Consider the following 55,897-nt stretch of genomic DNA (forward strand, 5'->3'; position numbering starts at 1 on the left):
GAATGGCTGCTCGACAATATCGGCCGGTGGACGAGCCGGTATTTCGGGCATGACAGGACCTATATCTTCGACGATACCAACCGCCTGATGTTTGCATTCCGCGACGGCGCGGATGCCATGCCGCCGCGGCTTGGCAGCGACGACGGCCGAGAAATGACCGCGCTTGCCGGAGAAATGCGCGCGGTTCTCGTCGAGCAGGCGGCAAAGCCCGGCAGCAAACCGCTTGGTCAACTGGCGACGGTTCGCACGATGATGATCGGCAATCGGCCGGCGATCGCAAGCGCGCGGCCCATTCTGCCGAGCTCGGCCAGAATGCAGGTCGAGGCGGGCCAGGAGTTCATCGCCGTCTCGGTCAAGTTCATCGATGGAAAAGCTGCCGAAAGCATCGCCCATTATGCGCGCCTCGAAGGGTTGCATTTCGCGCCGAAAAGTAAGGACGAGCGGGCCCAAGTGTCGGTCTCGTCCTATGACGGCGGCACGATCGGCTATCTCGTGTGGCCGCCGATCCTGCCCGGATTCATGCTGCTTCAACAGATCGCGCCGGCCGGGCTTGGCTGCTTGGCGCTGCTGATCGCAGTCGTCTTCTGGCTCGGACGCGGTCTGCATAGGACCTCGCTAACCCTGCTGGACAGCCAGGCTGAGCTCACCCACCACCGCAATCACCTGGAAGAAATGGTGGCCGAGCGAACGGCCGAGATCGAACGGCAGAGGGAGGAACTGGACCGGCTGCTGGTGCACGAACGCCAGGTGAATGCGCTCCAGCGCCAGTTCGTCGCCATGGCATCACACGAGTTTCGCACGCCGCTCGCAATCATCGACGCCGCAGCCCAGCGGCTCTGCCGCTCGACCACCAATGTCAGCGGCGATTATGTTCACGAAAAAGCCGGCGTGATCCGCAGCGCGGTGGTGCGCATGGTCGATTTGATGGAGAGCATCCTCGCCAATGGCCGGCTCGAAACCGGACAAATTACACTGAAGCGGAGCGAGGGCGATCTGAAAGCCTTGCTCGTCACCTGCTGCGACAGACAGCGCCACCTCAGCCGCTCACATCTGTTCCATCTCGATCTCGAGCCGATACCCGAGGGTTTGACGTTCGATCGCAGCGCGATGGAGCAGGTCTTCAGCAACCTGATTTCGAACGCCGTCAAATATTCGCCCAATGCGCCTGATATCCATGTTCGCGCCCGGGTTGATGAAAAGACGCTGGAGATCGCTATCGCCGACAGCGGCATCGGCGTGGATGCGGATGATCTGCCGAAGCTGTTCCAACCCTACTACCGCGCCCGCAGCGCGACGGGCATCGCTGGAACCGGCATCGGGCTCAACGTCGTCAAGCAGGTCGTCGAACTGCATGGCGGCACCGTCGAGGTGACGAGCGAGCTCGGCAAGGGCACAACATTTATCATTCGTCTGCCAATAGAGTTTTTATTGTCGGATCAACACGTCGCAGCTTAGGGAAAAGCTTATGGTTACAGTCCTGTGCATAGAAGATGAAGTCGAGATCCGGAACCTCCTCGTCGAAGAGTTGACCGAAGCCGGCTACAGGACGCTGGAGGCCTCGAACGGCGCCGAAGGGCTGGAAATGATCCTGTCGAAATGGCCCGACATCGTCATCAGCGATATTTCCATGCCGGTCATGGACGGGCACCAGCTTCTGGCCGAAATTCAGATCAACCACCCCGAGCTCTCCAACATCCCCTTTATCCTGCTGACGGCGCTGACCGACCGGGAAAACACGCTTGCCGGCCTTCGCGCCGGGGCGGCGGACTATCTGACGAAGCCGCTCGATTTCGACCTGCTGCTCGCCAAGCTCGAAGGCTGCGTGACGCGGCTGGAGAACGACAAGGCGGTCAATCGGTCGTTTTGAGGATTGCTATTGTAAAGGATGATGATGGAGGGATGTGTCGTGCGGCCCCCTCATCCGACCCTTCGGGCCACGTTCTCCCGGCTGGGGAGAAGAGGGAGCGCGCGGCCACCCACGATCCCCCTTCTCCCCAGCGGGGAGAAGATGCCGGCAGGCAGATGAGGGGGTGAGCGACGACAGGAGCGAATGCACGAAGCGCAAGCGAAGGGCAATGACGAGCCTGTTCGCTCTCACGTCCCCTGCCTTTCCAGCACATCCCCCAGTACCTCGAACACGCTGGCATCCAACATCTGCGACACATTGAACCGCATGAAATTTGTTGCCGATTGCGACAGGCTGAAGGCGTTGCCGGGGGCCAGCACGATCTTCCTTTCCAGCGCGGCGCGGGCCACATCAGCCGCATCGATGCCGTCGGGCAGGCGGCACCAGAGGAACATGCCGGCCTGAGGCTCCAGCCAGGGCGTTATCCCCAAAGTCTTCAGCCTGGTCGAGACCTCGCCCATCGCCCGGGAGAGCCGCTGTCTCAGCGTCTCCACGTGTTTGCGATAGCTGCCGTCGCTCAAGACATTCAGCACAAGTTCCGCCGTCAGCCGGCCGCCGCCGAAGGAGGTGGCGATCTTGAGATCGGTCAGGCCGTCGATCCATTCGGGTTTTGCGGCGACGAAGCCGCAGCGGGCCGAAGCCGACAGGGTTTTCGAAAAGCTGCCGATGTGGATGACCCGATCGAGCCCGTCGAAGGCGGCAAGGCGAGGCGCCGGCGTATATTCGAAATCGGCGAAGATATCGTCCTCGATGATGGTGAGGTCGAACTGGTCGGCGAGTTTCAGAAGCCGGTGGGCGGTCACCGGGGAAAGCATTGCGCCAGTCGGATTGTGGATGGCGGAGTTGGTGATGTAGAGCCGCGGCCGATGTTCGGCGACGACTTGTGCAAACAGCTCGATATCGGGACCGGACGGCGTATAGGGGACGCCGACAATCTTTGCTCGATGGGCGCGCAGCAGCGCGTGGAAATTGAAGTAGCAGGGATCGTCGACCAGCACCGTATCGCCGGGCTCCAGCAGGAAGCGACAGAGCAGATCGATCGCCTGCGTGCCGGAATCGGCGAGCATGATCTGATCGGGAGAGGCTTCGATGCCGCGTTCGCCCATACGCCGGGAAATCAGCTGGCGCAGCGGCGGCAGGCCGAGCGGCGAGCCGTACTCGGCAAGCGCCGGCCCGTCGGCGCGGGCAAGGGTTCTCAGCCCGCGGCGCATGCCTTCCCCGGGCAGCCAGGAGGGCGGCAGCCAGCCGCAGCCGGGCTTCAGGTCGGTTTCATCAGCCTCCAGCGATTGCCGCGATATCCAGAAGGGATCGACGGCGCGGTCGAGCTTCGGCCCGGTCTCGGCGAGCGCAAAGGGTGCCGCCTGGTTGGCGACGTAGAATCCCGAGCCCGGCCTCGCCAGGATCGCCCCTTCGGCGACGAGACGCTCATAGGCGTCGACAACGGTCGAAGTCGACAGCTTCAGCGTTGCCGCCAGACCCCGGACGGAGGGCAGTTTTGCGCCGGGCGTCAGGCTGCGGCCGGCAATGCGCTGCCTGATCGTTGAGACGACCATCTCCACCCGTGTGCGTCCTTCGTTCATCCGTACCGCTTTCTGAACCATAACAGTTTCGCGAAATCGTATCAGACTGTCACTGTCGTGACCATCCATCTTGGCCGATAACGGCAAACAGCAAAGAAGGAGTGCGACGCATCATGGACCGCATGGCATCGGGATGGCTTAATGGTTTTATCGGGGTGGTGATCTTCAGCGGATCGCTGCCGGCGACCCGTGTGGCGGTGATGCAGTTCGATCCGGTCTTTCTCACCGTTGCGCGCGCCGCGATCGCCGGCATTCTGGCTCTCGGCCTGCTGATCGCTTTCCGGGAGAAACGGCCAAGCGGGCGCGACATCCTCTCGCTTGCCGTCGTCGCGCTCGGCGTCGTGGTCGGTTTTCCCCTGCTGACGGCGCTGGCGCTGCAACACGTCACGTCGGCGCATTCCATCGTCTTCATCGGCCTGCTGCCGCTCTCGACGGCGATCTTCGGGGTGATCCGCGGCGGCGAGCGGCCGAAGCCGGCCTTCTGGCTGTTCTCCGTTCTCGGCAGCGCGCTGGTGGCGGGCTTCGCAGTGATGCAGGGCCTGACGGCATCACCGATCGGTGATCTTCTGATGCTGGCGGCAATCCTCGTCTGCGGCCTCGGTTATGCTGAAGGCGGCCGGCTTTCGCGCACGCTCGGCGGCTGGCAGGTGATTTCCTGGGCGCTGGTGCTGTCGCTGCCGGTTATGGCCGTGGTGGCGTTCCTTTACCGGCCGGTGAGTTTCGCGGAGATAGAAACGCCGGCGCTGATCGGCCTTGCCTATGTCTCGCTGTTCTCCATGCTGATCGGCTTCATCTTCTGGTATCGCGGCCTCTCGCAAGGCGGCATCGCAGCCGTCGGCCAGTTGCAGCTGCTCCAGCCGTTTTTTGGCCTGGCGCTCGCCGCGACTCTGCTGCATGAGTCTGTGACGTGGAGCATGTTGGCTGTGACGGTTGCCGTTATTCTGTGCGTCGCCGGTGCAAAGAAGTTTGCGCGGTAGGAAAGGATCCGGTGACGGACCGGTCCGTCGCCGCGTTTCTTCACCAAGCCTCCTCACGCCTCTTCAATGTTGAAGCGATAGGCTCGTTCGACGAGCCCAACGCGAATTTCATAGCGGCTGTACCAATCTGACCGGCCACGATTTTGCGCCTCGATATGGTCGACGACCGATTTCCAGGCTCGAATGCTGTCCTCATCCTTCCAATAGGAGATGAGTATGCCAAAACCGTCTGCGCCGCGGACACTTTCGAAGCCGAGATATCCGGGCTGCTGTTTTGCAAGTTCCGTCATCGCATACCCCATCTCGCCATAACCGTCGTCGACCTTGGTTCGTTGAGAGGAAAAACTGACCATGTAATAGGGCGGTTCAGGTAAAGCGGCGATGGGCATTTCGGCTCCTCTGTTTTGGCGTAGTGCAGGACCATACGATGGCCGTACAGGCTGCACAACTCGACATCCAGCCGCGGCAAAAATGCTACCCTAAGGCGACGCGAGCGTCATCGGCATCGACGCGGCTGGGCCAGTCCCTGTCACAAAGCCGCCGTTCAATCGTCAGCAAATGGTCCCGTTGCCGCCGCACCGTGCCCTCTTCACGGCTCCATGGTCGCGACCTCGCCGGCCCTTCAGCGGCTGGCGATCGACCGAGGCGGCTTGCTGCCGATTAAATCATGCACGTGAAAAGGAACGAATATGATCACTCGTTACACATCCCTGGCAATGACGACCGCTGCTGTCTTCAGCCTGCTTGCTTTCAGCCCGGCATCCGCTGGGGAGATGGCCCAGGCGCAAGCCCAGCCGCCGGCACAGGGCCAGGCGCCGATGCAGGGCCAGAGCGGCGGTACGGCGGCGCCCGCGGCCGTCAGCGATCAGAAACTCGAGGCCTTTGCCGTTGCCTATCTGCAGGTCGACAAGGTCAGGCAGGAATATTCGGCCAAGATCGGCGCGACCAAGGACGAGGCCGGCAAGCAAAAGCTGCAGGCAGAAGCCAAGAAGCAGATGGTCGATACCGTCGAAGCCTCCAAAGATATCTCCGTCGAGGAATATTCCTCGATCCTGACGGCCGCCCAGAGCGACCCGACGCTGGCCAAGAAGGTTCTGGAAAAGATCGGCACCCCGCCACCGGCGCAGCCGCAGCAATAGCCTCACTCAAACGAAGGGGCGGGCTAAGAGTCCGGGCGGCGAGCGCTTCCGGCGCCCGCCCCAATTCTGACGCAGCCTCACTTCGCAGGCACGACCAGAGCCTCGCCCTTGCGCACGATATAGGTCGCCAACTCCGAAGCCTTGCCGCTGCCGACGTTCTTGGCTGAGTGCACCACGCCGGAAGGAATGAACAAGGATTGGCCGGCCTTGAGGGTCACCGGCTCCCGGCCTTCGAGCCGGTATTCCAGCGTGCCGTCGAGAACGAAGGCGATCTCTTCGCCGGGATGTGAATGATTGGGGGCGAGAACGCCGGGGGCGAAATCGACGCGCACCTGAACGGCCTCATAGCCGGGCACGTCGATATCGTTCTGGACGAGATCGGTGCGCTGCAGCGGCTGGGCCGCATGCGCTGTCGTGGCAGCGCCGAGAACAAGGGCGAGGGCCACAGCCTGGATCATTTTCATCGTGTCATCCTTCCTGAATTGACCTTTCCGGCTCGTTGGCCGCAATCGCATTTCAGCCGATGATTGAACCCGGGATGTGTCTGAAAACCTGCCTTTTTGTAAGCGAGTGTAGCTAGGCCGCGGTGGGTTGTTCGGACTTTATCCTCTGTTATGCCGTGCAAGCCCCCTCTGGCCTGCCGGCCATCTCCCCCACAGGTGGGGAGAACACAAGTGGCTAAACCTTCGCACCCGTCTACCGTTTCGTCGAGCTGCGACGCTAGTTGTTTGGGGAAGCCCTTGCGCCCAGCCAATCTCCCCACCTGTGGGGGAGATGCCCGGCAGGCAGCGGGGGGCTTGCACGGCACGGCTTCTCGGCGAGAGCCTGGAGAAGGACATGGTTGCGGTGCGGATCGGGCCGGACTGGCGGCTGGTGGCCGTCGCTTCCCCCGACTATTTCAAGACAAGAGCGGTGCCGACGACGTCGCAGGAGTTGATGCATCACAACTGCATCAACAGGCGTCTCGATCGAGTGAGTGGACTGTATGCCTGGGAATTCGAAAAGAATGACGAGGAGGTCCGGGTGAGGGTGGAGGGCCAGTTTACCTTCAACACCGATCGCGAAATGGTCGCCGCAGCCCTTCAAGGCTACGGCATTGCCTTCGTTCCGGAAAGCTATGTCGAAACGCACATCGCGGATGGGCGTCTCCAACTCTTCCTCGAAGACTGGACCCCCAAATTCACCGGCTATTACCTCTACCACCCAAGCCGTCGGCAGAACCTCCCGGCCTTCTCCGTCATCGTCGATGCGCTTCGGGAGAGAAATCTCTAGCTCCGTCAGACCCGCTTCGTCCTTCGAGGCCCCTGCGGGGCGCCTCAGGATGGGGTTCTCTTGGAGGTCGCTCGACCGGTGGCGTAGGCAGGCGAGACCAAACCACGCTATTCCAACCGCCTGTTATTGGGCGCGGCACCCTCCAACCTCCCTCATCCTGAGGCGCGCAGCCCATATGGCGGAGCCTCGAAGGACACGCTCCAACGCTGCTTCTTGCATTCATCAGCCACCAGCGCGCCGACCCCGTCCTTCGAGGCCCCTGCGGGGCACCTCAGGATGAGGCTCTCTGGGGAGCTGGACGATCAAAAAACGACAACCTAAAAGAGACTAAGCCCAACCCACCTCTTGAAGGAGGAGAAACATGAAACGCATCGAGATGCAGCTCAGCGGCGGCTGCCAGTGCGGTGCCGTGCGCTATCACGCGACCGCGATGTTCGGCAATTCGCATCTCTGCCATTGCCGCATGTGCCAGAAAGCCTCGGGCAACATCTTTGCCGCGCTGGTCGCCGCGCCCGATGATGCGCTCAGCTGGACACGCGGCAAGCCAAGCATCTGGAAGAGCTCGGAGCTTGTCGAGCGCGGCTTTTGCGCCAATTGCGGCACGCCATTGTTTTTCCACCACCTCGAAAACGGCCGTACCAACTTGATGATCGGTTCGCTTGACGATCCGAACGCCTTCGCACCGCTGGCCAATACTTGCACCGAGAACATGGTGGCATGGTTCGATACGATCACCGGCATAGAAAATACCGGTGCGACCGAAAGCAACGGCGCCGACTGGGCTGCGGCGATCAAAGAGAGCAACAACCAGCACCCAGATCACGATACCAGCTCATGGGCGGTGAGGGGGCGTGAAGGCTGAGTCCCAGGCCAGCGGCTGCCGGTGCGGTGCTGGCGTTGCCGCGAAAAGCCATCGTGCCGGAAGCAACGACAGCAACGACTTACTTTCAAGATGCTACACGGAGGGTGCCTGACGAACTGCTTTTCAGCTAACTCGTGCCTCGACGCAGCTCGTCAGCTTCCGGCCTATAACGTCGAAAAATTTGTAGTTAGGTGTCCGGTTTTAAGCGATCATCCGCAAGCGGCGGCTCTCGCCTCCTTGTCGAATATGTATCGTCCTGAGGTTTCGTCAGCGCAGCGGTCAATATGATCGTTGGCGTCAAACAGTCCCTTCACGATCACGCAAACGCTAACGAGCACGCCAAATCCTACTGCCGCTGCAATATATTTAAAAACTCGGCGCATTTTTTTCCCGACGCACATTGCTGTCAGCGCGTAACGATATCTACGCGCAGACGGATCGCGCAAGCTCTCGCTTAGGCTGTGCACATCCTCCTGCGCCTGCGATTACTGCGCGGCATTCTCCAGCGCCCCTCATGCTGAGGTGCGCAGCCCGCAGGGCGGAGCCTCGAAGCACGCCGCGACGCTGCTCCTTGCATTTTGCCGAACAGTATCCCAAACGCGGATAAGATCATTGTATGATGAGGATGTGGTCGAGTTCGGCCGGAATGCTGCTATAGGCCCACGTCTCTTTCGCGCCCGCTTGTCGTTCGAGCACTACTGCTGGAGAAGACCAGCAACATATTGTGGGTAGGCATCTCGATCGTCTCGCGGAGATTAAATCCAGCGGCCTCACCCACTTGTTCAAGATCAGCGATATCACGCACACCCCAGGATGGGTTGCGTTCCTTTAGAGCCGCGTCGAAAGCAGCGTTCGAGGGGGCGTTGTGTGCCCCGTCGCGCATGAATGGGCCGTAGAGAAGAAGAAGCCCACCAGCGTGAAGCAAACGGCCAGCTCCTGCGAACAATCCTAAGCTTGCCGCCCATGGCGCGATATGGATCATATTGATCGACACGATGGCGTCAAAATGCCCGGTTTGTTCGACGCCCCATTGTCCTGAGCACACATCAATATCCCGCGGTGCCAGCACATTCTTCAGCCCTGCGAATTTGACCCAGCTAGACGTGCTGGTGCGGGCGTCGGCATCCGGATCGCTCGGCTGCCAGGTGAGGTTGGGCAATGCTCCCGCAAAACACACGGCGTGCTCGCCGGTCCCGCATCCAATCTCCAGCACGGCGCCACGTGTTGGAAGGACACGTTTTAAGACCGCGAGGATCGGCGCCGAATTTCGCGCAACGGAAGGTGAGAACATGCGCTGGTCGCCGCTTATGTCGCGCTGTTCCAGCGCAATAGGCGAACGGTCCTTCTTCTCTGGGGGCATCGGCCTTGAATCCCCTTTGGGCGATGTCTCCCACCTTATAGCTGAAATGATGGGACTGAAACCAAGGATTTCGGACTTACGAAGGGGGTCGTCGGCGCGTGCGTTCGGCCGAGGGCGACCGAACGTCCACTTCGCGTCAGATCACGCGCCCGCCAGGCTGGATTTCGTGGGGTTCTGCCATCATAATCGGGCTCCATGCTTCGAATTGTCTGCGGGCGTGTCCTTCGGATAGTCCGTTCAAGTCAGCAAGCGATGCGAAGCTGGAGCGGCAAAGTCCCTTCATGAGGTCGGTCGTTGACACCTATTCCTGTACGGGCGCTTTGTCGCGCGAGCCCCGGGATGGCCATCCCGGGGCTCGATCCCAGCTTCTCCTGCAGTAAAGCATAGATTTGAGAGACAATTCCTGTGGCCTCAGGCTTCGCCCGAGGCCATAGGAATGAGGGAGATTGGGGAAACCTTCCCGCTAGATTTTCTCGCCTTGTGTCGAGGATCGGCTGCCTTATCGACCGGTTGCAGATGCTTGGGGCACAAGCCCGAGCATGGCGAAAGGAGTGTCAGCCCTGATCAATCAGTTGCCCCAGCCAATTTGGAACCGATCGAATCGAACCTCGCTCAACGGCTGGTCGGAGGGGCCTAGCCTTACCGAACGAAGAACGAGACGGAGCTCCGGGGAATAGTATTGTTCAAAAACAATCGGAGGCAATTCCGTCAGTTCCAGACGGCTGTTGATGGCCCAAACTTTGTAGGAACAAGATGCAATAGTTTCCTCTGCCAAGCCGTCGAACCGAATAAAAGTCGTGCCCGAAACGGATTTCTTGCCATTGATGAAAAGCGTAGTGTCGGATTGCCAGTTCTTCTTCTGTGGCAGATCGTCCAACGCAATCGCATTTGCGTATTTCAGCTCATGCGTCCCGTTGGGACCAACTCTCTTTTCGACGAGCAAGGGGTGCAAATATACAGCCGACACCGGCTGCAACGAACCGTCGCGCTCCATCAGCCGTTGTTCGGCGAGACGCGGGCCGTCGGGCTTGTAGAATACGGAATAGAAAGGCGCTTCTCTGGTCAGCAGCACGCCCTGTTTGGTCTCATTGGCGGTTAAGCAATTGCCAAAGGCTGGTACCGCCAATGTTATTCCAACCAGTAGCGACAAACTTCTTAGCAAGATCGACATCCTAGATTCCCCTCTTCCAAGTCCGCTACCACCGTGCTTGGGTGAAATTGGGGAGATCGAGTCTAGTCGCCGGCCCGGAACTCGCCCACAGCCTGACCGAACTCGGCCTCATCGACGCGTATTGGAACTGCCTGCACCCGGTCGTGGTGGGGCAGGGGAAGTCCCATTTCGCGGGGCCTCGCCCTCCGCGTCAGTCGAAAATCCATTCACCATACCAAGACACCCGCGATAAACCCTAATCTCACAACCCCACGCCCAACCCTCCCAAACACCGGCATTTCCGCACTCGCCGCCCGCTAATTTCAACCTTCCTTAAACGCCCGCCCCATAGCGTGCCCTCTGAAATCGAGGGCCTCTTCCATGTTTACCGTTCTGACGTGCGTTGCCGAGCAGCATGATCTCACGCTGGTCGCGCTTGCGGGTCTGATCTGCTTTCTCGCCAGCCATTGCGCGCTTGTTCTGCTGCATCGGGCGACCCTGTCCGATGGCGCGGTTCGGTGGGTGTGGCTGGTCACGGCGGGGGCGGCTGGCGGTTTCGGCATCTGGGCCACGCATTTCATCGCCATGCTGGCCTACGATCCCGGTGTCGTCGTCGGCTATCACGCCGGATTGACGCTGGTCTCGCTGCTGGTCGCGATCGTGGCGACAACGGCGGCAGTTGCCGCCAAGATCGCCTATGACAGATGGGTGGCGAACGTCCTGGCGGGCGTGCTCTTCGGCGTCGGTATCTGGTCTATGCATTTCGCCGGCATGTTGGCGATCGAATTCCCCGGTGAAATCTCGTGGGATACGGGCTTCGTGACGGCCTCGGTCGTTCTCGGCGTGGCGTTTTCGGTCGCTGCCTTTCGATTTGCCGGCCGGAGCGGCCGGTCGACTTTGCGTAAGCTGGCGCCGACGGTTCTCTTGACGCTTGGCGTCGTCGCCCTTCATTTCACCGCAATGGCGGGAGTGACGGTCATTCCCGGGATCATTGCGCTCAATCCCGCCATGCTTCTTTCGCCGGCGCTGATGGCGGTGACGATCGCCGCCGTCACCTTTTCGCTGCTGGCGGCGGGTTTTGCGGCCGCCATCTTCGCCGTGCGCTCGCAGGCCAAGACGGCCGGAGCGGAGCGCAATTTCAAGCTCCTGGTGCAGGGGTGACCGACTACGCGATCTATATGCTCGATCCGGATGGCAAGGTCAGCAACTGGAATGCCGGCGCCGAGCGCGCCAAGGGCTATAGTGCCGACGAGATCGTCGGCAAGGATTTCTCGCTGTTCTATTCGCAGGAGGATCGCCGCAAAGGCCTTCCGCAGCGGGCGCTTCAGACCGCCCGCAGCGAAGGCAAGTTCGAGGCCCAGGGGTGGCGTTATCGCAAGGACGGCTCCTCCTTCTGGGCCCATGTCGTCATCGACCCCATCTACGACGAGGCCGGCGAACTGATCGGCTATGCGAAGATCACCAAGGACAACAGCAAGCAGAAGGCGGATGCCGACCGGATCGAGGAGGTCACCCGCAACCTCGACGTCGCGCTCGAAAATATCGGGCAGGGCATCTGCATGTTCGACAAGGACGAGCGCCTGTTGCTTTGCAACAAACGCTATCTGGAAATCTTCCGGTTCCCCGAGGGATCGGTGCGTCCCGGCATGGTCTACCGGCAGATCGTCGAGATCGGCTATGCCGCCAATACGGAGGATCCCGGCGAGGCGGCCGCGCGGGCCGAGGCGCATTATACCAGGAACATGGCGCTGATCAGATCAGGCGCCGGCAGCGCGGTTCACAAATATCCGAGCGGCATATCCATCCAGCAGAATGTCAACATGCTGCCCAATGGCGGCTGGGTCGTCACCTTCGAAGACATCACCGATCGCCTGAAATCCGAGGAGCAGGTTGCCTTCCTTGCCAAGCATGACGGGCTGACGGGTCTGCCGAACCGGCTGCAGTTCGGCGAGAGCGTCTCCGAGGAAATGATGATCGCGGATCGGGTGAGGGGCAACGTCGCCGTCATCGGCATCGATCTCGACAAATTCAAGGAGATCAACGACCAGCACGGGCACGGCACCGGCGACAAGGTGCTTGTCGAACTGGCGCGGCGTCTCGACGAAGCGCGGCAGGAGGGCGAGTTCATCGCCCGGTTCGGCGGAGACGAGTTCGCGGCAACCAAGCGCTTCGATGAGCTGAGCGCGCTCCACGATTTCATCGGACGGCTGGAAGGCGCGCTGACCGGGACGGTCACGATCGACGGCTTCGAGATCAAGACCGGCGCCAGCCTCGGCGTGGCGGTTTATCCGAGCGACGCCGCAGGCGTCGACGGCCTTCTCGCCAATGCCGACCTTGCCATGTACCGCGCCAAACAATCCTTGCTGCAGAAGGTCTGCTTTTACGAGGCTGCGATGGACGAGCATGCGCGCCGCCGCCGCTCGCTCGCCAAGGACCTCTGGGCCTCGATCGACCGCAACCAGCTGCATCTGCACTATCAGGTGCAGAAATCGGTGCGGACGGGCGAGATCACCGGCTACGAAGTTCTGCTGCGATGGCGGCATCATGAACGCGGCAATATCCCGCCGATGGATTTCATCGGCCTTGCCGAGGAATGCGGCGCGATCCTGCCGATCGGGGAATGGGTGCTCAGGGAAGCCTGCCGCGAGGCGGCGAGCTGGAACAACAGCCACAAGATCGCCGTCAACCTGTCGCCGATCCAGCTCGGCCACGCCGATATGGCGGCCATCATATCAGAGATCCTTGCGGAAACCGGCCTGAACCCCCGGCGTCTCGAAATCGAGATCACCGAAAGCTCGATCATCGTCGACAAGGACAAGGCCTTGCGGACGATGCGGCAGATCAAGGCGCTCGGCGTGTCGATCGCCATCGACGACTTCGGCACCGGTTATTCCTCACTGGAAACGCTGCGCTCCTTCCCCTTCGACAAGATCAAACTCGACAAGAGCTTTATGGCCGAGGTCGAAACCAGCCCGCAGTCAAAAGCAATCGTCCGCGCCATCCTGGCGCTTGGCCGCAGCCTCGAGGTGCCGGTGCTCGCCGAAGGCGTGGAAACGCAGGCGCAGCTCGACACGCTGCTGGAAGAGCAATGCGACGAGGCGCAGGGTTATCTCCTTGGCAAGCCACAGGCGATGGGCGAGCCGGCGATTGATAAGGCGGCTTGAGGTGGCGATACGCCTATCAGGTTCGCAGCGATAACTGCCCCTCACCCTAACCCTCTCCCCGCAAACGGGGCGGGGGACATGCCATGCAAGAGGTTTGTGGGGGAACGGAGAGCTTGCGGCTTGCCCCCTTCACCCTGCATGCCGGCAGGCGGATGTGGGGCTGCCCTCATCGATCTCCCGAAACTGCTCAAAAAAAGAGAGCATTCCGTTACTCAAACAAAGACGGAAATGCTCTCGTAGTCTGGCGCGCAACATAACCGATTAGCTGCGCACCTCACGCAACCCACTGGTGGCTATTCGTCTGACGTCGCCGGCGCGGCGTTTTCCAGCGAGGTGCGGATTTGATCGATCTTACCGTTCGCATCGCCCACGCCCAGAATGGTCTTGGCTTCAGCCAGGACCGCCGGGCTCACCTGACCGGATTTCGTTGCGGAAGCCAATGCGTCCTCCAGCGCCGCGTCCCCAAGCAGAGGATCGGTGTCTGTGGGCTCGATTCCGTTGTCGATTTCATACTGGGCATAGGCCACGGCATAGGCCGAGATGGCCGTCATGCGTGGGTCCGAGGTATGCATCAACGCCCTGTAATTCCGCTTCAAGGAGTTCAGGCCCGCAAGCTGCGCCGAAAGGTTTTTCTCTTTTGTGGCGACGACGACCCTATCTGTTTTTACCGACTTGGACTTGCCTACCGCTTGGGAGGACTTGCCTCTCAAGTCTGTCGATTTGGAGCCGCTATTGGCTGAACCTCTGCCTTGGTTGTCGCTGCCATGGCTGCCGCTGTTTCCATTGCCTCCGCCATTGCCGCCGCCGTTACCACCACCGTTGCCGCCGCCATTGCCACCACCGTTTCCACCGCCCTTCGCCAGCGCGGCCATATCAATACCGGCAATCGTGACCGGCCCTGCGGCAAGAGCCAGCGAGAGCACAGCCAGGGACGCTAAGGTTGCTATCCGCATCGTTTTCCTCCGGATCAGATCAACAGGCGCCGTGCAGTTCCACGACGTAAGCAGTTGTGAAGATTAAACTGCGATCGCATTCTGCACATCGGACTGAGGTCTGGTGCCGTGCCACGGCTATGGTCTTAGGGAGCCGCCGGCTAAGCTGAGTTGATGAGGGTGGAGGGGTGTGCGGGCCCGATGAAGCATCCGAGACGCGGCGGCTTGTAAGCCGGCGAGTTTGGCTGGCAAGCCAGCCCCACTCTCCGTCGTCCTCGGCCTTGAGCCGAGGACCCACGCCACGGTGTGGTCGATATCGTGTGTGGAAGCTCGGCTCAAGGCCTAGCACGACGGAGGGAGGGCGGGCACAAACATCTATTCACGGCGCGCAAAGTCGGTTCTGACCACCGGCGTGCCGGCCGCCATCGTCGCGGCGAACCTGGGGGCGACGCGGGAGGATCGAGTGGGGAAACATCGTATGCGCTACACCGTGTGAGCGGAGGATTGGGCGCGTGGACGCCACCTCACACTCCTCATTCCTGTGCTCGTCACAGGAATGAGGGTGGAGACATGGGTGCCTTGAGGCGCGGACGCCCCGACTCACGCCAAGCGCAAATCAAGAAGCGGATGCAGTTTCTTGAGGTTCGGGAGGGATTTGGCTTGCCAGGGATATTGGTGCGTGCCTTTGACGACCAGCAGCAGGTCGCCCATCTTTCTGGCTTCGATGGTCAACTTGGCCAGGAGATTTATGCCGGAGGAATTGAGGAACTCGAGACCCGTTAGGTTGAACGTCACCTGTTTGTGCCCGTCGTGGAGCAAGCCGGAGATCAAGGAATAGATCGGTGCATAGGCGTCCGGTCCGGCCAGCCGGAATACGCCGTCGAAATAGACTTCGTTCTGTTCCGCCCATACACGGAAGTTTTCGTCGCTGATTTCCATTCTTCGCTCACGGATTGGAGGAGGGCGGCATTGCCACGGCTGCAGTCGTCGTCAGGATAATACGCTCATCATTATACTCTTCGAATGCCCATGCCATTTTTGCGTCATAATCGCTCAGAAGGGTGAGCAAGCCCAAGCCGGAACCACTTGCAGAGGATATGGCGTTGGTTTCGATTTGCTCAAGAAGAAGTTCTCCGGGATCCTTCGATTGCAGGCGGTGCAGCAGTTGCTGAAAGCGCGAGGCTGTCGCGCCGTCGATGGTGTTCTTTACCCGTATCAGAAAGCTCCCCTCGGATATGCCGGCTTCAATGAGGATCTCACCCGGCTGTCGAAACTTGACGGCGTTTTCGATCAGCTCGTTGCTGAGGTAGCCGATGTCATGATGCGCCTGCATGTAGTCTTTTTTTGAACGTAAAAAGGGCAGGGCCATGACCTCAGCGATGAAGTCGGCCGTCATGCCCGAGTGCTTCCATCCAAGCTGAAGCGGTCCATCGGTCAAGGTGAGGCGCGTGCCCGAATCCAGGCTTATGTCAGTCAGAGATTCGATGCCGTATACCGTTGGCGTCATGTCTTACCTGTGCCGTACTGCAAGAAGCGTGATGTCATCATATATCTTCTGCGATCCGATAAAGAGCATGAGTGTCGCCACAATTTCGGAAACGACTTTCTCAGCGCTCAGATCCTTCAAGCGCACGGCTTCGCAGCACAGCCGGTCCATGCCGAACAATTCTCCGGCGTCGTTGACGGCTTCCGTGACGCCATCCGTATGCAAGAGTATGAGATCCCCCTTTTCGAACGCGATCTCACGGGTTTTGATGAAGGCGGAGATATCGGCCTCCAGCCCGATCGGTATGCCCAGATCCATGGTGTCTATGCGTTCGACCTCGCCGTTTGCCCTGACGACGACAACTTCCTCGTGTTGCCCCGACAGGATCATCTCTTTTCCGTCGTAGTCAAGAAATGCCAGGGTGAGGTGCTTATCGATTTTCGTCCTGACGATATTTTTAAACAGGGCGCTGTTCAGATGTGTCAGAAACTCCACGGCATCGGTGTTTCCGGCTTCCTGCAGGGCGCGGGCGACGGACTGAACCATCAGCATCAACACGCCGCTCTCCAGCCCGTGCCCGGTGACGTCGCCGATGCCGATCTTCAGCCGGCTGCCATTCTTCAAGACGTCGTAATAATCGCCGCCGACTTCTTCCGCAGGTCTCATATAGGCGGCGATCTCGAGCGCCTGAAAGTCCTCGAGCTCCTGATCCAGCGGAAGAACCATCAGCTGGATTCTTTCGGCGACGGCGAGCTCCGTTCCAAGACGTCTGTTTTCTCGCTGCAGTTGCGCGTTCAGCGTCGAAATCTCTTCCTTCGCATCTTCGATTTGAGCGGTTCGCTCTTCGACGAGCTGCTCGAGATTTTCGGTGTGATAGCTGATCTCTTCGGCCATGCGATTGAATGCTTCACCGGCCTCACCGACTTCATCCCTGCTCGATATGGCCACCCTGACCGAATAATCCTTTGCCTGGATTCGTTTGGCAGCACCTGCCAGAGCGCTGATCCCGCTGGTTATTCGTTTCGATGCCGCAAAGACCGCGATCGTCACGATCAGCAGCGACATCAGGATCGCCAGAATTTGGTAGAGGACGATCCGGTTCGTCGCTTCGGAAATCTTCGCCTGGGCGGCATAAAGCGAGGCATCGATTTCGCGCTCGGGTACGACCACCCCAAGCAACATCGCCTCTTGGCGAACCGGGCCACTGACCCAGAGATTGGTCGCAGGCAGTTTCTTGACGATGGCGATATAGGGGACCTCGTTGCCGTCCTGCTGCAACAGCAGGTGCTGAATGCCCTGTTCTCGGTCAAGAGCCAGTTTGGCGATGGCAGGCTGGGAGCTTCCCTTTAGGGAGCGCTCCAGGCCGGTCAAGGCGCCGGCTCCACTCGCATCGCTCGCAGAACGCAGACCAAGGGTTTTTTCTCCTGTGCTGTTGATCGCCACAACGTTTCCGTCGGACATTGCGAGAAATCCAAAGCCGGATTGGGCCACTTTCACATTCTCAACAATCTGCGCGAGCTGGTCGAGCGTGATATCGGCGCCGGCCGTCCCGGCGACATCCTGCCTGTCGGCTGTCCATAGGGGATGAAAGAAACTGACGATCAACTTGCCGGTAATGGCGTCCGTGTAGGGCGCTGTCTGGGTGATGTCGCCCGCGACCGGCCGCGTCTTTATATCCTTGGCCCAGCCCTGCCAGGATTCGTAAAGTCCTGGGAAAAAGAAATCCCAGAAATTGGCCTCGTTATGGCCGGGATAAAGGCGGTCGAAGGTCTGGGCCTGGTCGGTATAGGGCGCCGTTCTGAAGATCGGCCGGTCTTTCGAGCCGATGTAATACATCTGCAGCTTCGAAGCCCCGTGCTGCAGCAGGCTCGGCGCAACAAGATCCAGAACCGCGCTCGTGCGGATATCGCTCTCTACGTCGGGTCGTGGCTGCCGGTCTTGTCCGAGCAGGTAACCCCAGACGCTGACGACCGAGACCGAGCCCGGAGCGTTCTGAGCCCACTTCCCCTGCGGATCGTAGGAAAGGCTGACGCTGCCGGGAGATGTGCGGGCAATCGCCGCGCCAACGTCCGAATTGCGCGCGGGATCGTCGATCTGCGCCTGGAGCACGCCCGCCAGCGTACTGACGTCGCTATGAACCTGCCGCAGCAGCAAACTCACCTGTGCTGCGGTCGAATCCGCATAGGTGCGGATGTATTCCTGGCTTGCCGCTTCGAGACCCTGGCCGACCTCGAGCGTTGCGTCGCGCGACAGTCTCTGAACGTTCCAAAGCGCCAGCCCGCCGCTGACCAGCAGGTCGAAGAGGACGGCTCCGCCGACGACCAGGATGAACTTTGCCCGAAAGCCTATGCCTGCCGGTCTTTTCAGTGATCGCCCCCCATCATTGTGGCTTTCGACCGGAAGCCGCCCAGATCGGCCAGCCTGCATAACCTTTGGGGTGAAGGGCGGCAAAGACGTGATCTTTGAACCCTTGCCGGAACCTGCGGATAAAATCCGCCGAGTCGCCGCGCCGGACCGCCATCTCGCCGGCATAGACATTTTCCCAGGCTTCGATGATGTCGGCGAAGTCCTGAGGATCCCCGTCGAGGTTCGTCACCATAAAGCAATCGACCTTGATGGCATCGAAGCCCGCATCGGCAAGCAGATGCCGGCTTTTCGGCCCCATCTCGACATCCATGTCGAAGTGCCTGAACAGCTTGGCGACTTCCTCGTAAGTCCATTTGATCGTTTCCGCATGCGGCTCGCCCAGGCAATGCGAATTTTTCTCGTTGGTGATGTAGACACGGCCGCCGGGCTTGCAGATGCGGTAAAGCTCGCGCAGCAGCATCTCGGGACGGTTGAAAATCTGAAGCGAATGCCGGCAGGTCACAAAGTCGAACTGATTGTCCCGAAGCAGCATCTGAGAGGCGTCGCCATAGGTATACTCGATCCCCTGCAGATCGAAGTCGGCGGCGACCCTGCGGGCATAGTCGAGGCTGCGTACGGAGTGATCGAGCGCGACAAGCCGTTCCGGTTTGAATTCCCGTTGAACCAAAGCGGCGAAATCACCAATTCCGCAACAGATATCCGCCATCACAAGGCCGTTGCGCAGGCCGTGGCGTGGCAGCAGCTCGCGTTCGTGCCTCCATGTCATTTTCGTCTGGGTGCGCAGGATGGGAATGAAACTCTCATCCTCGACAAAGGTCTGGCCTGGATAAAACGCCGAATCGTAGACTTCTACCGACAGGTTTGGCTGTGATGCGGCCAAGGTCTGGAACAACGAGGTCGACCAGGCCACCACGCTCGACGTTATGATGACGATCTTCCGTTCCGGCCTTGTCCGGCAGTGTGCCGTCAGAATTTCGGAGAGTGCTGTAAAGGCCGTCATGTTGATGTGCGTTAGACGTTTGACGTTCAGGTAAATGACGCCGCTGTATTGTTCCAAGCTTTGCCGCACCAGCTTGAGAGCATCGGCAATCTCGTTTGGACTTTCGGGCCGCATCTTGCCGGACAGCAGCAGCTCCTGATTTGTCGGATCGAAATGGACGGTGAAGGGGCGGGCAAGCAGGTTCATTGGAAATCCTCGGCCGAGGGGAAATCTGCGATGATCTGCATCCCGCGGGCACCGTCTTGCTCAATTCGGATAGCGGCGCGGCATATCGTGGCCAGATCTTTGAGCAAAATCGTCCCGTCGGACTTCAGGTCAGGCCCGGCGCCCGGGAGAGGCTGGCGTTCACTTGGCCTCATACCAGTGCTTTCGCGGTCCTCGCGGGCAAAGGCAATTCTCAGCCGGTTGGACGTCGCGCCGCGATAGAGACTGAAACTTATCCTTCCCGGCTCACCGGTCGAGCGGAAAGCAAGTTCAACGAGCTCGTTGGCCGCGACGGAAAGAAAATTCGAATATCGAGCCGGGTCGCTGTGACCTTGCCCGAGAATGTCGGAGAGATATTCGGTAATCCTGTCGCAAAACTGCCACTGAGATTTGAATGTCGCAACATTCAATTCCAGCGATACCATCGGCGCCAATGGGTGGTCATCGAAGCCAGATGCTTGCTCTTCCAATACAGCCTCCATCAGTTTGTCTGGAGTGTCAGATGCCCTCAAAAAAGCACGGCGAAAAATCTCTCGTGCTATACCAGCGCGTGGCTCACGGATGTTTCAGCGCGGTTGATGAATTCGCCGATCGCCTCGACCGGAAGCGGCCTGCTCACCAGATAGCCCTGAAGCCTGTCGCAGCCCACACCGTGTAGCCATTCTGCCTGAGCCGGCGTCTCGACCCCTTCGGCCGTCACCTGCATGTCGAGGCCATGTGCGAGGTTGACGATACAGCGGACGATCGTCTGGCTTTTCGGATCGCTTTCCAGATCGGTGATGAAGTATTTGTCGATTTTGATCGTGTCGAAAGGGAATGTCTTGAGATAGCTGAGCGAAGAATATTCGGTCCCGAAATCATCCAGCGAGATTCGTATCCCCAGCACGTTGAGCGTATTCAGCGTGTCGATATTGTTGACGGTCCGCTCCAGCAGTACGCTTTCGGTAATCTCAAGCTCCAGACGCTCGGGCGGAAGTCCGACCAAGTCCAGCGTCTGCGATATGCGATCCGTGAGGCCGCTCGTCAAGAATTCTGCCGCCGAGACATTGACGGCCACGATGTAATTCTCAGGCCACTTCATCGCTTCGCGGCATGCCTGCTCCAAAACCCATGCGCCGATGTCAGGCATCATTCCATCGGCCTCGGCCATCGGAATGAATGCCGCCGGTGGAATTTTTCCAAGCAGCGGGTGGTGCCATCTCAGCAACGCTTCGAAGCCGACGATGCAGCCGCCTTCGGCAAGGGGTTGGTACTCGACGAAGAATTGCTGTTGGTCCAAAGCCATGCGCAGGCTGCGGCGCAACAGTTCGCGTTGTTCGAGCAATTCCAGCATTGCTGGATCGAAGGCCTTTGCCCGACCGCGCCCCTCCTGCTTGGCGGCATAAAGCGCAAGGTCGGACGCCTTCATCAGCTGCTCCGGATCGTTTCCATCCGGAGGAGCTGTGGATATGCCGATACTGGTGCCGACAAAGACCGCGATGCCATCTATCTTGAAGGGCTTTTTGAATGCGGCAACCAAAGTTTCCGCCAATCGATACGCTTTGGCCGGATGTCCAGAACCCCTTGAAATGACGGTGAATTCGTCGCCTGCCAGTCGATAGGCTCTGTCATCGCTGGTCAGGCAATCTTGAATACGCCTTGCGGCAAATTGAAGAAGCTTGTCACCGGCCGGATGCCCAAGCGTATCGTTGACCGGCTTGAAATCGTCAAGGTCGAGCTGCATCAGAGACAGGGTCTCGTTTGAACCTGTGGTCTGCTTCAACAGCACCGCGAGGTCGTCACTAAACTGGCGCCGGTTCGGCAGTCCCGTCAGCGGATCGTGGGTCGCCAGATGCAGAAGGGTTGCCCGCTCATCGTCAACAAGCTCGTCGGAGCGAACCACGGCAAACAGTTCTCCGATCCGATAGATCGTCAGCCCGTGCGACCCGGGCCCGCCCAGATCGCCCGATATTCGCAATGGCTGGGCACTGTCATCCAAGGAGCGGAAAGCGAGCGAAATCGCCGATTTGTCCAGCTGTGGAAAATGCTCCCAAAGTGACGCGGCCGGTTTGACGGAAGCAGGCAGCTCATTGCCAAACAAACTCTCGACGGGATTGAAGTCGCGGTCAAAGAACAAAAGCCGGTCGATCGAAGTCGAAGCTTCTGCCTGTGTTTGTCCGAGGGCCGAGCCGGCCGCACGAATTTTCCGCATCTCGGGCCTCTCCCAGTCGAATGTCCTAACCAGATATCGTAGCAAATCAACTGTCGCACAACCTTTGCACGTCAAGATTTACATTAGGCACCCCTGATTAACAATCCCAAACCTCTGCCGACACGCTTACGATGTGGGGCACACTACACTGATCCAACAGGGGATTTGCACGATCGGGACGCTGAGTAACGGGATTCAGGCAGTGGCAGCCCAAAGCTCATGCACCATCTGCCGCAGCGCCAGGGCCTCAGCCCATCTGTCGGTCGAGTCGTTGCCGTCTTTGCCGGTGATCGCATAGGGTTTGGGACCCAGCTCGCAGGTAAAGATCAGCTCGGCGTCCTCGGCGGCGCGGGATCGCCAGTGGCGAAAACCATACTTCCACCACTCAAGGAAGAGGTCGACCCAGGGCCGGTGGTGCGGAAAGGAGATCTCGATCTGCACCTGTTCACGCGAGGCAACCCGACCGTGAAATGCGTGGGCGTTCTGCAGGATGCGCCGGATCAGAGCGTGGTTCTCCTCATCGACCGGAAAGGCGAACTCGCGGCCGACGAGGAAATGCGACAGGTCGGCCAGCAGCGGCAGGTCCGGACGCTGTTCGAGCAGATCCAGCGTAAAGAACAGGTCCGCGGTCATCCTGTCGCGATGTGTTTCGATGAACACGGGAATGCCGGCATCTTCAGCGAGCCGCATCCAGCCATCGAGCAGCGGCAGGCAGGCATCGACGCGGCGCGGGCGGATATCGGGCTGCAGGTTGATGTGGCTGATCGGAAACTCCGCGGCCAGTTCCAGCGGCAGTCGCAGATCCTCGACACAGCGAGGGAAGCAGACCCCTTCGATCTTCAAGCCGTTGCCCCGGATGGCCTCGTCGAGGGCAGCGACATCGCCGCGGTTGGTGTAATGCGCGCTGATGCCGTCGAAGCCTGCCTCGGAGATCATCGCGATGTTCTCGTCGAGTGTGCGCTCGAACCCATCCGTTTGCCGGCGTTCCATGGCCCAAAGCGATTGGAAGATCAGCAGTCTCTGTGTCATGCGGCCCGCGCGCTCTTCAGAAGGGTTTTCAGGTTCACCCGAGGGTCGGCCAAATCAGCGGGCGGGGGGCTTGAACCTGCGGCAATCAGCATCTCGGCAAGCTTGATGTCTCTGGCCACGCCATTGCCGATGCCAAGGCCTGCGGCTGCCACGAGGCGCCCGTCATCGAGATAAAATTCGACCTCGCCTTCCGCGACCGAACGTTGGACGGTTCGATGGGCGGGCTGCGGCAGTCCTGCCACCTGGAGGCCGAGATCGTACTGGTCGGACCAGAACCAGGGGAGGGCGCTAAAGGTCTCGGCGGCACCGGCCATGTTTCGCGCCGCGGTTTCGGCCTGCATCCTGGCGTTCCGCCAGCTTTCATAGCGAACATGTCCTCCACCCGGCTCAGCCACCGCCGCGCAATCGCCTGAGGCGAAGACGTTCGGCGCACTGGTGCGAAGACAGGTGTCCGTCAGGATCCCGTTGCCTGTCGCCAGTCCCGCTGCTTCCGCCAAAGCGATGTCAGGCAGGACGCCGATGGCGCTGACGACGAGATCGGCATGAACCAGGCTGCCATCGGTCAGGGTGACGCCGTCGTCGCTGATCGCTGCAACGCCCCGGTCGAGGTGAAAGTGCACCCCTTCCGCAGCATGTCTGACGTGCAGCCTTTCGGCAAAGCGGGCAGGGACGGCGCGACCCAAAGGTTTCGGGGCCGCTTCGATCACGTTGACCGCGACGTCCCTTCCGCGGAGGACAGCTGCAAGTTCCATCCCGATCAGGCCGGCGCCGATGATCGCCACGCTCCGGCCCGGCGCAACACGGGAGAAGATCGTTTCGGCGTCGGCGTGGGTGCGGAAGTCGAATGCATGCGCCGCACCGGGGCATGTGAGCCGTCTCGGCCGCGCGCCGGTCGCCAGAAGCAGCTTTTCGTAGCGCAGCACCCGCCCGTCGGTCAAGCGCACCGTTCCGGCTCCGGTATCGAGCTCGGCGGCCGACAGGCCCTTGAGATAGGCAATGCCGGCCGCTTCCAGCGCGTCTGCCGCGCAGATCAGCTTCATCTGCACCGCATCATTCACGGTCTTCGACAGGGGTGGCCGCTCATAGGGCAGATGCGGCTCGGCTCCGACCAACGTGACGGATCCGCGATAGCCTGCCTCACGCAGGGCAAAGGCTGCCCGGGTGCCGGCTTCGCCCGCACCGATGATGACGATGCCGTCCATGTTTTCTCCGTGGAAAGAGCGGCCGGCGCTCGTGAGGACATAAAAACCAACGCCGGAAGCGCGGCGCAGATCCGGGCGACATGCATCAAGCCAGAGCCACGCGAACCACTCCGTCGATCACCTCTGCCGGATAGGTTTTCAGATTTTCGCAAGCGGGGAGCCTGAGCGCCTCGCCGGTGCGATAGTCGAAGGCGCCGGAATGTTTCGGACATTCCACCTCGAAATCCATCACCAGTCCGTCGGCGAGATGGATCGCCTCGTGGGTGCAGAGCCCGGCGGTGCAGTAGACGCTGTCATCCGGACCACGGTAGATCGCGTAGGTGCGCCCGCCATGGTCGAAGCGGATGGCGCCTTCCTGTTCGATGTCGTCGAGTTTGCCAGCGGAAACCCAGGTCATTCGGCGGCTCCCCCGACTTCAAGGCGGGCCTTGCGGGCCGCCAATTTTTCCTTCCGCCTGCGGTAACGTTCCTGCATCTGCGCTTCGCCCTCGGGCGAGCCGTTGTGCCAGGTGCCGAACCATTTATCGAGCGGGATCAGCGCGTCGCCGTAGTTCACCTCGAAATATTTGTGGTGGAGGTAATGGGCATAGGCGTGGCTATCGACCAGTTGCTCCTTACCGATCTCGACCTTGTCGAAGCCGACATGGCCGGGAATTGCCCCGAAACCGGCATAATGCAGCTGGTAGAGCATGATGATCGGGTTGGAGGGCAGGAACAGATGGTAGAACGCCGTTCCGAAATAGAGCAGATGCTCGATTGGATGCATCGACAGCGACGACCAGGGGGAAGGGTTCACCGAATTGTGGTGGACCGAGTGCACCCATTTGTAGAGCAAGGGCGTGTGGATCAGCCGGTGTATGCAGAAAAAGTGGAACTCGTGAATGATCGGCACCACGAGCGCGACGAGCGCCAGCGTCCATGGATTTTCCGCAAAACGCAGCCACGGCGCGTAGCCATTGGCATAGGCCCAGAGCATGCCCACCTCGACGGCGGTCCAGATCGTCACGCCTGACAGGAAGGTGCGCAGAATATTGTCGAGGTTCTGGCTTTCGAACCAGAAGGCGTTGCTCCTGTGGTCGGCCGGGAACTTGCCATTGTACTTGAAGCGGTTTTCCTGCCGCTTCAACACGTAGAGATGCAGTTCGAAGGCGCCGTAGAACAGGAAGACCGCGACGGCGTTCACCGCATAGAGCCAGGCGATCCAGCCGATGCTGAGCGTGCGCATCGTTTCCACCGGCGGAATGACCCAGGCCCAATAACCGACAGCGGAGGCGGCAAAAATCAGGTTCCAGGGAAAGAAGTAATGCGGCAGCCATTTCAGGACCGCCATTAGCCGCGGCGGAAAGGCGAAAAGCGGCGCAGTCTCCACCGGCTGGTCCGGCGCCCAATCGCCGCGCTTGTTGCGCTTGCCGTATTTCAGATCATCCATTGGCATCTCCTCCGCCCCGCATCTCTCTGCTGACTGGAAATTAGCAGGGACGCTCGTGAATGCCGAAGCCTTCCTTGATCTGATTAGATCAAAGCGCTTCCTTGGTGATGGTAATAAAACGGATCGGTGCCTGATCCGGTTTGATATCGGTCAAGCCAATCCGGCGCAGGATGAGATCGAGCGATCGCCTGGCCTGCGCCTCGGGCGCCTGGTCGAGGACCACATCCATGATGCCGTCCTGCAAGGCGCTGCGCGTATAATCGGTGAGTTCGTGGCCGACGAAGAAGATGCCGCGTTCGCGCGCATGCCGCCGCAGCACATTGATCAGCGCGGAATTGCCGCCGCCGGCATTGTAGAGGCCGGCAAGGTCCGGATACATCCGCAAGGCCGACGACAGGAGTTCAGCGCCGAGATGCTCTTCGTCGAGACCGAAGCCCAGGTACTCGAAGCTGGTGGCACCGGGATGCTCGAGAAAATAGTCCGAAAAACCGCGGATGCGATCGCGGTGCACCTGATAGATCGGATGGCAGATCGCAAAGACCGGACCGCTCCGGCGTGCCATCCGGCTGATGAAGAGCGCGGCCGTCCGGCCGGCGGCATAATTGTCGATGCCGACGAATTCACCTGTCCGTTCCGAGGCGCGGGTGACGACGTGAACCACCGGCAAGCCTTGGGCGCTGACCTTCTCGACAGCCGCGCCGATCACCGGATTGCTCGGCACCGCCAGGATCAGGCCGGCGCGCCGCAGGCCGGCCGATAAGATACGGCGCGCGATTTCTTCCGGCTTCATCTCTTCGGTAAAGCTGCGATGCACGATGACCAGCGGGTCGAGGGTCGCCGCGATTCTCTCGAATGCTGCGGAGAGCCGCTGATAGAAGGTCGTTTCAGGACGCACCATCAACACCTCTATCCGCAGCAGGCCGCGATGGGTGTCCGGGAGCTTGCGGGGATAATCCAGAGCGCGGGCGGCAATGATCACCTTCTCGACCAGCTCCGGGCGTACGCCCCCGCGTCCGTTCAGAACCCGTTCGACCGTGGCCGTCCCGACGCCGGCATGGCGGGCGATGTCCCGATAATTCGGCTTGCTCACTTTTCAGGTCCCTGGAAAGGCCAACGCGATCGGATCGATCCTACGGGCAATCCGTCCTTCTTCATACACCAGAGCCTCAGAAGTCACAGAAGCTGATTGGCCGGCACCAATGGCGGAAGGGAGAGCTTGTGTCGCGGGTGCAGGCGATCTATGATTTCTTCCAATTCAGCATGAGATTGCAGGCAGTATTTCACCGTTAAACCGGACGCGGGAGAGTTTGTCCTCCGGCCGGCCGAAGGAGCTGGGCAATGAAAATTCTCATGGTTCTCACATCGCATGATCAGCTGGGAAATACCGGCAAGAAGACCGGATTCTGGCTCGAGGAGCTCGCCGCCCCTTATTTCGTCTTCCGTGATGCCGGGGCCGAGGTCGTGCTCGCTTCGCCCAAAGGAGGTCAGCCTCCGCTTGATCCGAAGAGCAACGAGCCGGCGTTTCAGACCGAAGACACGCGACGGTTTGAACGCGACCCGTCGGCGACGGCTGCGCTCGCCAACACGCTAAAACTGTCTGACATCGACCAGGCCGATTACGACACCGTGTTCTTTCCCGGCGGTCATGGCCCGCTCTGGGATCTGACGAACGACCGCAACGCCCACGCGATCATCGAGGAGACGCTTGCTGCGGGAAAACCGCTGGCGCTCGTCTGTCACGCGCCGGGGATCCTGACCAAGGTCAAGGCTCCGGACGGCGGGCCGATCGCCAAGGGTCGGACGCTGACCGGCTTTACCAATTCCGAGGAGGCCGCCGTGCAGCTCGTCAAGGTCGTGCCCTACCTGCTAGAAGACGTGCTGAGAGAGCAGGGGGCGAAGTTTTCGACGACGGCAGACTGGGCGGTGCATGTCGTCCAGGATGATCAGCTGATTACCGGGCAGAACCCGGCCTCATCGAAGCAGGCCGCACGGCTGCTGCTGCATGCGCTGGGCAAGCAGGACGCGGCCTGAGGCGTAGGGGCGAGCACCGCCGCCGATCTTGAAACGGATGAAGGACCCCGGCATGGGTAGGAAATATACCGGAAAATGTGCTTGCGGCGCGGTGCGGTTCGGCTTCGACACAGATCCGACCTTCGTCGCGGACTGCCATTGTCTGGATTGCAAGAAAGCTTCGGGCGGCGAGGCGGCCACCTTCTTTGCCGTGCCGCAGGATGATTTCACCCTAACTGCCGGCAAAGCGAAGGCGTTTCACTACATCGCCGATTCCGGCAAGGGGCTCGATCGCAACTTCTGCGCCGATTGCGGTGCAAGGTTGTTCAGCAGCAACCTCGAAAGCTTTCCTGGTCTGGTCTTCGTCACCCTTGGCAGCCTGGATCGGCCTGAGCTGATACAGCCGGGGGTCGAGATGTTCACCAAACGGCGGCTGGCTTGGGCAACGCCCCTTCACCTTCCGCAATTCGAAGGCATGCCGAGCTGACGGCCGCACGGCCCCAAGCGATTTTTCTTGAAGAAAAGAACGATCCCGTGTCGGATCGGCGAAGGCTTGTCCGTCCTTAGCGCGTTCATTCCGTCCATCACAAGGGATCACCACCATGCCGAACACCATACGCCTGCACCGCGTTTTCGCGACCAGCCCGGAAAAGGTCTATCGCGCCTTCATCGAGGCGGACGCGCTTGCCAAGTGGCTGCCACCGAACGGCTTTCTGTGCACCGTGCATCATATGGAGCCGGTCGTCGGCGGCACGTTCAGAATGTCGTTCCGCAATTTCACGACCGGCAACAGCCATGCCTTCGGCGGCGAATTCCGCGAACTCGTCCCGGGTGAACGCGTCCGCTACACCGACAAGTTCGACGATCCGAACCTACCGGGGGAAATGGAAGTCACCGTGACGCTGAAGAAAGTCTCGGTCGGCACCGAGGTTGATATCACCCAGGCAGGCGTACCCGACCTCATCCCGCCGGAGGCTTGTTATCTTGGCTGGCAGGAGTCTCTGAAAAACCTCGCCAGGGTGATCGAGCCCGATATCCAGGAATAGCGCGATTGCGCCAGGGTTGAATTCGACAGGCTTACCCGGCATCCTCATCTCCGTCCTTGGGTCAAAAGCCCGAGAACGGAAATGAAGAAAGAGACGTGGGGCTTCACGACAACAGTTGGCGGTGATATCGCCACCACGTAAGCTGGCGGCACGCGCCGCTCAATTGCTCCCGTCGTTCGGCCGCGCCTTGGCGCTGTCGTTGCTGCTGTCCGAGGCAGTTTTGCCGTCGGGCTGCTGACCGAAATATGTGCCGCCGAGGTGGCCGCCGGCGCTGGTGTTTTTGACCTGCTGTTCGGCGCGTTTCTGTAGTTCACGGACGTTGGTCTTGCTCATCTTCGGCTCCCTGTTCGAGGTTGCGACCTCGGGACAACCAATGGGGAACGACACTGTTCCATATTTTCTGCGGGAACAGTTGGCGCCTTTCCCGGTTTTTCCTCCTCAACCAAGGAGAAACGATGATGGGCATGACGACCCCCAAAGATGGTGCTCCCGGCACCACAGATCAGTCTCCCCGATGGGAAGGCCCGAAGGGAAACACCCCGCGCGGCTATCTCAAAGCCAAAGACGATCCGGACCGCGATCGCGACGCCAAGGGCGAAAACAACCGCGATCCCGAGACCAAGGATCTCGGCGATGCGCTGAAGCAGAAGGGTGAATGAGATGGCCAACCCTGAGAAAGACGCGGCCGGCCAGTTCGCCAAATCCCGCGCCGACAGGAAGAGCACCGGCGTTGCTAGCGCCAAGCCGACCGTCATCACCGGCTCCGAAGATGCAACAGTGCACAAGAACCCGCCCGGCAAGAAGAAGCCGCAGAAGGATTGGGACATCAACTACGATCCCGCCGATATGAATGAGGGGCGGATGCGGTAGGCGAAGAGTTCCCCTTTGAGTCTGGAGGCAAGCCGACCCCGGCTTTCGGCTTGTTGGGGGCGGCGATGCTCCTGCGGGTAGGCGTGAGGATGAGCTCTTAAAAATAAGCCGCGTGGTCAATATCGGCGAGCAGGTCCGGCTGGGTGGGCTGCCAGTTGAGGAGCGCGCGGGTGTGCTCGCTCGACGTTGGCACGTCGAAGCCCGCGAACATCGCGAACCAGCCGAAATGCTCAGCCGCTTCCTCGCGCGACTTCGAGACCACCGGAACATTGAGCCGCCGGCCGATCACCTCGGCGATCTTCCGGAACGGCACGCCCTCCTCGGCGACCGCGAGGAAAGGGCCGCCCACGGCGCCGCGCTCCAGCGCCAGCCGATAGAGGCGGGCGGCATCTAGCCTGTGCACCGCCGGCCAGCGGTTCTGCCCTTCGCCAATATAGGCCGAAACACCCGTCCGCCGGGCGAAATCAATCAGGATCGGCACGAAACCGTGGTCGCCGTGGCCATGCACCGAAGGCGGAAGCCGGACGGTGGAGGCGCGCACCCCGCGTGCCGCAAGCGATACCGCGGTGATTTCGGAGGCGCGGGGATAGGTCTCTGTGGTGGGCATGGGCGGATCTTTCTCGGTGCCGACGCGGCCGGGCGCATGGCCGAGGCCTGCCGTGACCAGTAGGGGACGGCTGGAGCCTTGCAGAGCTTCACCGAGCGCCTCGATGGCGCGCCGGTCGAGGGCGCAGTTTTCGGCGAATTTCGAGAAATCATGATTGAAGCCGGTGTGGATGACGCCATCGGCCTCGGCGGCGCCGCGCTTCAGGCTCTCCACATCCTCGAACGTGCCGCGATGGACCGCAGCGCCGGCGGCCGCCAAGTCCTCAGCTCCTTTTTCGGAGCGGGTGAGGCCTAGCACCTGGTGTCCGCCAGCGATCAATTCACTGACGACGGCCGAGCCAACCCAGCCGGTTGCTCCGGTTACGAATACGCGCATATCAACCTCTCCTGTTTTGCTGGAGACAGATATCGACCGTCCTGCTATCATGGTAAAGTAGTGAGATTATCATGGTATAGTGACTAACAGGATGAGCGAGTTCGTCACCTCCGAAAACCGGCTGGGCGCCTATCTCAAGGACCGCCGCGCCAAGCTCGATCCGGCCGCGCTCGGCTTTGCCGGCGAGCGTCGCCGCACGCCGAAGCTGCGCCGCGAGGAGGTGGCAGGCCGCGCCAATATCAGCCCCACCTGGTACACCTGGCTGGAGCAGGGGCGCGGCGGCGCGCCGTCGGCCGACGTGCTCGACCGGATATCGCGGGCGCTGATGCTGACCGATATCGAGCGCGAGCATCTTTTCCTCATCGGCCTCGGCCGCCCGCCCGAGGTGCGCTACTACAGGCAAAACGGGGTGACGCCTAGGCTGCAGGGCGTGCTCGATGCACTGGACCCGAGCCCGGCGCTGATCCGCAACGCCATCTGGGACGTGATTGCCTGGAACCGGGCGGCAACCGTGCTGCTTACCGACTACAGCGCACTGCCGCCGGAAGAACGCAACGTGCTGCGCTTCATCTTCCTCGACCCGCGCGTGCGCGCAGCCCAGCACGACTGGGAAAGTGTTGCCCGCTTCGTCGTCGCCGCCTTCCGTGTGGACGCGGCCCGCGCGGGTGCTGCGGCCGAGGTCGAGCCCTTGGTCGATGAACTCTGCCGCAAGAGCCCCGATTTCCTGGCGATGTGGCGCGATAACGACGTGCGCATCCACGGCGAAGGCGCCAAACACATCAAGCATCCGGTGCTGGGGCTGCTCTCCTTCGAATATTCGGCATTTCAGGTAGACGGGCGGCCGGATCTCAGCATGGTGGTGTATAATCCGGCGACGGTTGAGGATGCGGAGAAGATCAGGGGTCTGGTAGGCTGACGATCCTATTCGGTTCTTTGCCAGTCGGCGCTATCATGGCTGTCGCCGTCGGGAATTTTCAGATACTAGCGTTGCCACGCGCTCATAGCGCTCGACCCGGACAAATCTGCAGTCATGCTGTGGATCGATGCGCGATTTGAGCCGCGCGATGGGGGATTTCAATGAATTATCGTGCCGCGCCCGTCATCGACCAGTCGGCATCCGCCCCTCAGCGTACCTGAGCCTGGTATTCCCAGGCGATACGACCAAATTGTAAAAATCTAAAATACTACCAATAATAGAAAAACATTTGACCTTCTCCTGTAATGGCTGTTTTCTCCCAATCGACCAAGGCGAATGGATCTTGAAGGAGATATCCATGACAGTGTTTGCAAAACCTGTGGCGGTCGATGATTACCACACCGTTTACGAGAGCGACGTTATTTCAGGCAATCTGCTGGATAACGATATATCAGCGGCCAGCGGCAATAAGTTTCTCGACTTCTTCGACGGCGAAAGGGTTCTCGCCAAGAAGGATGGGCAGGTCACCGATATCGTGGGTGAGCACGGGACGTTCCACGTCAAGGCTGACGGCTCCTATACCTATACGTTGAGTGAGGCCGCCAAGGCGGGTTTCGTCGATGGAATGACGCTGACCGAGACGATCGGCTACAAGATCTCAGATGGCGCCGGCAATACGGATGTCGGCCATTTCACGCTTGATATTCACGGGGTCACCAGTCCGCCGGTCGCGGTCGACGACGCCTTCTCCTTCCGTGAAGGCAGTGAAATCGCCGGCAACGTGCTTGCCAATGATCACGCCGGAGAGGCCGGCACACTCTTCCTGCGTTCGGTCGAGGGCACGAATGTCGGAACCGGCCAGGGGCAGACGACCGCCGTCGCCGGTGAATTCGGCACCTTCCATCTCTTGGCGGACGGAAGCTTCACTTACGATCTCGATCCGGCCGTGAAGGCGGGTCTTAACGACGGCGAGCATGTCACCGAGAAGCTCCAATATTACAAGGTCTCAGACGGCGCCGGTCACGCGGATGCCGGCGTGATCTCGCTGACCGTGGACGGCGTGACGGACGGCAAGTCGTTGAACACCAATCATGTCGAGACACAGGCGGATGTGGTGCGCCCCTTCATGGACCATTACGAACTCCAGGGGGTTGCGGTCGATCCGCAAACGGGCAAGTTTTACGTCAGTTCCGGCCATGGTTTCCCGGATGATTCCATGGTGTATATTTACGACAACGCCGCCGCATTTGAAGCCGACAACGCCAGCGGCGCCATCTCTCTTGGCGAATATGACCTTGGTGAATATGACGTCGGCGGAACCTATTTTTCGGTCCGCGGCGGCGAGATCATCGGAAGAACCAACGAAGTCAGAGGCGAAGGCCCTTTCCCCGATCAGACCTATCTCGCAAAGTGGGATGCCGCCGACGGATCGCTCGATCAGCGGGGCGACCCAATTCCCGGCCTTATCGGCGAGAATGGGGCGGGTACGTTCGACTGGGGCGGATTCACGGCCGTCAATACGATGCAGGATCTGACCGGCATTTACGTCGTTGGTCGCATCGATGATGTGAGCTGGCAGGTGTCCAAAATCGATCCCGACACGCTGAACCCGATCGAATCCAAGACTTTCGCCGCCGGTGGGCTGGGATACGGCTTTGCCGTCGACGGCACGTTCTTCTTCGGCGATTCCTTCGGCAGCGAGCATATCGGCACGGCATTCGATTTCGAAACCGGGGTCAAGACAGCAATCGATGTCAACATCGCCATATCAGGAGACGACTCCATAACCAACGTGGTCTATGACGCGGCGGCGGATTCGATTTACATCACCAACTCTGAGACCGACGAAATCTCCGTGGTGCACAACATCTCGGACATATTATTCGTCTGACGGGCCTTAACCGTATGACGTCGCCCCGTCCGTTTGTACCGGGCGACGTCTAGTCGACAGCGGCGGGCCACTACTGCAGGGTGCGCGTCTGGATTTGCTCTGCGGCTGGCTGAGAGGCGGAGGCGGGCACGCCGCCGCCTTCCAGGCCGGTTGCCACGACCGAGACGCGGAACCTGCCGTCAAGGCTGCGGTCGAAGATGGCTCCGACGACGATGTCGGCGTCTTCCTGCACCTCGTCGCGAATGCGGCTTGCCGCTTCGTCGACTTCGAACAGCGTCATATCCGAACCGCCGGAGATCGAGATCAGCACGCCCCTGGCGCCCTTCATCGAGATATCGTCGAGCAGCGGGTTGGCAATTGCCGCTTCCGCCGCCTTCATCGCGCGGCTTTCACCGGAGGCTTCGCCAGTGCCCATCATGGCGCGGCCCATGCCGCGCATGACCGACTTCACGTCGGCAAAATCGAGGTTGATCAGGCCTTCCTTGACGATGAGATCGGTGATGCAGCCAACGCCGGCATAGAGCACGCGGTCGGCCGTCATGAAGGCATCGGCAAACGTGGTTTTCGCATCGGCGATGCGGAACAGGTTCTGGTTGGGGATGACGATGACCGTATCGGCCGCCTGGCGAAGCGCCTCAATGCCGATTTCCGCCATTCTCATGCGGCGGTTGCCTTCGAAGGTAAAGGGCTTGGTGACGACGCCGACCGTCAGGATGCCAGCCGCACGTGCGGCGCGGGCGATGACGGGTGCTGCGCCCGTGCCCGTTCCGCCGCCCATGCCGGCGGTGACGAAGCACATGTGCGAGCCGGCCAGGTGATCCATGATCTCATCGATCGATTCCTCGGCCGCCGCATGGCCGACCTCCGGCAGGGAACCGGCGCCGAGACCCTCGGTCACATTGGCGCCGAGCTGGATACGGCGCGTCGCCTTGGACGTGGCGAGCACCTGCGCGTCGGTATTTGCGGCGACGAATTCGACGCCTGCCAGGTTTTCCGCGATCATATTGTTGATCGCATTGCCACCACCACCACCGACGCCGATCACAGTAATGTGCGGCCGCAGTCCCGAAATGCCGCCCTTGGCGTCCGTCATCGCGCTCTCCTTTGATGCTTCGTTCACGCCACGCCCTCGTCGCGGATAGCGAATCGGCGCCTAGAATAGCCGCCCAACAAGGCGGAGGCGAGGCGAAAGACGTCTCGGCGAGAGCGGCTGCCAGGGAGAAACGGGTTTGTTCGTGGATTTGAGGGAGTGAGCATCATGTCGAGCGGTGACGATTATGCCTTAAACCCTATCCCGCCACTCCCACCGTCACCGGCAGACACAACACACAGCGCAATCCGGCCGCATCGTTCGCCTCCAGCACCAGCGACCCGCCGTAGAGCCCGGCAAGCTCGTTGACGATACTCAGGCCGAAGCCGTTGCCGGGGACGTTTTCGTCTTCCCGGACGCCGGGCTGCACGACGGCGGCAAGGCGATCAGGAGGGATGCCCGGGCCGTCGTCTTCAATCGTGATCCGGGCGGTCGGGCCGTCGCGGCGCGCGCGGACGATGACGCGCGAGGTGGCCCATTTGAAGGCGTTGTCGATCAGGTTCCCGAGCATTTCCTCGACATCGCTTTCGTCGCAGGCGACCCACAGGCGTTCGATGATATCGGTGTCGAAGGCAATGCTGCGCTCGGCGTGGATCTGACCGATCGCCCGATGCAGATCGGCAACCGATGCCGCCAGATCGGTGCTGGCAACATTGTTCGACGAGGCCATCACCCGGCGGGCGGCGGCGAGGTGGTGCTTGATCCTGTTGTCGACCCGGGCGGCCAGGCCGCGCAATGCGCCCCTGGGATCGTTTTGCTCGTCGAGTGCCAGCAGCAGGCTTGCCACCGGCGTCTTCAGGCCATGGGCGAGGTTTGCGAACTGCATGCGTGTGGCCGCGAGCCTCTCTTCGCTGGCGGCCAGCAGTGCATTGGTTTTCAACGACAGTGGTGCGAGCTCGGCGCTTGCTTCCTCCGGCAGGCGGGCGCGTTCTCCCCGGTTGATGGCGTCGATATTGGCCGCCATCGATGTCAGCGGCTGCAAGCCAAAACGAATTTGCCAGAGGGTGCCCGCCATCAGCACAAGCCCCAGCAGCAGCATGCAGGGAACCAGCCAGAAGAGCGCGCGTAGCGCCGGGCCGACAAGGGCGATCATCGGCGCAGTCGCGGTGATCGTCAGCGTCATGCCGTCGATGCCGCGGACGGCCTGGCGAAGGTAGAGCGGCCCGCTTCCACGATCGCCGCCCATGCCGGATGTCGGCATGCCCATCAGCATATGGCGCAGATCCTGCCGTGGCGGCGGCGCATCGATCGTGCCGTTCATCAGGGAGCGGGAGGTCAGGCGTTGCTCTCCATCGTCGATCTGCCAGTACCAGCCGGAGGAGGGGCGATCGAAGGGCGGTGCATCGAGCGGCGCGGAGAGAGCAATCCTTCCCGCCGCGTCGCGCGTCACGGCGCCGGCAAGGGCGCCGATCTGGGTGTCGAGACGCTGATCGACCTGCTCGCGCACCACAGTCTTCAGCGCCAGCCAGAGCACGATCGCGGCTACAACGAGCGCCAGCGTCACGAAGATGCCGGAGAACATCAGCAATCGGCCGGCGATCGATCTCGGCTTCAACAACGGAGCCTTCATGGCGCCGCTGCCGCCGTCAGCATATAGCCTCGGCCGCGTACCGTCTCGATGCGGTCGCCCCCGAGCTTCTTGCGCAGCCGGGCGATGATCACTTCGATAGAATTGGAGTCGACCTCGGCATCGCCGTCATAGACGCGCTCGGTCAGTTCCCGCCGGTCGACGATCATCTCCTTGCGCAGCATCAGACAGGAGAGCACCCGCCATTCCAGCGCCGTCAACTTCAGCGGCAGGCCGTCGAGTTCGAAGGTGCCGAGCTGGGCATCGAAGACCAGCGCGCCGCAGGTCAGCCGCGCGGCGGCGTGGCCGGCCGCCCGGCGCACCAGGGCGCGCAGGCGCAACACCAGCTCTTCCACCTTGAAGGGCTTGGCGAGGAAATCATCGGCGCCGGCCTTGAAGCTTGCGACCTTGTCCGGCCAACCGTCGCGCGCCGTCAGCACTAGAACCGGCAGGTTGCGGCTGCCCTCGCGCCACTCCTTCAGCACGCTGACGCCATCGATCTTCGGCAGCCCGAGGTCAAGGATCGCGACATCGAAGAGTTCGGTCAGGCCTGCATGGAGAGCGTCCTCGCCGTTGCGAGCGATATCGACCACGAAGTTTTCCGATCGCAGCACGACGGCGATCCGGCCGCTGAGGTCTTCGTCATCTTCGACGAGCAATACGCGCATGGGGCAGGGCTTTCCTCAAGGCTGGGCATCTCTGGGGACGGGCCAAAACTATCGGGCCGAGCTTAACTCAATCTGAACGGAGAGGTTCAGGCGGGCGAGGGGATGGGGCGGCTAGATTGCGGCAACGACTGATGCAAGGAGCAGATATATGCCGAATGAAGACCAGGACAACGTGCATACCGAGGGCGCAGCCATGCCCGTCCCGCCAGGACAGCGCCGGCGTCGGCTGGCGCTTCCCATCATCGCCGCCGCCGTGGCGCTGGTCATTGGGGCTGCCGGGGGCGCCGGTGCTGTCAAGATGATGCGTCCCACGCCGGAAATGGCGCCGCTGACGCCGGTGGCGATTTCGGCCATGCCTGCATCGAGCCTCGTGACAATCAAAGGCAAGGTCGCCGAGATCTACGGCAACAAGTTCGTGCTGCAGGACGACAGCGGCAAGGCGCTTGTTGAAACCGGCCGGGCCGGCGAGGGCGGCACTCTCGTTAGCCGTGACGAAGCCGTCACCGTCCAGGGACGCTTCGACGACGGCTTCGTGCATGCGAGCTACCTCGTTCGCCAGGACGGACGAACCGAAGCGCTGCGTCCGCCGAAAGGTCCGCCGCATAGACGATTTGAGGATTTCGATCACAGGCCTTGACGGGCCATGAACCATAGCCGCGCTGCGGTGTTTACAGACGTGCTTCTCAATTCCGGCAAAGGAACAATTCCCATGCAAAGATTTCTCCTATCAGGCCTTGCTCTTGCCGCACTCGCCGGCGCCGCCTTCGCTCAACAACCGCCTACCCCGCCGCCCGCCGCGACCCCACCCGCTGCGGTCGACCCGACCTCGCCACCACCGCCGCCGCCGCCGCCAATGAATCCGTCGGCTTCCGCTGACGACGAGCGGATGATGGGCGAGCCGGATGCGCGGCCGGGAGATCGCCCCGATGATCGGTGGCATCGTTCGAGAGACGACATGAGTTTCCGCGACGACAGAGGCTTCCGTGGTTTCCGTGGCCATCGCCCGCCACCGCCGCCGCCGTCCAAGGCCGCCCATTTCCGGATCGAGGATGGCGACACCAGGATCGATCTGAAATGCGCCGAGGACGAACCGATGAAGGCCTGCGCCGACCTCTTGCTCCAGGTGATGGATCGCCTGCAGGGCCAGAACTAGGCTTGAACATCCTGGCATAGCCGGGACGCCGCACGACATTGCAACCGTCCGCGTTCTCTCGCGGGCGGTTTGCAGATTGCAGAAGGCCGCGGCGCCTGCAGCAGCCATTCGTCTCCTCCGCAAGCATTGACGGCAGCCCGATTTGGCTTTAGCTGTGACGCAATGAAAATCGCAATGGTTCTGGCAGTGGTGATCGGGCGCATGGGCAGGATGGTGTAACCATCCGGCGAAAGCACCCATGCGCGGTAAGCAGGCTCCTGACGGGGCCTTTTTTTATGCCCTCAATCCGGGGCGGGCGCCTCGTCGGACTTTCCACACATCATCATACTGATCAAGGAACGGAACCATGAGACCCCGTCATTCCATCGACACCCCGCGCGCGCAGATGACCGGCGCGGAAATCGTTCTCCAGGCACTGAGAGACAATGGCGTCAAGCATATATTCGGCTATCCCGGCGCTGCCGTGCTGCCGATCTACGACGAGCTTTTCCAGCAGGATGACATCAGACACATTCTGGTTCGCCATGAACAGGGAGCCGGCCATGCCGCCGAGGGGTACGCCCGCTCGACGGGCAAGGTCGGCGTCATGCTGGTGACCTCTGGACCCGGCGTCACCAACGCGATCACGCCGCTTCAGGATGCCTTGATGGATTCCGTGCCGCTCGTCTGCCTGTCCGGCCAGGTGCCGACGACGCTGATCGGCTCCGATGCGTTTCAGGAATGCGATACCGTCGGCATCACCCGAGCCTGCACGAAACACAATCGGCTGGTCAACGACGTCAATGAACTCGCGGCGGTCATCCACGAGGCCTTTCGCATCGCCGGATCAGGCCGGCCCGGCCCCGTTCTGGTCGACATGCCCAAAGACGTGCTGTTTGCAAGCGGCAGCTATGCACCGCCTGAGGCTGTCGCCCCGAGACTAAGCTACCAGCCGGACCACAGCTGCGGCATCAGGGAGATCGAGGCTGCGATCGCTTTGATGACAGCGGCACGCAGGCCGGTTATCTGCGTGGGCGGCGGCGTCATCAATTCCGGCCCCGAAGCGGTAAATCGGTTGCGCGAGCTGGTGGAACTCACCGGCTTTCCCGTCACGTCGACGCTGATGGGGCTCGGCGCCTATCCGGCTTCCGGCCCGAACTGGCTGAAGATGGCCGGGCTTCACGGCTCCGATGAGGCCAACATGGCAATACAGGACTGCGACCTTATGCTCTGCATCGGAGTTCGCTTCGACGCCGGGCTCGCCGCCAGCGTCGATGGTTTCTCACCGAACTCCCGGAAGATTCAGATCGATATCGATGCTGCCTCGCTCAACAAGACTGTGCGCGCCGATATCGCCATCCAGGGCGACGCGGGCGGCGTGCTGGCCGAGCTCGTTCGCCTGTGGCGGGCGCTGCCGCAGGCGCCGGACCGGGCGCGGCTGGCCGAGTGGTGGAGCGCGATTGCCGGCTGGCGGGCGCGCCGATCGTTTTCCTATGCGAAGCGCGAGGACGTCATCATGCCGCAATATGCCATCGAGCGGCTTTATGAACTGACGAAGCATCGGGATACCTACATCACGACGGAGGTCGGCCAGCATCAGATATGGGCGGCGCAATCTTACGACTTCGAGCGACCGAACCGTTGGGTGACGTCAGGCGGCCTGGGGACGATGGGATACGGGCTGCCCGCCGCCCTCGGCGTGCAGATCGCCAATCCGAACAGCCTTGTCATCGACATCGCCGGCGATGCCTCCGTGCAGGTGACGATGAAGGAAATGTCGGCCGCCGTGCAGCACAACGCGCCGATCAAGATCTTCATTCTCAACGGCGGCGATCAGGGAACGGCTCGGCAAAGGCAGCACGGAAACCCGGATTTTGTGAAGCTTGCCGAAGCCTATGGCGGACACGGCATTCGCTGCGAGAGGCCCGCCGAACTCGACGATGCGATCCTGGAGATGATCGAGGTGAACATGCCTGTTCTGTTCGATTGCCGCGTTGCCGCACTCGCCGACCGCCTGCCGACGATCGGGGCGGGCAGGGCGCGCAACGAGATGCTGCTGTCCGGCGAGGTTGGCGCCGCGCTGTTTGCCGCGTCAGCCGATGCTGATGGGGAGTGGCGCGTCTAGCGGCTTTGGAGCATGGTTTGAAAATGTCAGTCGCAGCGGTGGATTCTGCGACTGGCGTCGAACCATCAGGCCGCCAATGTAGCCCTGCGCCGGCAGCATCATCGCTGCGCCAACCTGATCTCGCTCAATATCTCAACAGGCGGAAACCGGACACAATCGGCGGCGTCGAAATTTACCGAGAACTGCATGCTGTTTTCGTTCGCCCATTTGATCGCGGCCGCTGATTTCGCCTTCGGCACTTTCGCTGCAATGGTGCAGTGGGGCGCCCAATTGCCGGGTCGATAGTGCTCATGACAGAAGGTAGGATCGATCTTTCGATGGAGAGCCGCGTGCAGTTGGAGAAGATCGCCGTCTGGGATCGGGCGCGCCCAGAGAACGAGGAAGTCGTTCTGAAAATAGCCGATGCCCGAAAAGGCTATGGTCACGGTGGAGCGCGTCCGAAAAATACCTTCAAGCGCCTCGCCCAATCGATCTGCATCAAACGCCTGATAAACTGCGAGGGTGAGGTGCGGAGGATAATTCAAAGCCCGCATCGAAGCCGTCTCTTCGAATGCCGCTGCTTGATCCCAGAGTTTGAAAACCGGCGATGCCGTCTCGTTCAGACATTTGAGGCTGATCCCGTAAGGCATTTGCGAGCGTTATCCAGTCCATCGCGCCTGGACCTTAGGCCGATATCATTGCCGATGTCGAGCGGCTGGAAGGAGCATGGCGGCGGCCGGCATTGCTGAATATCGGGCTGGCGCAAGGGACAATGGTGCGCCCGGCTCGCGGCCGGAATATGCCGACAACTACTATGCTTGCTTCGTTCTCGATCCTGACGGTTACAATATCGAGGCGATGCTCAATGAGCCGGCGGCGTGAGGGTGACGACGCAGGCTCTGCGGAATGACGCGTCGACCTCCTGGACTCCGGAACATTGGCAACGGCAACGTACAAGGATGAGGCTCTTTTGGACGTTGGCGTCTGTCGACCCGATGCCTGATCCCCTCATGCTCTATTCCCGCGCCATCGCCTGCCAGGCGGCAGGCGGGCTGGCGAAGGCACGGTTGCAGGCGCGGGGGTGGCGCCAAGCGACTATTCTTGCGCTCGGCAATATACTTGTGAGATTGTACCGATATACATGCGATACTGCCGATGCAGGCAGCGCGGGGGCTTCGATGACATCCGTGAGGGTCAATGAGCTGATATCGGTGGCGGGGCAGCCCGATGCCGCCGGTTTTGCTGCTTTTGCGGCAGACGGTTTTGCCGGCGTCATCAATGCCCGGCCGGATGGCGAGGAGCCGGGGCAGCCGGGCGATGCGGCGGAAAAGGCTTCCGCCGCCGCCGCGGGGCTCGCCTACAGCTTCGTGCCGGTAAAAGGGGCCGAGATCACCGAGGCCGATATCCGCGCCTTCCAGAGGGCGATGATGCAAGCGAAGGGGCCGGTCGTCGCTCATTGCAAGAGTGGCACACGGGCGCTGACGCTCTATGCGCTCGGAGAGGTGCTCGACGGGCGGATGCAGCCTGGGGAAGTCGAGGCCTTCGGTCAAAACCTCGGCTTCGATCTTGCCGGCGCACGCCGCTGGCTGGAAAAGCGGGCAGGGCAGGCGGTTGTCGTGAAGGCCTTCTTCGAACCCCGCACCTGCAGTGTGCAATATGTCGTTTCGGACCCGGTAACGAAACGCTGCGCCATCATCGACCCGGTGCTCGATTTCGACGAGATGTCGGGTGCGACGGGAACGACCAATGCCGACGCCATCCTCGCGCATATCGACAGCGAAGGGCTAACGGTCGAGTGGATCCTCGACACGCATCCGCATGCCGATCATTTCTCCGCCGCCCACTACCTCAAAGGAAAGACCGGCGCGCCGACGGCGATCGGCGCCCATGTCACCGAGGTCCAGCTGCTCTGGAAGGAAATCTACAACTGGCCGGCACTCGAAACCGACGGCTCGCAATGGGACCGGCTGTTTGCCGAGGGCGACACTTTCGAGATCGGCGGGCTTAAAGCCCGTGTAATGTTCTCGCCCGGCCATACGCTTGCCTCGGTGACCTTTGTGATCGGCGACGCCGCCTTCGTGCACGACACCGTATTCACCCCGGATTCCGGCACGGCGCGCACGGATTTTCCCGGCGGCAGCGCCAGCGCCCTCTGGCACTCGATCCAGGCCATCCTGTCGCTGCCCGAGGAGACCCGGCTCTTTTCCGGCCACGACTATCAGCCTGGCGGTCGCCATCCCCGCTGGGAAAGCACGGTGACCGCCCAGAAGGGCGCCAATCCGCATATATCGGGCATCGACGAGGCCGGCTTTGTGGCGCTGCGCCAGGCGCGCGACCGTACGCTGCCGAAACCGAAGCTGATGCTGCACGCGCTACAGGTCAACATCCGCGGCGGGCGGCTGCCCGAGCCGGAGGAGAACGGCCGGCGCTATCTGAAGATTCCGTTGGATGCCTTGTAGCACGCAAGGCGCAACGTTGCGGCGCGTGCTTCGAGGCTTCGCCCTCCCGGGCTGCGCACCTCAGCATGAGGGAGGTTGGCGGATGCCGCGCCCACAACCATCCCTCAAACGATCTCCTCCACATCCGTCCTGCCAAAATCATTGCCCACATAGAGCAGCCGACTCGGTTACGGATACTCGCATGGCGCTCTCCTGCCCGGCCGGTGCGGCCTGGTTCTTCCGGCTAATTTAGACCAGTCATATAGAGACGCCACCGCGACTATTTTCCTTTGATATGGTTGAAGGGCGCCGGTATTGGCGACCTACCCAAATAGAATCCCCCGCAATAGTTGTTGACGCCGCGCGGGCCGGCGACGTAACTGGGTGTGACGGTTCCCTGAAGATGACTCCAAGGGGATTAATAGGGAACACGGTGAGGACGACCCAGAAGGGACCGAGACCGTGGCTGCCCCCGCAACTGTATGCGGATTGTCGATCATCTCAGGTGTGGTCAGCGACCGGCCATCTCTGAAGGGCTTATAGCTTCGCCACTGCGATATATTGCGGGAAGGCGGATGAAAGACGGATATCCGCAAGCCAGGAGACCTGCCGTCAATCACGATCCAATTAACCGGGCGGGGATGCCCGGACAAGGAACAGACATGATTGACCTTCTGAACCTCCGCCGATTTCCGGCATGCATCCGTCTCGATTGGACCTCCTGCGGCTAGCGCGCGTCAGCGTGCCTTTGGCCGCGCGTGCGGCATTGCCGTGCTTTTTCCTTCAATCGAGGTTTTCATGCGACAGATTCTCGCCACCATGACATTTGCATTCGGGCTGATCGGCCTTGCTGCACCGAGCCTTGCCGCCACCCAATATCCTTTGACCATCACCAATTGCGGTGAGCAGGTGACTTTCCAGAAAGCGCCGTCGAAGATCGTTTCGATCGGCCAGGGCATGACCGAAATTCTCTTCTCGCTCGGCCTTGCCGACAAGATCGCCGGCACGGCCGTCTGGGTCGGTCCCGTCCTGCCGCAATATGCCGAGGTCAACAGCAAGATAAAGCGTCTCGCCGACAATGATCCGAGCTTCGAATCCGTCGTCGGGCGGGAGCCCGACCTGGTGGCGGCCGAGTTCGAATGGCATGTCGGCGCGCAGGGCTCCGTCGGCAACCGGGAGCAGTTCCAGGATCTCGGGATCAATACCTATCTCGCGCCGGCCGATTGCGTCGCCAAGATCAACACCGATGGCGGCGACGGTGTGCGCAAGGAGCTGTTCACGATGGAGCTGATCTATCGTGAAATCGCTGAGCTCTCGGAGATCTTCGACGTGAAGGAGCGCGGCGATGCGCTGATTTCCGAGTTGAAAAAGCGCGAGGCGGATGCCGTCGCGTCGATATCAGCCGCGTCGGGCAAGAGCCTGCCTATCGTCTTCTGGTTCTCCAGCAAGGAAGTCAACGGCGACGCCTTCATCGCCGGCAAGAACAGCGCGCCTGCCTATATCCTGAAGGCGATCGACGCCAGGAATGTCGTCACGACCGAAGAGGAATGGCCGCTGGTCGGCTGGGAAACCATTGCCCAGGCGAACCCGGCCGTCATCGTGCTCGCCACCATGGACCGGCGCCGCTATGCCGCCGACGATCCGAAGGTCAAGATCGATTTTCTCGAGAACGATCCCGTGACCAAGGAGCTCGATGCCGTCAGGAACAAGCACTTCGTGATGATGGACGCGCAATCGATGAACCCGACGATCCGCACGATCGACGGCATCGAGACCTTGGCGAACGGCATCAAATCCTTCGGCCTGTCGCAGTGAAGGCAGTGTCGGTCAGGCAACAAGGATGGTGGGCGCTTGGCACGCTCACCATTTCAGCCATTTTCCTTCTCGGGCTGATGATCAGTCTCGCCGTTTCGATCGGCGAGATCGCGATCCCGCTGGCGACGACGGCGGAGGCAGTCTCCAACCGCCTGTTCGGAACGCAATTCGAGCTCAGCCGCATCCACCAGGGCATCGTCTGGGATTATCGTCTGAGCCGGGCGCTGGTTGCAGCCAGCGCCGGCGCGTCGCTCTCGCTCTGCGGCGCCGTCCTGCAGGCGCTGCTGCGCAATCCGCTGGCCGAGCCCTATGTGCTCGGCATCTCCGCCGGCGCCTCGACGGGAGCCGTCTGCGTGATGATCCTCGGCTTCGGCTACGGTGTTCTCGGCCTGTCCAGCGGCGCCTTCATCGGCGCGGTTGTTGCCTTTCTGCTGGTCGGCTTCCTTGCGACGGGTGCGGGGGGAACCGGCGAGCGCATCATCCTGTGCGGTGTTGCCGGTTCGCAGCTCTTCACTGCGCTGACCTCCTACATCGTGACGACATCGGCGAATGCCGAGCAGGCACGCGGCATCCTGTTCTGGCTTCTCGGTTCGCTCAGCGGCGTGCGCTGGCCGGATGTCTATCTCTCGGTGCCGATCGCGCTCACAGGTTTCCTCATCTGCATGGCCCATGTCAGGGCGCTCGATGCCTTCGCCTTCGGCTCGGATGCGGCCGCCTCGCTCGGCATCGCGGTGCGCCGCGTCCAGATCCTGCTGTTCGGCCTGACGGCGGCGATGACGGCAAGCGTCGTCAGCATGGTCGGCTCGATCGGCTTCGTTGGCCTGGTCATTCCGCATGCCGCCCGCTTCCTCGTCGGACCGGGTCATCGACGGCTGCTGCCGGCAACGGCGCTCGGCGGCGCGATCTATATGGTCGGCGCCGATATCGTCTCGCGCATCATCATCCCGCAACAGGTCCTGCCGATCGGCGTCGTCACGGCGCTCTTCGGCGCGCCGGCCTTCGCCGTCATCCTCTATCGTGTGCGGAGAAGCGCATGAGCATTACCATCGACGCGGTGAGTTTCGCCGCCGGCGATACGGTCATCGTCAACGGCGTCAGCCTGACGGTGACAAAGGGCAAGGTGCTCGGTCTGCTCGGGCCGAACGGGTCCGGCAAATCGAGCCTCCTGAGGCTGATCTGCCGGCTGCGCAAGGTCCGCAGCGGCGTCATCCGGCTGGGCGAAGACGATATCGCCTCGCTGTCGCGCGCAGCCCTTGCCCGCCGTATCGCTTTCGTCGAGCAGCAGTCGACGACCGATACCCAGCTGACCGTGCGCGACGTGGTGCGGCTCGGCCGCACGCCGCATCGCGGGCTGCTTGCGCCCTTGGGCGCGGAGGACGATGCCGCCGTCGAGGAAGCGCTGGTGCGGGTCGACATGCAGGCGAGGGCGGGCCAGCTCTGGCAGACGCTGTCGGGCGGCGAGCGCCAGCGTGTCCATATTGCGCGATCGCTGGCGCAGACGCCGAGCGAGCTGCTGCTCGACGAGCCGACCAATCATCTCGATATCCAGCACCAGCTCGACATTCTCCAGCTGATCTCGAAGCTCGGCATCACCTGCATCGTCGCGCTGCACGATCTCAACCTGGCGGCGATGTTCTGCGACAGCCTGGCGGTGCTTCAGAAGGGCGAGGTCGTTGCCTCAGGCGCGCCGGAGCATGTGCTGACGGAGGAGATGATCGGCCGGGTTTTCGGCGTTCGCGCCCATGTCCAGAAATCGGCCGTGCATGGCCGGCATCATGTCCAATACGTCATGGATTGAGGAACGGCCGGGACTTTCGATCTCAACGATGAGGTATGACCTCACTGGCCTTTTTCATGGACTGGCGTATGATTTCTCGGGGCGCGCGCGTGCGCCCCGCCCGGTCGAACGGAGTTTCGAGATGCTCGAACGAAATCAGTTTCCCTTGCGCCCCGTCATCCCCGGCTTCGCCGTCGCCTGGGTCATCATCATTTCAGGTGCGAGCGTCGCTCTCAGCCTGCTTTTTGCCTGCGTCACTCCCTTCGTGGCCCTGGCGGCGGTATCGGCGGTCATTCTTCCCCGGCGCATGGCGCTAACGGCGGTTCTGCTGGCCTGGCTCGCCAACCAGATGGTCGGGTATCTCGTGCTCGGTTATCCCCAGACTTGGGACAGCTATGCCTGGGGTCTGGCGATCGGTATTGCTGCATTCGCATCCCTGGCCGCAGCGCTCGGCGCGCTTCGCCTTGCCGCCGGCCTCAGCGTCACCGCGGCTGGCGCCTTCATGGCCGGCTTCGTTGCCTATGAGGGCGTGCTCTTTGCTGCGACGGCCGTGCTTCCGTCAGGCGAGGGAGCGTTTTCGGCGTCGGTGGTGGCGAATGTCCTGATGATCAATTCTCTGGCCGCGATCGGCCTTATCTGCCTTCATGCCGGCGCGGCGGCTACCCGTGCGCTTGTTGCAAGTCAGCCGGGACCGGCGCTGCCTTAGATCTTTGCCTCGATACTAGTCGTTTGCCAACGCTGAGGTGAAATACGCCAAGCATGGGTTGAGATCGTCGCCGGCAACGGCTATCTCGTTCCGACCCGCAAGCGGACCCTCCGCGAACGACAAGGCGCAAAGCTCCCATGATCCCCGATTTCCTCGTCACCCATTCCGGTGGCTTCCATGCCGATGAATTGCTGTCGAGCGTCATCCTGACCCGGCTTTTCCCTGAGGCGCGTATCGTCCGCAGCCGGGCGTCGGAATGGATCACGCCGGGGCAAGGCCGCATCATCTACGATGTCGGCGGTGCCTACGATCCTGCTGCCGGGATATTCGATCACCACCAGCGCGGCGCGCCGACGCGCGAAGATGGCCAGCCCTACAGCTCGTTCGGCTTGATCTGGAAGCATTACGGCCGTGATTATCTTGCGGCCTCCGGCCTTCCCGAAGCCCATGTCGAGGCGGTGCACGGCTCTTTCGATGCCGGCTTCGTGCTGCCGATCGATCTGACCGACAATGGCGCGCTCAGCCCATCGGGGCCGTTGGCGGGCTTGACCCTGCCGGCGCTGCTGGAGACCCTGAAACCGGTTTTCGACGAAGCGGAACCCGAGGCCGACGATCGCGCCTTCCACGCGGCGCTTGCCATTGCCCGCAGTTTCGTCGAGGCGAGGATCGCCCAGAGTGCTGCAAAATTGCGGGCCGAGGCGATGGTACATCGGGCAATCGAGGCTGTGGGGCAGGGGCGCGTTCTGGAGCTGCCGAGGGGAATGCCGTTCCGTCCCGCCATCGTCAAGGCGGGCGCCGATCACCTGCTGTTCGTCGTCCATCCGCGCGAAAAGGATTGGTGCGTGACCGGCATCCGCCGCGCCGAGGAGGGTTTCGAGCTCAGGGCCGATCTGCCAGCAGCCTGGGCCGGTCTCGCCAATGGAGAGCTGGAGGCGGTTTGCGGCATAGAAGGCGCGAGCTTCTGCCACAACGGCCGCTTCATCGCCGCCGCCAGGACTCGCGAGGCAGCACTTGCCATGGCCGATTTGGCGGTGACGGACGCGCTTTCGATCGCGGTGTAGTGGCCATTATCTGCGTCGGGTTCACCTGATCTCATATGCGTTCAGGCGACCCCAACTGTGAGGCGATTGACTTGCATCCGCGAAGGATTAAGCTTCGAGCCATAACAACCACCACCCACACGCGAGAGATAATGGAGGGTGTGAGTGGCCGGCGACCTTGAGGAGGATGAGGTTTGCCATGGATTACCGTGTTGTTCTGCTGATTGGTGCAACTGTGACTGCCCTTTTCCCCGGTCATGCCGGGGCGCAGGAGGGTGATGCGACGGCGGGTGCCACTGTTTTCAAGAAATGCGCGACCTGTCATGTCGTCGAGTCCGACACCAACAAGGTCGGTCCGTCGCTGAACAAGCTGTTCGGCAGGAAGGCCGGGACGCATCCCGATTTCGCTTATTCGGCCGCAATGAAGGCGGCCGGCGAAGGCGGTCTCGTCTGGGACGAGACGGTGCTGCGCGACTATCTCCATAATCCGAAGGCAAAGGTGAAAGGCACGAAGATGGCCTTTGTCGGCGTGAAGGACGACCAGGAGATCACCGATCTCATCGCCTATCTCAAACAATATTCGCAGTGATGGGCAATATTCGCAGTGACGGGCAATACCCCAAATGACTGGCCGCGGCCGGGGCGGCGCATGGCTAAATTGCCGTAATTGCCGATATTTTCTATCTGTGCGATAATAAAGACGGACTTTTTGCGGAATGCGGTTTCACGGGTCAACCTGCTCGAGGAGGAGCGGAAATGGCTGTCGTGCTGATCCTCGTCCTGATTGTCGTCGGCTCCGTGCTGTTTCATGTGCTGAGCCCGTGGTGGTGGACGCCGATCGCGTCCAACTGGACCTATATCGACAGTACCCTCGTCATCACCTTCTGGATCACCGGTATCGTCTTCGTGGCGGTAGTGTCGTTCATGGCCTACTGCGTCTTCCGCTTCCGGCACAAGCCCGGAAACCGGGCGCATTATGAGCCCGAGAACCGCCGGCTGGAATTGCTGCTGGGAGGGGGAACGGCAGTCGGTGTCGCGGCGATGCTGGCGCCCGGCCTCATCGTGTGGAACCAGTTCATCACGGTGCCTGCCGATGCCACATCGGTTGAGGTCGTCAGCCAGCAGTGGCTGTGGAGTTTCCGCCTGCCGGGTGCGGATGGAAAGCTCGGCCGTGCGGAGACGCGAGACGTCAGCCCCGAGAACCCGCTCGGCCTCGACAAGAACGACGCAAGCGGCCTCGACGACATCATCATCGAGGGCGGCGAGCTGCATCTGCCGATCGGCAAGCCGGTGCACATCCTGCTGCGCTCCGTCGATGTGCTCCATGATTTCTATGTGCCGGAATTCCGCGCCAAGATGGACATGATCCCCGGCATGATCACCTATTTCTGGCTCACGCCGACGCGGACAGGGACTTTCGAGATTCTCTGCGCCGAACTCTGCGGCGTCGGCCATCCGCAAATGCGCGGCACCGTCGTCGTCGACAACGACGCGGACTACCAGACCTGGCTTGGCCAGCAGCAGACATTCACCCAGCTGACGGCGTCATCGGGAGAGCCGCCGCCGGCAAACTGACTTCGGCGCAGCCGCCGGAGCCGCTTGCCGGTTCAGTTGACAGGCGGGGAAAGGGAAGAGAGATCATGGTCGAGATTCCATCCGGCAGCATCCCCTCCGCCGAAGTCGAGGATGTCGAGCTTTATCATCCGCGCAGCTGGTGGACCAAATATGTGTTCAGCCAGGATGCCAAGATCATCGCCGTGCAATATTCGATCACTGCGATCTCGATCGGCCTGGTGGCGCTGGTGCTTTCCTGGCTGATGCGGATTCAGCTCGCATTTCCAGGCTATTTCGCCTTCATCGATGCCGATCACTATTACCAGTTCATCACCATGCACGGCATGATCATGGTGATCTATCTGCTGACGGCGCTCTTCCTCGGCGGCTTCGGCAATTACCTCATTCCGCTGATGGTAGGCGCCCGCGACATGGTGTTTCCTTACGCGAATATGCTGAGCTACTGGATCTATCTGCTTGCGGTGCTGATCCTCGCCGCAGGCTTTTTCGCGCCCGGCGGCCCGACGGGGGCCGGCTGGACGCTTTATCCGCCGCAATCCGTGCTCTCCGGCACGCCTGGCGGCAAGGACTGGGGCATCCTGCTGATGCTTTCGTCGCTGATCGTCTTCATCATCGGTTTCACCATGGGTGGCCTGAACTATGTGGTGACCGTGCTGCAGGGACGGGCGCGCGGCATGACGCTGATGCGGATGCCGCTCACCGTCTGGGGCATCTTCACCGCGACCGTGATGGCGTTGCTCGCCTTTCCCGCCCTTTTCGTCGCCTGCGTCATGATGCTGTTCGACCGCGTGCTCGGCACCAGCTTTTTCATGCCGGCCATCGTCGAAATGGGCACGCAGCTGCAACATGGCGGCGGCAGCCCGATCCTGTTCCAGCACCTGTTCTGGTTCTTCGGCCATCCCGAAGTCTATATCGTCGCGCTGCCGGCCTTCGGCATCGTCTCCGACCTGATCAGCACGCATGCACGTAAGAACATCTTCGGCTACCGCATGATGGTCTGGGCGATCGTCATTATCGGGGGCTTGAGCTTCGTCGTCTGGGCGCACCACATGTATGTGAGCGGCATGAACCCGGCCTTCGGCTTCTTCTTCGCCACCACGACGCTGATCATCGCCGTTCCCACCGCGATCAAGGTCTATAACTGGGTGCTGACGCTCTGGCGCGGCGATATCCACCTGACGCTGCCGATGCTGTTTGCGCTCGCCTTCATCGTCACCTTCGTCAATGGTGGCCTGACTGGGCTCTTCCTCGGCAATGTCGTCGTCGATGTGCCGCTGTCGGATACGATGTTCGTCGTCGCGCATTTCCACATGGTCATGGGGGTGGCGCCGATCCTCGTCATCTTCGGGGCGATCTATCACTGGTATCCGAAGGTGACGGGCCGCATGCTGAACGACATGCTCGGCCATATCCACTTCTGGATCACCTTCCTCGGCACCTATGCGATCTTCTTCCCGATGCACTACCTCGGCCTGCTCGGCGTGCCGCGCCGCTATTTCGAGATGGGAGAGACGGCCTTCGTTCCGCCTTCGGCCCATTCGCTGAACATCTTCATCACTGTGATGGCGCTGATCGTCGGGGCCGGGCAGATGGTCTTCCTGTTCAATCTGGTCTGGAGCCTTTTCCGGGGCAGGGAGGCAGGCGGCAATCCGTGGCGGGCGACAACGCTCGAATGGCAGACGCCGCAGACGCCGCCGGCGCACGGCAACTGGGGCAAGGATCTGCCTGTCGTCTACCGCTGGGCCTATGATTACAGCGTGCCGGGGGCGGCTGAGGACTTCATCCCGCAGACGGTGCCGGCAAGCGATGGCGTCACCCGGGAGGTTCCGGCATGAACGTCATCCTGGTCTTTCTTGCCGCAGTCGCCGCCATCATCATCTGGTGGCTTTCCGGGCAGCGGCTGACATCCAAGCCCTGGCTGGAGACCGGGTCGGTGCAGCTGCCGGCTCATGACGGCGCCGATCGACCAGCCGTGCCGGCGGTGAAGATCGGCCTCTTCGTGTTTCTCGGCGTGGTCGGCGCGCTCTTCAGCCTTGCCGTCAGCGCCTACTTCATGCGCATGGCGTCGGCGGACTGGTGGGGGATGCCGGTTCCGCGCCTGCTCTGGGTGAACACAGCAGCACTTGCCTTGAGCAGTGCCGCGCTGCAATGGGCCAAACGAGAAGCGCGGCACGGCCGCCTGGAAGCCCTGCGGCCGGCGCTTGTGACGGGACTTGCGCTTGCGTTGTTTTTCCTCGTCGGACAAATCCAGGCTTGGCGGGAACTGACATCCGCCGGCTACGTGCTTGCCGACAACCCCGCCAACAGCTTCTTCTACATGCTGACCGGCCTGCACGGGCTGCATATTCTCGGTGGGCTGGCCGTGCTCGTGCACACGACGGTCAAGGCATTCTCTCCCGATGTCGCGCCGGAAAGGCTGCGCCTCAGCGTCGATCTTTCTACCATCTACTCACATTTCATGCTCGCCGTCTGGCTCCTGCTTTTCGTGCTTTTTGCCGGCTGGGCGAATGATTTCGTCGATCTCTGCCGCACGTTGTTGAAATAGCGGCTGAACCAGGAGGTTTGCAGATGGCACAGACGATCGATACGCACGGTGAGCCAGGTCTGCGGCCGGCCGGTCTGCGCGGGGTCGCCGCCGATTTCAGCTCGGATCAGCGCGCCTTCAAGACCGCCTCCTGGGGCAAGGCGATGATGTGGATCTTTCTGCTCAGCGACACTTTCGTCTTCGGCTGTTTCCTGATCGCCTATATGACCGCCCGCATGTCGACGCCCGTCGCATGGCCCAATCCCAGCGAGGTTTTCGCGCTGCACATCGGTGGGCAGGATGTTCCGCTGATCCTGATCGCGATCATGACCTTCGTGCTGATCTCGAGCAGCGGCACCATGGCGATGGCGGTCAATTTCGGCTATCGCCGCGACCGTCACAAGACCGCAGTGCTGATGTTGCTGACGGCGCTTCTCGGGGCATGTTTCGTCGGCATGCAGGCCTTCGAATGGACCAAGTTGATCACCGAAGGCGTGCGCCCCTGGGAGAACCCGTGGGGGGCCGCACAGTTCGGTTCGACTTTCTTCATGATCACCGGCTTTCACGGCACCCACGTGACGATCGGCGTCATCTTCCTCATCGTTACCGCCCGCAAGGTCTGGCGGGGCGATTTCGACGTGGAGCGGCGCGGCTTTTTCACCAGCCGGAGGGGGCGCTACGAGGCCGTCGAGATCATGGGCCTCTACTGGCATTTCGTCGACCTGGTCTGGGTCTTCATCTTCGCGTTTTTCTATCTGTGGTGAGGTCGTCATGAGCGAGACAACAGCGCATGGGCAAAGCCCGCATACACAGGCCCTGCACGCACAAGATCACGGGCAGCAGCATCCGATCGGGCTCTATTTCTTCGTCTGGGGCCTGCTCTTCGTGCTCAGCGCCTTTTCCTATATGGTCGATTATCTCGGGATCCACGGCTATCTCCGGTGGACGCTGATCCTGCTGTTCATGATGCTGAAGGCCGGGCTGATCGTCGCCGTCTTCATGCATATGGCCTGGGAACGGCTGGCCTTGGTCTACGCCATCCTGCTGCCGCCGGTGCTGGTGCTGGTTTTCGTGGCACTGATGGTATCGGAAGCCGACTATACGATCTTCACCCGACTCGCCTTCTTCGGTGCCGCGCCTTAGATATCGGTCAACAAGTGCGACTATCTCAACCGGAGCAAATATGGCCGAGATTTTGCTATTCCACCACGCTCAAGGGCTGACCCGTGGCGTGCGTGCCTTCGCTGACGCCATCAGGGCCGCCGGCCACATCGTGCACACGCCTGACCTGTTCGATGGGCGCATATTCGACAGCATCGAGGAAGGGCTCGCCTATATCGGCGAGATCGGATTCGACGCCATTCGGGAGCGCGGTGTCCGGATCGCCGACGACCTGCCTCGCGAGCTGGTCTATGCCGGGTTCTCATTCGGCGTGCTGCCGGCGCAGAAGCTGGCACAGACACGGCCTGGCGCCCGCGGGGCTCTGCTTTTCTACTCCTGCTTGCCGATCAGCGGCGAATGGGCTTTCGGGCCTTGGCCGAAGGGCGTCGCCGTCCAGACCCATGGTATGGACAACGATCCGATCTTTATTGGCGAGGGTGACATCGATGCTGCCCGCGAGATCGTGGCGACGGTTGAGGACGCCGAGCTTTTCCTCTACTCCGGCGATCAACACTACTTCGCCGACAGCTCGCTGCCGTCCTATGATGCCGATGCGACCGCGCTCCTCACCACGCGGGTGCTCGCATTCCTGGATGGCCGCCGATCCAGGCGTCTGCCCTCTCGTTGGTGTGACCTCCGGGAGGTCAGACATCTTCGTCGGCGCACGCGTGGAGAGGCGATGCTCGGGCGATCGAACAGCTCCATCCCTGCGTCACACTGTCGCTCATCGAGCAATCAATCCGCATGCAGCTGCGGCGAGGCCCTCAGCGTTTCGACCATGTGGTCGATGAAGGCGCGAACGCGATGGGGGATGGGGCCGCCGGCAACATGGACGGCGTGAATCAATTCCAAGTCTCCCGGGTTGCAATCCTCCAGCAAGGCGACAAGTCTTCCCTCGGCAATTTCGGCCGCAACGTGGAACCGGCCGAGACGGGCGATGCCAGCGCCGGCGAGCGCCATCTGCTTCATCGTCTCGCCATTGTTGACCACAAGGTTTCCCGACACCGGCTGTTCGATATCCTTGCCGTCGCAGCGGAAGGGCCATGCCGGCCGGGCGCGGCGGAAGCTGAAGGTCAGGCAATCGTGCTGTTCGAGATCGGCCGGGATCTGCGGCGGCGTCTTCAGCGCAAGGTAGGATGGCGATGCGCAGACGACGCGCCGGGACTGGCCGAGCTTGCGGGCGATCAGGCCGCTATCCGGAAGGTTTCCCATGCGAATGGCGACGTCGGTTTTCTCGGCGACCAGATCGGCGATGCCGTCGGTGAGGCTGAGCTCGACGATGAGATCGGGATTGCGGGCGACGAAATCAGGCATGGCGGGGGCGACGAACATTGTTCCGAGGGGCACTGTGACGCTGACGCGCAGCCGGCCGCGAACAGCGCCGCCCGCCGCTTCCTGATCGGCATCGTTCAGATCCTGCAGGATTCTGAGTGCCGCGCGATGATAGGCTTCGCCTTCCTCCGTCAGCGTCAGGGCGCGCGTGGTGCGTAGCAACAGACGCGTTCCAAGCCGCGCTTCCAGCCGTGCAATCAGTTTGCTGACGGCAGACGGCGTGATTTCGAGGCTGCGGGCTGCGGCCGAAAAGCCGCCCTCCTGGACCACGCGGGCAAAGACTTCCATCTCGCCTGAACGCTCCATCAGAACGCGCATCATTGAGGAACCTCGTTCACAGGTGCATGTCCATTTCAGGCAATAGTTCTTTGCCTTCTCAGATCATAAATTAGTCTAGAACGCAATTTGGAGACCTCATCATGGATTTGAAACTGACCGACAGGACAGCACTCGTCACCGGCGGCACCGCCGGCATCGGGCTGGAAATCGCCCGCGCGCTCGCAGCCGAAGGCGCACGCGTTATCATCACCGGCCGCGACCGGGGTAAACTCGACGCTGCCATTGCCGATATAGCGGCATCGGGCGCCAAGGGCGTCAGCGGTATTTTGGCCGATGCCGGTACCGGCGAGGGGGCGGCCGAGATCGCCAAGGCGGCGCCCTCCATCGATGTCCTGGTCAACAATCTCGGCATCTATGAAAGCAAGGCATTCAACGACATCAGCGATGCCGACTGGAGCCATCTCTTCGAAGTCAATGTGATGAGCGGCGTGCGCCTGTCACGCATCTATCTGCCCGGCATGCTGGAGCGGAACTGGGGCCGGATCGTCTTCATCTCGAGCGAATCCGCGCTCGCCATCCCGCAGGATATGATCCATTACGCCACCACCAAGACGGCGCAGCTTTCGATTTCACGTGGATTGGCACAGTTGACGCGCGGCACCAACGTCACGGTCAATTCGGTGCTGCCCGGGCCGACCCGATCCGACGGGATCGAAGCCTTTCTGCGCAGCCAGGCGAGCGATCCTTCCGCGCCGATCAAGCAGATCGAGGCCGAATTCTTCGCAACCGCACGCTCCGCCTCGATCCTGCAGCGCATGGTGGAGGCCGAGGAAGTGGCAAGCCTGGTCGCTTATCTCGCGAGCCCCCGTTCCTCCGCTACCAATGGCGCGGCACTCCGGGCCGAAGGCGGCCTCGTCAACACCATCTCATAAGGGATGGCGTGACCGATACACCGCTGATGATCACAACCGTCACCTTGCCGAACGGAGCAAGGAGGCGGCCGTGGCGGGATTCCGGACGAGCACCGGATGAGCGCGGAGAGACGGGGCCAAAAATCCCTACCTAAAACGCGTTCTAAAACGTGATGGAGGTCGCTTCGGGCGAGGATCTCGGCAATGATGGACGTCTTTCGTCACTCCGATCCTGCCAGGTCATGCTGTTTATTCCGCTTCCTTTCGTCGTTGCCCTTCTGCTGCTCATCCTTTTCGTCATCGTTCTCAGGCGCAACGAAGAGGATGAGGAGCCCAATCGCCCGTTTCTGCTGCTCATCCTGCTGTCCGTGCTGCAATCCATCCTCTCCGGGCTACGCTGGGGTTATGGGGTGCAGGCGGTCGCCGTCGTTGCGCCTGTCATCGCGGCGATAGTGCCGCCGCTTGCCTATGCCGGGGTTTCCAGGCTGGTAAAGACGAGCCGGCGGCCGCTGCCGGTGCGGATTGCGCTGCATGCCGTGCCAGCCGCCCTTATCCTGCTGCTGATGGCCGCCTGGCGGGATGCGATCGACATAGCACTGGTGCTGATCTTCGTCGGGTATGCCCTGGCCATCCTGCTTCTGATGCGCCCGGGCGCCGATGCGTTGTGGCTGGCGCCCTTCGAAGGGGCGGTGCCGGCCTACCGGGCGATCATCTTTACGGCCGCCGCCCTGTGTCTCTCGGCCGCAGTCGATACCTTCGTCTTCCTCGACCTTACCTCGGCACACAGCGAGCGCGCGCTGACGCTGATCAGCAT

At 61.4% G+C, this 55,897-nt stretch carries 53 protein-coding genes, 4 pseudogenes and 1 riboswitch (2 of these 58 running past the window's edge); of the genes and pseudogenes, 33 read left to right on the forward strand and 24 right to left on the reverse strand.

The window, feature by feature from the left end:
* On the forward strand, positions 1-1,455 hold the 3' portion of the coding sequence (locus tag ACS4RS_RS15620) for an ATP-binding protein (protein WP_439010247.1). It extends 288 nt beyond the left edge of the window; 1,455 of the gene's 1,743 nt are visible here — the last part of the coding sequence; its start codon lies beyond the left edge, outside the window; it ends in the stop codon at positions 1,453-1,455.
* A 10-nt stretch (positions 1,456-1,465) separates the two neighbouring features.
* On the forward strand, positions 1,466-1,867 hold the full coding sequence (locus tag ACS4RS_RS15625; RefSeq protein WP_003593640.1) for a response regulator: 402 nt from the start codon (positions 1,466-1,468) through the stop codon (positions 1,865-1,867).
* A gap of 227 nt (positions 1,868-2,094) precedes the next feature.
* On the opposite strand, the gene ACS4RS_RS15630 is transcribed toward ACS4RS_RS15625, so the two are convergent.
* On the reverse strand, positions 2,095-3,507 hold the full coding sequence (locus ACS4RS_RS15630; RefSeq protein ID WP_439010246.1) for an aminotransferase class I/II-fold pyridoxal phosphate-dependent enzyme: 1,413 nt from the start codon (positions 3,505-3,507) through the stop codon (positions 2,095-2,097).
* A 92-nt stretch (positions 3,508-3,599) separates the two neighbouring features.
* Between ACS4RS_RS15630 and ACS4RS_RS15635 the strand changes: the two genes are divergently transcribed.
* Entirely contained in the window at positions 3,600-4,463 is an 864-nt protein-coding gene (locus ACS4RS_RS15635; RefSeq protein WP_439010245.1) for an EamA family transporter, read from the forward strand.
* A gap of 53 nt (positions 4,464-4,516) precedes the next feature.
* Here the strand turns inward: ACS4RS_RS15635 and ACS4RS_RS15640 are convergent, their stop codons facing one another.
* The gene (locus tag ACS4RS_RS15640; protein WP_439010244.1) at positions 4,517-4,852 is read right to left on the reverse strand and encodes an antibiotic biosynthesis monooxygenase; all 336 of its coding nucleotides are present in this window, start codon (positions 4,850-4,852) and stop codon (positions 4,517-4,519) included.
* Positions 4,853-5,152: 300 nt separating this feature from the next.
* Here ACS4RS_RS15640 and ACS4RS_RS15645 point away from each other — a divergent pair, with 300 nt between their 5' ends.
* Positions 5,153-5,602 (forward strand): DUF4168 domain-containing protein, encoded by a 450-nt coding sequence (locus ACS4RS_RS15645; RefSeq protein WP_439010243.1) that lies wholly within the window; start codon positions 5,153-5,155, stop codon positions 5,600-5,602.
* 77 nt (positions 5,603-5,679) lie between these two features.
* Here the strand turns inward: ACS4RS_RS15645 and ACS4RS_RS15650 are convergent, their stop codons facing one another.
* On the reverse strand, positions 5,680-6,066 hold the full coding sequence (locus ACS4RS_RS15650; RefSeq protein ID WP_439010242.1) for a cupin domain-containing protein: 387 nt from the start codon (positions 6,064-6,066) through the stop codon (positions 5,680-5,682).
* A gap of 349 nt (positions 6,067-6,415) precedes the next feature.
* On the opposite strand from ACS4RS_RS15650, the pseudogene ACS4RS_RS15655 reads away from it, so the two are divergent.
* Together ACS4RS_RS15655 and ACS4RS_RS15660 are read left to right on the forward strand one after the other, a co-directional pair.
* A pseudogene (locus ACS4RS_RS15655) lies at positions 6,416-6,874 on the forward strand (LysR substrate-binding domain-containing protein); the annotation flags it as partial.
* Between the two features lie 361 nt (positions 6,875-7,235).
* Entirely contained in the window at positions 7,236-7,736 is a 501-nt protein-coding gene (locus ACS4RS_RS15660; protein WP_439010241.1) for a GFA family protein, read from the forward strand.
* A 652-nt stretch (positions 7,737-8,388) separates the two neighbouring features.
* Here ACS4RS_RS15660 and ACS4RS_RS15665 read toward each other — a convergent pair.
* Together ACS4RS_RS15665 and ACS4RS_RS15670 are read right to left on the reverse strand one after the other, a co-directional pair.
* A complete protein-coding gene (locus ACS4RS_RS15665) occupies positions 8,389-9,096 on the reverse strand; it encodes a DUF938 domain-containing protein (protein ID WP_439010240.1) in 708 nt (235 codons plus the stop codon).
* A gap of 568 nt (positions 9,097-9,664) precedes the next feature.
* Positions 9,665-10,267 (reverse strand): hypothetical protein, encoded by a 603-nt coding sequence (locus tag ACS4RS_RS15670; RefSeq protein WP_439010239.1) that lies wholly within the window; start codon positions 10,265-10,267, stop codon positions 9,665-9,667.
* A gap of 360 nt (positions 10,268-10,627) precedes the next feature.
* On the opposite strand from ACS4RS_RS15670, the pseudogene ACS4RS_RS15675 reads away from it, so the two are divergent.
* Positions 10,628-13,410, forward strand: a pseudogene (locus ACS4RS_RS15675) (bifunctional diguanylate cyclase/phosphodiesterase).
* Positions 13,411-13,703: 293 nt separating this feature from the next.
* Here ACS4RS_RS15675 and ACS4RS_RS15680 read toward each other — a convergent pair.
* The 12 genes from ACS4RS_RS15680 to ACS4RS_RS15735 form a co-directional block, all read right to left on the reverse strand.
* Positions 13,704-14,363 (reverse strand): hypothetical protein, encoded by a 660-nt coding sequence (locus tag ACS4RS_RS15680; RefSeq protein ID WP_439010237.1) that lies wholly within the window; start codon positions 14,361-14,363, stop codon positions 13,704-13,706.
* A 579-nt stretch (positions 14,364-14,942) separates the two neighbouring features.
* Positions 14,943-15,281 (reverse strand): slr1659 superfamily regulator, encoded by a 339-nt coding sequence (locus ACS4RS_RS15685; protein WP_003564563.1) that lies wholly within the window; start codon positions 15,279-15,281, stop codon positions 14,943-14,945.
* Positions 15,282-15,288: 7 nt separating this feature from the next.
* Positions 15,289-15,849 (reverse strand): slr1658 superfamily regulator, encoded by a 561-nt coding sequence (locus ACS4RS_RS15690; RefSeq protein ID WP_449313720.1) that lies wholly within the window; start codon positions 15,847-15,849, stop codon positions 15,289-15,291.
* Positions 15,850-15,852: 3 nt separating this feature from the next.
* On the reverse strand, positions 15,853-18,255 hold the full coding sequence (locus ACS4RS_RS15695; protein ID WP_449313721.1) for a SpoIIE family protein phosphatase: 2,403 nt from the start codon (positions 18,253-18,255) through the stop codon (positions 15,853-15,855).
* Positions 18,209-19,381, reverse strand: coding sequence for a methyltransferase domain-containing protein (locus tag ACS4RS_RS15700; RefSeq protein ID WP_439010235.1), 1,173 nt, complete (start codon positions 19,379-19,381; stop codon positions 18,209-18,211). Before ACS4RS_RS15700 ends, ACS4RS_RS15695 begins: the two co-directional genes overlap by 47 nt.
* A complete protein-coding gene (locus ACS4RS_RS15705) occupies positions 19,378-19,881 on the reverse strand; it encodes a hypothetical protein (protein WP_439010234.1) in 504 nt (167 codons plus the stop codon). Before ACS4RS_RS15705 ends, ACS4RS_RS15700 begins: the two co-directional genes overlap by 4 nt.
* Before the next feature lie 56 nt (positions 19,882-19,937).
* Positions 19,938-21,590: an EAL domain-containing protein gene (locus ACS4RS_RS15710; RefSeq protein ID WP_439010233.1), complete on the reverse strand. Its 1,653-nt coding sequence runs from the start codon at positions 21,588-21,590 to the stop codon at positions 19,938-19,940.
* A gap of 195 nt (positions 21,591-21,785) precedes the next feature.
* Positions 21,786-22,619 carry a sugar phosphate isomerase/epimerase family protein gene (locus ACS4RS_RS15715; protein WP_439010232.1) on the reverse strand — a complete coding sequence of 278 codons (834 nt, stop codon included), beginning with the start codon at positions 22,617-22,619 and terminating at the stop codon, positions 21,786-21,788.
* Positions 22,616-23,821: an FAD-dependent oxidoreductase gene (locus ACS4RS_RS15720; protein WP_439010231.1), complete on the reverse strand. Its 1,206-nt coding sequence runs from the start codon at positions 23,819-23,821 to the stop codon at positions 22,616-22,618. Before ACS4RS_RS15720 ends, ACS4RS_RS15715 begins: the two co-directional genes overlap by 4 nt.
* Before the next feature lie 85 nt (positions 23,822-23,906).
* Positions 23,907-24,218, reverse strand: a complete 312-nt coding sequence (locus ACS4RS_RS15725) for a MocE family 2Fe-2S type ferredoxin (protein WP_439010230.1) — start codon at positions 24,216-24,218, stop codon at positions 23,907-23,909.
* On the reverse strand, positions 24,215-25,249 hold the full coding sequence (locus ACS4RS_RS15730; protein WP_439010229.1) for a sterol desaturase family protein: 1,035 nt from the start codon (positions 25,247-25,249) through the stop codon (positions 24,215-24,217). Before ACS4RS_RS15730 ends, ACS4RS_RS15725 begins: the two co-directional genes overlap by 4 nt.
* An 88-nt stretch (positions 25,250-25,337) precedes the next feature.
* Entirely contained in the window at positions 25,338-26,339 is a 1,002-nt protein-coding gene (locus ACS4RS_RS15735) for a substrate-binding domain-containing protein (protein ID WP_439010228.1), read from the reverse strand.
* Between the two features lie 248 nt (positions 26,340-26,587).
* On the opposite strand from ACS4RS_RS15735, the gene ACS4RS_RS15740 reads away from it, so the two are divergent.
* The 3 genes from ACS4RS_RS15740 to ACS4RS_RS15750 all read left to right on the forward strand — a co-directional run bounded on the left by ACS4RS_RS15740 (position 26,588) and on the right by ACS4RS_RS15750 (position 28,305).
* Positions 26,588-27,280 carry a DJ-1/PfpI family protein gene (locus ACS4RS_RS15740; protein WP_439010227.1) on the forward strand — a complete coding sequence of 231 codons (693 nt, stop codon included), beginning with the start codon at positions 26,588-26,590 and terminating at the stop codon, positions 27,278-27,280.
* Positions 27,281-27,332: 52 nt separating this feature from the next.
* Positions 27,333-27,746 (forward strand): GFA family protein, encoded by a 414-nt coding sequence (locus ACS4RS_RS15745; protein WP_439010226.1) that lies wholly within the window; start codon positions 27,333-27,335, stop codon positions 27,744-27,746.
* A 115-nt stretch (positions 27,747-27,861) separates the two neighbouring features.
* Positions 27,862-28,305: an SRPBCC family protein gene (locus tag ACS4RS_RS15750; protein WP_183855247.1), complete on the forward strand. Its 444-nt coding sequence runs from the start codon at positions 27,862-27,864 to the stop codon at positions 28,303-28,305.
* A 159-nt stretch (positions 28,306-28,464) separates the two neighbouring features.
* Here the strand turns inward: ACS4RS_RS15750 and ACS4RS_RS15755 are convergent, their stop codons facing one another.
* Entirely contained in the window at positions 28,465-28,638 is a 174-nt protein-coding gene (locus tag ACS4RS_RS15755) for a hypothetical protein (RefSeq protein ID WP_003593709.1), read from the reverse strand.
* 125 nt (positions 28,639-28,763) lie between these two features.
* On the opposite strand from ACS4RS_RS15755, the gene ACS4RS_RS15760 reads away from it, so the two are divergent.
* A complete protein-coding gene (locus ACS4RS_RS15760) occupies positions 28,764-28,964 on the forward strand; it encodes a hypothetical protein (protein ID WP_012558107.1) in 201 nt (66 codons plus the stop codon).
* A 1-nt stretch (position 28,965) separates the two neighbouring features.
* Complete coding sequence (locus ACS4RS_RS15765; protein WP_183779541.1) at positions 28,966-29,175, forward strand: hypothetical protein; 210 nt, start codon at positions 28,966-28,968, stop codon at positions 29,173-29,175.
* Positions 29,176-29,272: 97 nt separating this feature from the next.
* Here ACS4RS_RS15765 and ACS4RS_RS15770 read toward each other — a convergent pair whose 3' ends face one another.
* Complete coding sequence (locus ACS4RS_RS15770; protein WP_439010225.1) at positions 29,273-30,157, reverse strand: SDR family oxidoreductase; 885 nt, start codon at positions 30,155-30,157, stop codon at positions 29,273-29,275.
* Between the two features lie 91 nt (positions 30,158-30,248).
* Here ACS4RS_RS15770 and ACS4RS_RS15775 point away from each other — a divergent pair, with 91 nt between their 5' ends.
* Both ACS4RS_RS15775 and ACS4RS_RS15780 read left to right on the forward strand, forming a co-directional pair.
* The gene (locus ACS4RS_RS15775; protein ID WP_449313722.1) at positions 30,249-31,073 is read left to right on the forward strand and encodes a helix-turn-helix transcriptional regulator; all 825 of its coding nucleotides are present in this window, start codon (positions 30,249-30,251) and stop codon (positions 31,071-31,073) included.
* Between the two features lie 358 nt (positions 31,074-31,431).
* Positions 31,432-32,964: an Ig-like domain-containing protein gene (locus ACS4RS_RS15780; protein ID WP_439010223.1), complete on the forward strand. Its 1,533-nt coding sequence runs from the start codon at positions 31,432-31,434 to the stop codon at positions 32,962-32,964.
* A gap of 70 nt (positions 32,965-33,034) precedes the next feature.
* Here ACS4RS_RS15780 and ftsZ read toward each other — a convergent pair whose 3' ends face one another.
* The 3 genes from ftsZ to ACS4RS_RS15795 form a co-directional block, all read right to left on the reverse strand.
* On the reverse strand, positions 33,035-34,057 hold the full coding sequence (ftsZ, locus tag ACS4RS_RS15785) for a cell division protein FtsZ (protein ID WP_439010222.1): 1,023 nt from the start codon (positions 34,055-34,057) through the stop codon (positions 33,035-33,037).
* 196 nt (positions 34,058-34,253) lie between these two features.
* Positions 34,254-35,624 carry an ATP-binding protein gene (locus ACS4RS_RS15790; RefSeq protein WP_439010221.1) on the reverse strand — a complete coding sequence of 457 codons (1,371 nt, stop codon included), beginning with the start codon at positions 35,622-35,624 and terminating at the stop codon, positions 34,254-34,256.
* Complete coding sequence (locus ACS4RS_RS15795; protein ID WP_439010220.1) at positions 35,621-36,289, reverse strand: response regulator; 669 nt, start codon at positions 36,287-36,289, stop codon at positions 35,621-35,623. Before ACS4RS_RS15795 ends, ACS4RS_RS15790 begins: the two co-directional genes overlap by 4 nt.
* A 148-nt stretch (positions 36,290-36,437) precedes the next feature.
* Here ACS4RS_RS15795 and ACS4RS_RS15800 point away from each other — a divergent pair, with 148 nt between their 5' ends.
* From ACS4RS_RS15800 to ilvB, 3 genes are all read left to right on the forward strand, one after another.
* Positions 36,438-36,926, forward strand: coding sequence for a hypothetical protein (locus ACS4RS_RS15800; protein WP_184695223.1), 489 nt, complete (start codon positions 36,438-36,440; stop codon positions 36,924-36,926).
* A gap of 72 nt (positions 36,927-36,998) precedes the next feature.
* A complete protein-coding gene (locus tag ACS4RS_RS15805) occupies positions 36,999-37,442 on the forward strand; it encodes a hypothetical protein (protein WP_439010219.1) in 444 nt (147 codons plus the stop codon).
* A gap of 385 nt (positions 37,443-37,827) precedes the next feature.
* Positions 37,828-39,546, forward strand: a complete 1,719-nt coding sequence (gene ilvB, locus ACS4RS_RS15810; protein ID WP_439011824.1) for a biosynthetic-type acetolactate synthase large subunit — start codon at positions 37,828-37,830, stop codon at positions 39,544-39,546.
* Positions 39,547-39,644: 98 nt separating this feature from the next.
* Here ilvB and ACS4RS_RS15815 read toward each other — a convergent pair whose 3' ends face one another.
* Positions 39,645-40,175, reverse strand: coding sequence for a 2'-5' RNA ligase family protein (locus ACS4RS_RS15815; protein WP_439010218.1), 531 nt, complete (start codon positions 40,173-40,175; stop codon positions 39,645-39,647).
* 34 nt (positions 40,176-40,209) lie between these two features.
* Between ACS4RS_RS15815 and ACS4RS_RS15820 the strand changes: the two are divergent.
* The 14 genes and pseudogenes from ACS4RS_RS15820 to ACS4RS_RS15885 all read left to right on the forward strand — a co-directional run.
* A pseudogene (locus tag ACS4RS_RS15820) lies at positions 40,210-40,407 on the forward strand (VOC family protein); the annotation flags it as partial.
* Positions 40,408-40,703: 296 nt separating this feature from the next.
* Complete coding sequence (blh, locus tag ACS4RS_RS15825; protein ID WP_439010217.1) at positions 40,704-41,984, forward strand: bifunctional sulfur transferase/dioxygenase Blh; 1,281 nt, start codon at positions 40,704-40,706, stop codon at positions 41,982-41,984.
* Positions 41,985-42,336: 352 nt separating this feature from the next.
* A riboswitch (cobalamin riboswitch) is annotated at positions 42,337-42,591 on the forward strand.
* A gap of 170 nt (positions 42,592-42,761) precedes the next feature.
* Positions 42,762-43,778, forward strand: coding sequence for an ABC transporter substrate-binding protein (locus ACS4RS_RS15830; protein ID WP_449313723.1), 1,017 nt, complete (start codon positions 42,762-42,764; stop codon positions 43,776-43,778).
* Entirely contained in the window at positions 43,775-44,815 is a 1,041-nt protein-coding gene (locus tag ACS4RS_RS15835) for an iron chelate uptake ABC transporter family permease subunit (protein ID WP_439010216.1), read from the forward strand. The genes ACS4RS_RS15830 and ACS4RS_RS15835 overlap by 4 nt, the downstream gene beginning before the upstream one ends.
* Positions 44,812-45,576 carry an ATP-binding cassette domain-containing protein gene (locus ACS4RS_RS15840; protein WP_439010215.1) on the forward strand — a complete coding sequence of 255 codons (765 nt, stop codon included), beginning with the start codon at positions 44,812-44,814 and terminating at the stop codon, positions 45,574-45,576. Before ACS4RS_RS15835 ends, ACS4RS_RS15840 begins: the two co-directional genes overlap by 4 nt.
* Before the next feature lie 121 nt (positions 45,577-45,697).
* Positions 45,698-46,261, forward strand: a complete 564-nt coding sequence (locus ACS4RS_RS15845) for a hypothetical protein (protein ID WP_439010214.1) — start codon at positions 45,698-45,700, stop codon at positions 46,259-46,261.
* A 137-nt stretch (positions 46,262-46,398) separates the two neighbouring features.
* Positions 46,399-47,322, forward strand: a complete 924-nt coding sequence (locus ACS4RS_RS15850; RefSeq protein ID WP_439010213.1) for an MYG1 family protein — start codon at positions 46,399-46,401, stop codon at positions 47,320-47,322.
* A gap of 178 nt (positions 47,323-47,500) precedes the next feature.
* Positions 47,501-47,890 (forward strand): c-type cytochrome, encoded by a 390-nt coding sequence (locus ACS4RS_RS15855; protein WP_179613570.1) that lies wholly within the window; start codon positions 47,501-47,503, stop codon positions 47,888-47,890.
* 167 nt (positions 47,891-48,057) lie between these two features.
* Positions 48,058-48,876 carry a cytochrome c oxidase subunit II gene (locus ACS4RS_RS15860; RefSeq protein WP_439010212.1) on the forward strand — a complete coding sequence of 273 codons (819 nt, stop codon included), beginning with the start codon at positions 48,058-48,060 and terminating at the stop codon, positions 48,874-48,876.
* Positions 48,877-48,941: 65 nt separating this feature from the next.
* A complete protein-coding gene (ctaD, locus tag ACS4RS_RS15865; RefSeq protein WP_439010211.1) occupies positions 48,942-50,711 on the forward strand; it encodes a cytochrome c oxidase subunit I in 1,770 nt (589 codons plus the stop codon).
* Positions 50,708-51,421, forward strand: coding sequence for a cytochrome c oxidase subunit 3 (locus ACS4RS_RS15870; protein ID WP_439010210.1), 714 nt, complete (start codon positions 50,708-50,710; stop codon positions 51,419-51,421). The genes ctaD and ACS4RS_RS15870 overlap by 4 nt, the downstream gene beginning before the upstream one ends.
* A 23-nt stretch (positions 51,422-51,444) precedes the next feature.
* Entirely contained in the window at positions 51,445-52,164 is a 720-nt protein-coding gene (locus ACS4RS_RS15875) for a heme-copper oxidase subunit III family protein (protein WP_439010209.1), read from the forward strand.
* 7 nt (positions 52,165-52,171) lie between these two features.
* Complete coding sequence (locus tag ACS4RS_RS15880) at positions 52,172-52,543, forward strand: cytochrome C oxidase subunit IV family protein (protein WP_439010208.1); 372 nt, start codon at positions 52,172-52,174, stop codon at positions 52,541-52,543.
* A 40-nt stretch (positions 52,544-52,583) separates the two neighbouring features.
* Positions 52,584-53,156, forward strand: a pseudogene (locus ACS4RS_RS15885) (dienelactone hydrolase family protein); the annotation flags it as partial.
* A gap of 140 nt (positions 53,157-53,296) precedes the next feature.
* Here the strand turns inward: ACS4RS_RS15885 and ACS4RS_RS15890 are convergent.
* Complete coding sequence (locus ACS4RS_RS15890) at positions 53,297-54,214, reverse strand: LysR substrate-binding domain-containing protein (protein WP_439010207.1); 918 nt, start codon at positions 54,212-54,214, stop codon at positions 53,297-53,299.
* A 98-nt stretch (positions 54,215-54,312) separates the two neighbouring features.
* On the opposite strand from ACS4RS_RS15890, the gene ACS4RS_RS15895 reads away from it, so the two are divergent.
* On the forward strand, positions 54,313-55,104 hold the full coding sequence (locus tag ACS4RS_RS15895; RefSeq protein ID WP_439010206.1) for an SDR family NAD(P)-dependent oxidoreductase: 792 nt from the start codon (positions 54,313-54,315) through the stop codon (positions 55,102-55,104).
* A gap of 221 nt (positions 55,105-55,325) precedes the next feature.
* Positions 55,326-55,897: the 5' portion of a helix-turn-helix domain-containing protein gene (locus ACS4RS_RS15900; protein WP_439011823.1), read on the forward strand. It continues 439 nt past the right edge of the window; 572 of the gene's 1,011 nt are visible here — the first part of the coding sequence; its start codon is at positions 55,326-55,328; its stop codon lies off the right edge, out of view.

The sequence above is a fragment of the Rhizobium sp. F40D2 genome, assembly GCF_051810745.2.
GTDB lineage: Bacteria > Pseudomonadota > Alphaproteobacteria > Rhizobiales > Rhizobiaceae > Rhizobium.

Excerpts from the sequence above, each read along its gene's own strand:
- ACS4RS_RS15815 (WP_439010218.1), bottom strand. The coding sequence starts at position 40,175 with ATGCCTTACGGGATCAGCCTCAAATGTCTGAACGAGACGGCATCGCCG.
- ACS4RS_RS15780 (WP_439010223.1), top strand. The coding sequence starts at position 31,432 with ATGACAGTGTTTGCAAAACCTGTGGCGGTCGATGATTACCACACCGTT.
- ftsZ (WP_439010222.1), bottom strand. The coding sequence starts at position 34,057 with ATGACGGACGCCAAGGGCGGCATTTCGGGACTGCGGCCGCACATTACT.
- ACS4RS_RS15705 (WP_439010234.1), bottom strand. The coding sequence starts at position 19,881 with ATGGAGGCTGTATTGGAAGAGCAAGCATCTGGCTTCGATGACCACCCA.
- ACS4RS_RS15740 (WP_439010227.1), top strand. The coding sequence starts at position 26,588 with ATGAAAATTCTCATGGTTCTCACATCGCATGATCAGCTGGGAAATACC.
- ctaD (WP_439010211.1), top strand. The coding sequence starts at position 48,942 with ATGGTCGAGATTCCATCCGGCAGCATCCCCTCCGCCGAAGTCGAGGAT.
- ACS4RS_RS15710 (WP_439010233.1), bottom strand. The coding sequence starts at position 21,590 with ATGCGGAAAATTCGTGCGGCCGGCTCGGCCCTCGGACAAACACAGGCA.
- ACS4RS_RS15870 (WP_439010210.1), top strand. The coding sequence starts at position 50,708 with ATGAACGTCATCCTGGTCTTTCTTGCCGCAGTCGCCGCCATCATCATC.
- ACS4RS_RS15645 (WP_439010243.1), top strand. The coding sequence starts at position 5,153 with ATGATCACTCGTTACACATCCCTGGCAATGACGACCGCTGCTGTCTTC.
- ACS4RS_RS15895 (WP_439010206.1), top strand. The coding sequence starts at position 54,313 with ATGGATTTGAAACTGACCGACAGGACAGCACTCGTCACCGGCGGCACC.
- ACS4RS_RS15775 (WP_449313722.1), top strand. The coding sequence starts at position 30,249 with ATGAGCGAGTTCGTCACCTCCGAAAACCGGCTGGGCGCCTATCTCAAG.
- ACS4RS_RS15670 (WP_439010239.1), bottom strand. The coding sequence starts at position 10,267 with ATGTCGATCTTGCTAAGAAGTTTGTCGCTACTGGTTGGAATAACATTG.
- ACS4RS_RS15700 (WP_439010235.1), bottom strand. The coding sequence starts at position 19,381 with ATGAACCTGCTTGCCCGCCCCTTCACCGTCCATTTCGATCCGACAAAT.
- ACS4RS_RS15850 (WP_439010213.1), top strand. The coding sequence starts at position 46,399 with ATGATCCCCGATTTCCTCGTCACCCATTCCGGTGGCTTCCATGCCGAT.
- ACS4RS_RS15665 (WP_439010240.1), bottom strand. The coding sequence starts at position 9,096 with ATGCCCCCAGAGAAGAAGGACCGTTCGCCTATTGCGCTGGAACAGCGC.
- ACS4RS_RS15875 (WP_439010209.1), top strand. The coding sequence starts at position 51,445 with ATGGCACAGACGATCGATACGCACGGTGAGCCAGGTCTGCGGCCGGCC.
- ACS4RS_RS15840 (WP_439010215.1), top strand. The coding sequence starts at position 44,812 with ATGAGCATTACCATCGACGCGGTGAGTTTCGCCGCCGGCGATACGGTC.
- ACS4RS_RS15890 (WP_439010207.1), bottom strand. The coding sequence starts at position 54,214 with ATGATGCGCGTTCTGATGGAGCGTTCAGGCGAGATGGAAGTCTTTGCC.
- ilvB (WP_439011824.1), top strand. The coding sequence starts at position 37,828 with ATGACCGGCGCGGAAATCGTTCTCCAGGCACTGAGAGACAATGGCGTC.
- ACS4RS_RS15770 (WP_439010225.1), bottom strand. The coding sequence starts at position 30,157 with ATGCGCGTATTCGTAACCGGAGCAACCGGCTGGGTTGGCTCGGCCGTC.
- ACS4RS_RS15685 (WP_003564563.1), bottom strand. The coding sequence starts at position 15,281 with ATGGAAATCAGCGACGAAAACTTCCGTGTATGGGCGGAACAGAACGAA.
- ACS4RS_RS15805 (WP_439010219.1), top strand. The coding sequence starts at position 36,999 with ATGCAAAGATTTCTCCTATCAGGCCTTGCTCTTGCCGCACTCGCCGGC.
- ACS4RS_RS15625 (WP_003593640.1), top strand. The coding sequence starts at position 1,466 with ATGGTTACAGTCCTGTGCATAGAAGATGAAGTCGAGATCCGGAACCTC.
- ACS4RS_RS15720 (WP_439010231.1), bottom strand. The coding sequence starts at position 23,821 with ATGGACGGCATCGTCATCATCGGTGCGGGCGAAGCCGGCACCCGGGCA.
- ACS4RS_RS15640 (WP_439010244.1), bottom strand. The coding sequence starts at position 4,852 with ATGCCCATCGCCGCTTTACCTGAACCGCCCTATTACATGGTCAGTTTT.
- ACS4RS_RS15790 (WP_439010221.1), bottom strand. The coding sequence starts at position 35,624 with ATGAAGGCTCCGTTGTTGAAGCCGAGATCGATCGCCGGCCGATTGCTG.
- ACS4RS_RS15630 (WP_439010246.1), bottom strand. The coding sequence starts at position 3,507 with ATGGTTCAGAAAGCGGTACGGATGAACGAAGGACGCACACGGGTGGAG.
- ACS4RS_RS15880 (WP_439010208.1), top strand. The coding sequence starts at position 52,172 with ATGAGCGAGACAACAGCGCATGGGCAAAGCCCGCATACACAGGCCCTG.
- ACS4RS_RS15795 (WP_439010220.1), bottom strand. The coding sequence starts at position 36,289 with ATGCGCGTATTGCTCGTCGAAGATGACGAAGACCTCAGCGGCCGGATC.
- ACS4RS_RS15750 (WP_183855247.1), top strand. The coding sequence starts at position 27,862 with ATGCCGAACACCATACGCCTGCACCGCGTTTTCGCGACCAGCCCGGAA.
- ACS4RS_RS15860 (WP_439010212.1), top strand. The coding sequence starts at position 48,058 with ATGGCTGTCGTGCTGATCCTCGTCCTGATTGTCGTCGGCTCCGTGCTG.
- blh (WP_439010217.1), top strand. The coding sequence starts at position 40,704 with ATGACATCCGTGAGGGTCAATGAGCTGATATCGGTGGCGGGGCAGCCC.
- ACS4RS_RS15690 (WP_449313720.1), bottom strand. The coding sequence starts at position 15,849 with ATGACGCCAACGGTATACGGCATCGAATCTCTGACTGACATAAGCCTG.
- ACS4RS_RS15730 (WP_439010229.1), bottom strand. The coding sequence starts at position 25,249 with ATGGATGATCTGAAATACGGCAAGCGCAACAAGCGCGGCGATTGGGCG.
- ACS4RS_RS15760 (WP_012558107.1), top strand. The coding sequence starts at position 28,764 with ATGGGCATGACGACCCCCAAAGATGGTGCTCCCGGCACCACAGATCAG.
- ACS4RS_RS15660 (WP_439010241.1), top strand. The coding sequence starts at position 7,236 with ATGAAACGCATCGAGATGCAGCTCAGCGGCGGCTGCCAGTGCGGTGCC.
- ACS4RS_RS15745 (WP_439010226.1), top strand. The coding sequence starts at position 27,333 with ATGGGTAGGAAATATACCGGAAAATGTGCTTGCGGCGCGGTGCGGTTC.
- ACS4RS_RS15635 (WP_439010245.1), top strand. The coding sequence starts at position 3,600 with ATGGACCGCATGGCATCGGGATGGCTTAATGGTTTTATCGGGGTGGTG.
- ACS4RS_RS15725 (WP_439010230.1), bottom strand. The coding sequence starts at position 24,218 with ATGACCTGGGTTTCCGCTGGCAAACTCGACGACATCGAACAGGAAGGC.
- ACS4RS_RS15765 (WP_183779541.1), top strand. The coding sequence starts at position 28,966 with ATGGCCAACCCTGAGAAAGACGCGGCCGGCCAGTTCGCCAAATCCCGC.
- ACS4RS_RS15800 (WP_184695223.1), top strand. The coding sequence starts at position 36,438 with ATGCCGAATGAAGACCAGGACAACGTGCATACCGAGGGCGCAGCCATG.
- ACS4RS_RS15855 (WP_179613570.1), top strand. The coding sequence starts at position 47,501 with ATGGATTACCGTGTTGTTCTGCTGATTGGTGCAACTGTGACTGCCCTT.
- ACS4RS_RS15715 (WP_439010232.1), bottom strand. The coding sequence starts at position 22,619 with ATGACACAGAGACTGCTGATCTTCCAATCGCTTTGGGCCATGGAACGC.
- ACS4RS_RS15755 (WP_003593709.1), bottom strand. The coding sequence starts at position 28,638 with ATGAGCAAGACCAACGTCCGTGAACTACAGAAACGCGCCGAACAGCAG.
- ACS4RS_RS15845 (WP_439010214.1), top strand. The coding sequence starts at position 45,698 with ATGCTCGAACGAAATCAGTTTCCCTTGCGCCCCGTCATCCCCGGCTTC.
- ACS4RS_RS15650 (WP_439010242.1), bottom strand. The coding sequence starts at position 6,066 with ATGAAAATGATCCAGGCTGTGGCCCTCGCCCTTGTTCTCGGCGCTGCC.
- ACS4RS_RS15830 (WP_449313723.1), top strand. The coding sequence starts at position 42,762 with ATGCGACAGATTCTCGCCACCATGACATTTGCATTCGGGCTGATCGGC.
- ACS4RS_RS15680 (WP_439010237.1), bottom strand. The coding sequence starts at position 14,363 with ATGCGGATAGCAACCTTAGCGTCCCTGGCTGTGCTCTCGCTGGCTCTT.
- ACS4RS_RS15695 (WP_449313721.1), bottom strand. The coding sequence starts at position 18,255 with ATGCAGGCTGGCCGATCTGGGCGGCTTCCGGTCGAAAGCCACAATGAT.